The organism is Pantoea sp. UBA4549 (assembly GCF_002387285.1).
GTDB classification, from domain to species: Bacteria; Pseudomonadota; Gammaproteobacteria; order Enterobacterales; family Enterobacteriaceae; genus Pantoea; species Pantoea borealis.
This window is the reverse complement of sequence record NZ_DGLH01000003.1, coordinates 28,620-86,290: the sequence shown is the minus strand read 5'-3', so window position 1 is coordinate 86,290 and position 57,671 is coordinate 28,620. Positions and strand designations below refer to the sequence as shown.

General features: G+C 58.3%; 35 protein-coding genes and 1 other RNA gene. 10 read left to right on the top strand and 26 right to left on the bottom strand.

Annotation, left to right across the window (positions count from 1 at the left end):
- Positions 1–207: 207 nt before the first annotated feature.
- On the top strand, positions 208–1,191 hold the full coding sequence (gene ygfZ, locus B3041_RS00935) for a tRNA-modifying protein YgfZ (RefSeq protein ID WP_065648266.1): 984 nt from the start codon (positions 208–210) through the stop codon (positions 1,189–1,191).
- Between the two features lie 50 nt (positions 1,192–1,241).
- Here ygfZ and trhA read toward each other — a convergent pair whose 3' ends face one another.
- Complete coding sequence (gene trhA / locus B3041_RS00930; RefSeq protein ID WP_065648265.1) at positions 1,242–1,895, bottom strand: PAQR family membrane homeostasis protein TrhA; 654 nt, start codon at positions 1,893–1,895, stop codon at positions 1,242–1,244.
- Positions 1,896–2,070: 175 nt separating this feature from the next.
- Between trhA and B3041_RS00925 the strand changes: the two genes are divergently transcribed.
- Both B3041_RS00925 and B3041_RS00920 read left to right on the top strand, forming a co-directional pair.
- Positions 2,071–2,802 carry a MurR/RpiR family transcriptional regulator gene (locus B3041_RS00925; protein WP_065648264.1) on the top strand — a complete coding sequence of 244 codons (732 nt, stop codon included), beginning with the start codon at positions 2,071–2,073 and terminating at the stop codon, positions 2,800–2,802.
- A 125-nt stretch (positions 2,803–2,927) separates the two neighbouring features.
- Positions 2,928–4,367, top strand: coding sequence for a 6-phospho-beta-glucosidase (locus B3041_RS00920; protein WP_292968569.1), 1,440 nt, complete (start codon positions 2,928–2,930; stop codon positions 4,365–4,367).
- Between the two features lie 19 nt (positions 4,368–4,386).
- On the opposite strand, the gene B3041_RS00915 is transcribed toward B3041_RS00920, so the two are convergent.
- From B3041_RS00915 to B3041_RS00880, 8 genes are all read right to left on the bottom strand, one after another.
- Positions 4,387–5,130, bottom strand: coding sequence for an SDR family oxidoreductase (locus B3041_RS00915; protein WP_292968567.1), 744 nt, complete (start codon positions 5,128–5,130; stop codon positions 4,387–4,389).
- Between the two features lie 58 nt (positions 5,131–5,188).
- Positions 5,189–8,062 (bottom strand): aminomethyl-transferring glycine dehydrogenase, encoded by a 2,874-nt coding sequence (gene gcvP / locus B3041_RS00910; protein ID WP_292968565.1) that lies wholly within the window; start codon positions 8,060–8,062, stop codon positions 5,189–5,191.
- A 96-nt stretch (positions 8,063–8,158) separates the two neighbouring features.
- The gene (gene gcvH / locus B3041_RS00905) at positions 8,159–8,545 is read right to left on the bottom strand and encodes a glycine cleavage system protein GcvH (protein ID WP_065648260.1); all 387 of its coding nucleotides are present in this window, start codon (positions 8,543–8,545) and stop codon (positions 8,159–8,161) included.
- A gap of 20 nt (positions 8,546–8,565) precedes the next feature.
- Entirely contained in the window at positions 8,566–9,663 is a 1,098-nt protein-coding gene (gene gcvT, locus B3041_RS00900) for a glycine cleavage system aminomethyltransferase GcvT (protein ID WP_065648259.1), read from the bottom strand.
- A 780-nt stretch (positions 9,664–10,443) separates the two neighbouring features.
- Positions 10,444–11,646: an FAD-dependent 2-octaprenylphenol hydroxylase gene (ubiI, locus tag B3041_RS00895; protein WP_292968562.1), complete on the bottom strand. Its 1,203-nt coding sequence runs from the start codon at positions 11,644–11,646 to the stop codon at positions 10,444–10,446.
- Between the two features lie 13 nt (positions 11,647–11,659).
- Positions 11,660–12,838 (bottom strand): 2-octaprenyl-6-methoxyphenyl hydroxylase, encoded by a 1,179-nt coding sequence (ubiH, locus tag B3041_RS00890; RefSeq protein ID WP_292968560.1) that lies wholly within the window; start codon positions 12,836–12,838, stop codon positions 11,660–11,662.
- A complete protein-coding gene (gene pepP, locus B3041_RS00885) occupies positions 12,835–14,157 on the bottom strand; it encodes a Xaa-Pro aminopeptidase (RefSeq protein WP_084798748.1) in 1,323 nt (440 codons plus the stop codon). The genes ubiH and pepP overlap by 4 nt, the downstream gene beginning before the upstream one ends.
- A 51-nt stretch (positions 14,158–14,208) precedes the next feature.
- Positions 14,209–14,790, bottom strand: coding sequence for a YecA family protein (locus B3041_RS00880; RefSeq protein WP_065648256.1), 582 nt, complete (start codon positions 14,788–14,790; stop codon positions 14,209–14,211).
- Positions 14,791–14,959: 169 nt separating this feature from the next.
- Between B3041_RS00880 and zapA the strand changes: the two genes are divergently transcribed.
- The 3 genes from zapA (at position 14,960) to B3041_RS00865 (ending at position 16,255) form a co-directional block, all read left to right on the top strand.
- The gene (zapA, locus tag B3041_RS00875; protein WP_034823204.1) at positions 14,960–15,289 is read left to right on the top strand and encodes a cell division protein ZapA; all 330 of its coding nucleotides are present in this window, start codon (positions 14,960–14,962) and stop codon (positions 15,287–15,289) included.
- 39 nt (positions 15,290–15,328) lie between these two features.
- Positions 15,329–15,512, top strand: a non-coding RNA gene (ssrS, locus tag B3041_RS00870) — 6S RNA.
- 140 nt (positions 15,513–15,652) lie between these two features.
- A complete protein-coding gene (locus B3041_RS00865; protein WP_065648255.1) occupies positions 15,653–16,255 on the top strand; it encodes a 5-formyltetrahydrofolate cyclo-ligase in 603 nt (200 codons plus the stop codon).
- A 21-nt stretch (positions 16,256–16,276) separates the two neighbouring features.
- Here the strand turns inward: B3041_RS00865 and serA are convergent, their stop codons facing one another.
- Together serA and rpiA are read right to left on the bottom strand one after the other, a co-directional pair.
- On the bottom strand, positions 16,277–17,515 hold the full coding sequence (gene serA / locus B3041_RS00860) for a phosphoglycerate dehydrogenase (protein WP_065648254.1): 1,239 nt from the start codon (positions 17,513–17,515) through the stop codon (positions 16,277–16,279).
- A gap of 278 nt (positions 17,516–17,793) precedes the next feature.
- Complete coding sequence (gene rpiA / locus B3041_RS00855) at positions 17,794–18,453, bottom strand: ribose-5-phosphate isomerase RpiA (protein ID WP_065648253.1); 660 nt, start codon at positions 18,451–18,453, stop codon at positions 17,794–17,796.
- Positions 18,454–18,635: 182 nt separating this feature from the next.
- Here rpiA and B3041_RS00850 point away from each other — a divergent pair, with 182 nt between their 5' ends.
- On the top strand, positions 18,636–19,541 hold the full coding sequence (locus B3041_RS00850) for a LysR family transcriptional regulator ArgP (RefSeq protein ID WP_039380043.1): 906 nt from the start codon (positions 18,636–18,638) through the stop codon (positions 19,539–19,541).
- A 39-nt stretch (positions 19,542–19,580) separates the two neighbouring features.
- On the opposite strand, the gene B3041_RS00845 is transcribed toward B3041_RS00850, so the two are convergent.
- On the bottom strand, positions 19,581–20,315 hold the full coding sequence (locus tag B3041_RS00845; RefSeq protein ID WP_065648252.1) for an oxidative stress defense protein: 735 nt from the start codon (positions 20,313–20,315) through the stop codon (positions 19,581–19,583).
- A 214-nt stretch (positions 20,316–20,529) separates the two neighbouring features.
- On the opposite strand from B3041_RS00845, the gene B3041_RS00840 reads away from it, so the two are divergent.
- The gene (locus B3041_RS00840; RefSeq protein WP_292968544.1) at positions 20,530–21,843 is read left to right on the top strand and encodes an MFS transporter; all 1,314 of its coding nucleotides are present in this window, start codon (positions 20,530–20,532) and stop codon (positions 21,841–21,843) included.
- Here the strand turns inward: B3041_RS00840 and B3041_RS00835 are convergent.
- The 7 genes from B3041_RS00835 to tkt all read right to left on the bottom strand — a co-directional run bounded on the left by B3041_RS00835 (position 21,827) and on the right by tkt (position 30,296).
- Entirely contained in the window at positions 21,827–22,525 is a 699-nt protein-coding gene (locus tag B3041_RS00835; RefSeq protein ID WP_065648250.1) for an IclR family transcriptional regulator domain-containing protein, read from the bottom strand. The two genes, B3041_RS00840 and B3041_RS00835, sit on opposite strands and share 17 nt — an antisense overlap.
- A 77-nt stretch (positions 22,526–22,602) precedes the next feature.
- Positions 22,603–23,223: an arginine exporter ArgO gene (argO, locus tag B3041_RS00830; RefSeq protein ID WP_292968543.1), complete on the bottom strand. Its 621-nt coding sequence runs from the start codon at positions 23,221–23,223 to the stop codon at positions 22,603–22,605.
- A 131-nt stretch (positions 23,224–23,354) separates the two neighbouring features.
- The gene (mscS, locus tag B3041_RS00825; RefSeq protein WP_065648248.1) at positions 23,355–24,236 is read right to left on the bottom strand and encodes a small-conductance mechanosensitive channel MscS; all 882 of its coding nucleotides are present in this window, start codon (positions 24,234–24,236) and stop codon (positions 23,355–23,357) included.
- A gap of 298 nt (positions 24,237–24,534) precedes the next feature.
- Positions 24,535–25,614, bottom strand: a complete 1,080-nt coding sequence (fbaA, locus tag B3041_RS00820; RefSeq protein WP_065648247.1) for a class II fructose-bisphosphate aldolase — start codon at positions 25,612–25,614, stop codon at positions 24,535–24,537.
- A gap of 102 nt (positions 25,615–25,716) precedes the next feature.
- Entirely contained in the window at positions 25,717–26,880 is a 1,164-nt protein-coding gene (gene pgk / locus B3041_RS00815) for a phosphoglycerate kinase (protein WP_065648246.1), read from the bottom strand.
- Between the two features lie 51 nt (positions 26,881–26,931).
- The gene (epd, locus tag B3041_RS00810; RefSeq protein ID WP_292968538.1) at positions 26,932–27,951 is read right to left on the bottom strand and encodes an erythrose-4-phosphate dehydrogenase; all 1,020 of its coding nucleotides are present in this window, start codon (positions 27,949–27,951) and stop codon (positions 26,932–26,934) included.
- Positions 27,952–28,304: 353 nt separating this feature from the next.
- Positions 28,305–30,296, bottom strand: a complete 1,992-nt coding sequence (gene tkt, locus B3041_RS00805) for a transketolase (RefSeq protein WP_065648245.1) — start codon at positions 30,294–30,296, stop codon at positions 28,305–28,307.
- A gap of 272 nt (positions 30,297–30,568) precedes the next feature.
- On the opposite strand from tkt, the gene B3041_RS00800 reads away from it, so the two are divergent.
- The gene (locus tag B3041_RS00800) at positions 30,569–31,324 is read left to right on the top strand and encodes a M48 family metallopeptidase (RefSeq protein WP_065648244.1); all 756 of its coding nucleotides are present in this window, start codon (positions 30,569–30,571) and stop codon (positions 31,322–31,324) included.
- 45 nt (positions 31,325–31,369) lie between these two features.
- Here B3041_RS00800 and speB read toward each other — a convergent pair whose 3' ends face one another.
- From speB to speA, 7 genes are all read right to left on the bottom strand, one after another.
- Complete coding sequence (speB, locus tag B3041_RS00795) at positions 31,370–32,290, bottom strand: agmatinase (protein ID WP_065648243.1); 921 nt, start codon at positions 32,288–32,290, stop codon at positions 31,370–31,372.
- A 144-nt stretch (positions 32,291–32,434) separates the two neighbouring features.
- Entirely contained in the window at positions 32,435–33,631 is a 1,197-nt protein-coding gene (locus B3041_RS00790) for an HlyD family type I secretion periplasmic adaptor subunit (RefSeq protein WP_412159094.1), read from the bottom strand.
- Positions 33,632–33,654: 23 nt separating this feature from the next.
- Positions 33,655–35,832: a type I secretion system permease/ATPase gene (locus B3041_RS00785; RefSeq protein ID WP_292968534.1), complete on the bottom strand. Its 2,178-nt coding sequence runs from the start codon at positions 35,830–35,832 to the stop codon at positions 33,655–33,657.
- Entirely contained in the window at positions 35,829–37,280 is a 1,452-nt protein-coding gene (locus B3041_RS00780) for a TolC family outer membrane protein (protein WP_292968533.1), read from the bottom strand. Before B3041_RS00780 ends, B3041_RS00785 begins: the two co-directional genes overlap by 4 nt.
- A gap of 71 nt (positions 37,281–37,351) precedes the next feature.
- Positions 37,352–51,880 (bottom strand): Ig-like domain-containing protein, encoded by a 14,529-nt coding sequence (locus B3041_RS00775; RefSeq protein WP_292968532.1) that lies wholly within the window; start codon positions 51,878–51,880, stop codon positions 37,352–37,354.
- A gap of 304 nt (positions 51,881–52,184) precedes the next feature.
- Positions 52,185–52,874 carry an EAL domain-containing protein gene (locus B3041_RS00770; RefSeq protein WP_065648238.1) on the bottom strand — a complete coding sequence of 230 codons (690 nt, stop codon included), beginning with the start codon at positions 52,872–52,874 and terminating at the stop codon, positions 52,185–52,187.
- A 659-nt stretch (positions 52,875–53,533) separates the two neighbouring features.
- Positions 53,534–55,513 (bottom strand): biosynthetic arginine decarboxylase, encoded by a 1,980-nt coding sequence (gene speA / locus B3041_RS00765; RefSeq protein ID WP_075050711.1) that lies wholly within the window; start codon positions 55,511–55,513, stop codon positions 53,534–53,536.
- A 788-nt stretch (positions 55,514–56,301) separates the two neighbouring features.
- Here speA and metK point away from each other — a divergent pair.
- Positions 56,302–57,453 carry a methionine adenosyltransferase gene (gene metK, locus B3041_RS00760; RefSeq protein WP_065648237.1) on the top strand — a complete coding sequence of 384 codons (1,152 nt, stop codon included), beginning with the start codon at positions 56,302–56,304 and terminating at the stop codon, positions 57,451–57,453.
- Positions 57,454–57,671: the final 218 nt, after the last annotated feature.

The following is a 57,671-nucleotide window of genomic DNA, read 5'->3' as shown; positions in this document are numbered from 1 at the left end:
AAACAGTGGGGGCCAGTGTACCTGCTTTTTTGGCCCGCTGCAGGCTGAGTGCTGTTTCCTGCGCAGGATTACGCAAAGTGACAGACTACGTTGCTGCGCTATCACGCGATTTGTGCGCCCGGCTCCGTAAACAGGTTGCATTGCCCGGCTGCTCTTTTAACATTGAACAAACAACTCCGGACACATTTGATTAATCAGGATGGACACATGCCGATTTTCACCCTCCCTCCCCGCCAGCCTGTCGCTGCGGCACGCCTGCCCCTGACGCTGATGTCGCTTGATGAGTGGGCGCTGGTGTCGGTGCAGGGCAAAGACAGCACCAGCTACCTGCAGGGGCAGCTGACGCTGGATGTCGCGACGCTGGCCAGCGATCAGCATCGTCAGGCCGCCCACTGCGACGCCAAAGGCAAAATGTGGAGCAACCTGCGCCTGTTTCATCGCGGCGAGGGATACGCCTATCTGGTGCGCCGCAGCCTGCGTGACCAGCAAATTGCTGAGCTGAAAAAGTATGCGGTGTTTGCCAAAGTGGCCATCGAAGCTGACGATGACGCTGTCCTGCTGGGCGTTGCCGGTTTTCAGGCGCGTGCGGCACTGGCCAATCTGTTTACGGCGCTGCCGGATGCAGAGCACGCGGTGGTGCAGCAGGATGAGAGCACGCTGCTGTGGCTGGATCAGCCTGCTGAACGTTTTGTGGTGGTGACCACGCCGGCAAAAGCGGAGGCAATTAAAGCGGCACTGGACGGTGAGGCGCAGTTCAACGACAGCAGGCAGTGGCTGGCGCTGGATATCGAGGCGGGTATTCCGGTTATCGACGCCGCCACCACCGCGCAGCTGATCCCGCAGGCAACCAACCTGCAGGCGCTGGATGCCATCAGCTTCAAGAAAGGCTGCTATACCGGGCAGGAGATGGTGGCGCGGGCAAAATTCCGCGGTGCCAACAAGCGCGCCCTGTTCTGGCTGGCGGGCAGCGCCGGTAAAGTTCCGGAAGCGGGGAGTGCAATGGAGCTGCAGATGGGCGAGCGCTGGCGGCGCACCGGCACGGTACTGAGCGCGGTACAGCTCGAGGATGGCAGCGTCTGGGTGCAGATGGTGATGAATAACGATCCGGAACCAGATGCTATCCTGCGCGCTGAAGGCGATGAGGGCGGCGAACTCACCCTTCAGCCACTGCCTTACGCACTGGACGCATAAGGCGCGTAAAGCGGGAGGCCATCAGGCGTCCCGCTTTGCGCATAACGCGTTTATTTCACATAAAAATAGATGGCACAGAAGTGCAGTACGCTGCCGCCGAGAACAAAGCCGTGCCAGATCGCATGGTTAAAGGGTATCCGGCGCGATACGTAGAAAATCACCCCCAGTGAGTAAACCACTCCCCCTGCTGCCAGCAGCCAGATACCACCGGCGGAAAGCCGCATCGCCAGCTGATAGATCACCACCAGCGACAGCCACCCCATACTGAGATAAGTCACCAGCGACAGGACCTTAAAGCGGTGCGCAATCGTCAGCTTAAAAATGATGCCTGCCAGCGCCAGACTCCAGATCACTACCATCAGTCCGTGCGCCAGCGGCGATTTCAGCCCGACCAGCAGGAACGGCGTATAGGTGCCGGCAATCAGCAGATAGATAGCGCAGTGATCAAATTTCTTGAGCCACGGCCGCGCGCGCTGGTGCGGAATCGCGTGGTAGAGCGTGGAGGCGAGATAGAGCAAAATCATGCTGCCGCCATAGAGGCTGTAGCTGGTGATGGCGGTGACGCTTGCCTGTGTTTCCACTGCCTGCGTCAGCAGCAGCACCAGACCGGCGATACCAAACAGGCAGCCAATGCCATGGCTGATGCTGTTAGCTATCTCTTCGGCCAGCGTATAGCCGGGCGTAGTGAGTGCGGGTTTTACCATGGCGCGGGGTTCCTGAAGATAGAGAGTGTTGTTTTTTTATCATCTCCAGCCTAACCGGGATCTTTTTCAGTGTACACCTGTACGCTCAACTATTTCTGTGACGAGGTGTGTCCTCCGGCACGCAATGCAATCTGGTACACTGCAGATCCCCTTTTCTGCCTGAGCGATGTCCCGCATGTTTGCACACCGCGATCTCTCCAGCCTGAACGATCTTGAGATGCAGGTTTACCATTTCATCATTAAACATCCGCAAAGCGTCAGCTATATGACCATTCGCGATCTGGCGGCGCAGGCGGGTGTCTCCACCACCACCGTGCTGCGCTTTTGCCGTAAGCTGCACTGTGACGGCTGGTCAGAGTTTCGCATTCGCTTTCGTCTGGCGCAGGAGCAGACAACGCCTGCGATCCCCTCATCGGGTCCCGGCGAAATGCTGAGTTTTTTCAAAAGTATTCATAACGCCGAGTTTGAGCAGCAGATTACGCAGGCCGCGCAGATGATCCTGCAGGCCGGGCACATTTTCTTTATTGGTGCCGGCACATCGGGCAGTCTCGGTAAATATGGCGCGCGCTTCTTTTCCAACGTGGGCAAATTCAGCCACCATATTGATGACCCTTACTATCCGGTTATGCCCGGTGCCAGTGAGAGCGCGCTGGCGATTATTCTCTCTGTTTCCGGTGAGACTGAAGAGATTTTGCGCTTCGCCAGTCAGTTCAGTCTCAACCGCTGCAAAATCATCGCCATCACCAATCACGACAGCAGCTCGCTGGCAAAAATGGCAGACTTTACCCTCTCCTATCATGTGCCGCAGATCACGCTGGCCGGGCAGCATGACCTCACCACACAGGTCCCGGTAATGTATATCATCGAAACGCTGGGACGCACGCTGGCGCGTATGCTATCTCCCTGAAAACACCTTGTTTTTTGGCTGTAACAGGTTACATATGGCGCGCGGTGTTATAGCGTGACATTCGCCGGCTGCTTGTTACACTGCGAAAAATTCTGTTTTCACCTGACGTATGATGAGGCTGAACAATGCGTGATGATTTGCAGTTACCACAAGGGTTTCTCTGGGGCGGCGCGGTAGCCGCGCATCAGGTTGAGGGCGGCTGGGATCAGGGCGGCAAAGGCGTCAGCATTGCTGACGTACTGACCGGCGGTGCACACGGCGTTGACCGCGTGATCACCGACGGCGTACAGCCGGGCAAACACTATCCTAACCACCAGGCGGTGGAGTTTTATTCGCACTACAAAGAGGATGTTGCGCTGTTTGCTGAGATGGGCTTTAAGTGCTTCCGCACGTCTATCGCGTGGACGCGCATTTTCCCTAACGGGGATGAAGCGCAGCCTAACGAGGCGGGCCTGCAGTTCTATGATGACCTGTTCGATGAGCTGCTGAAATATGGTATCGAACCGGTGATCACCCTGTCGCATTTTGAGATGCCCTATCATCTGGTAAAAGAGTATGGCGGCTGGGCTGACCGCCGGCTGGTCGATTTCTTTGTACGCTTCAGCGATGTGGTGATGACGCGCTATCAGCACAAAGTGAAGTACTGGATGACCTTTAACGAGATCAATAACCAGCGCAACTGGCAATATCCGCTGTTTGGCTACTGCTGTTCCGGCGTGGTATTTACCGACCATGAGAAGCCAGAGCAGACGATGTACCAGGTCATGCATCATCAGTTTGTCGCCAGTGCAAAAGTGGTGAAGCGCGGACATGAGATCAATCCCGATTTTCAGATTGGCTGCATGATTGCCATGGTGCCGGTCTATCCCTTCTCCTGCCATCCGGACGATGTCATGCGCGCGCAGGAGGCGATGCATCAGCGCTACGTCTTCAGCGATGTACAGATGCGCGGTGCTTATCCCGCTTACACGCTGAAAGAGTGGGCGCGCAAAGGCTATCACATTGAGATGGCTGAAGAGGATGCTGAAACCCTGCAGCAGGGCTGCTGTGATTATATCGGCTTCAGCTACTACATGAGCAACGCGGTGGATACCCGCGCCAGCGGCGTGGATGACCCGATTACCGGCTTTGACGGTGTGGTGCCCAATCCGCATGTCAAAGCCTCAGACTGGGGCTGGCAGATCGATCCGGTTGGCCTGCGCTATGTGCTGAATTCGCTCTATGAGCGCTACCAGAAACCGCTGTTTATTGTGGAAAACGGTTTTGGCGCGATCGATAACGCTGATGCAGAGGGCTTTATTGCCGATGACTACCGCATCGACTATCTGAGGGCGCATATCGAAGAGATGAAAAAAGCGGTGGCGCTGGATGGCGTAGAGCTGCTGGGTTACACGCCGTGGGGCTGTATTGACTGCGTCTCGTTCACTACCGGCCAGTACAGCAAACGCTACGGCTTTATCCACGTCGATAAAAACGATGACGGCAGCGGCACCTTTGCGCGTTCAAAGAAAAAGAGCTTTAGCTGGTATCAGCAGGTGATCGCCAGCAATGGTGCCACGCTCTGACAGAATAGCGCGGCGGATATCAGAGTCCGCCCGTCACATCCAGCATGCTGCCGGTGACGTAAGCGGCGGCATCGCTGCTCAGCCAGAGGATCGCACGGGCGATCTCTTCTGGCTGCGCACCGCGGCCCAGCGGAATGCGCTGCGCCACCCGATCAACCCGCCCCGGCTCGCCGCCATCCGCATGCATGTCGGTATAAGTGGAACCAGGACGTACGCCGGTTACCCGGATCCCCTGTGCGGCCACCTCGCGCGCCAGCCCGCGGGTCAGCGTATCCACCGCCGCTTTTGACGCTGCGTAATCCACATACTCGTCCGGCGCACCGCTGTGCACGGCCCCTGATGAAACGTTCACAATCACGCCACCCTGCCCGCCATACACCGTACTCATGCGTTTCACCGCTTCACGACAGCAGATAAAGGTCCCGGTGACGTTCGTTGCCAGCACGCGCTGAATGCGCTCAGCGCTCAGCGCTTCTACCCGGCACTGCGTAAACAGAACTCCGGCATTGTTCACCACGATCCGCAGCGCGCCCGGCTGCTCATCCAGCTGTGCAAACAGCCTCACCACCTGCGCCTCGTCGGCGATATCCGCCTGCAGCGCGCAGGCGCTGCCGCCCTGGCTGACAATCTCCGCAACCAGCTGTTCTGCATCGGCGGCCCGCTGACGATAGTTGATTACCACGCGGTAGCCCGCCTGCGCCAGCAGCAGCGAGGTGGCGCGTCCGATGCCCCGGCTGCCGCCGGTGACCAGTGCCAGATCCATATGTGCCTCCAAAAGAAAAGGACCGGCATCCGGCCCTTTCAGGGTCAGTTTACAGCACTTACTGATATTCGCTCATCGGCACACAGGCGCAGAAAACGTTGCGATCGCCAAAGACATCATCAAGCCGTTTTACCGTTGGCCAGTACTTGTTCGCGCTGCCTGCCGGAAATACCGCCAGCTCACGCGTATAGGGATGCTGCCACTCACCCACGATTTCCATCTGCGTATGCGGTGCGTTGATCAGCGGATTGTCATCAGCAGGCCACTCACCGGCGGCGACGCGATCGATCTCCATGCGGATCGCCAGCATCGCATCGATAAAGCGATCCAGCTCTGCTTTGCCCTCTGATTCGGTCGGCTCTACCATCAGCGTGCCTGCGACCGGGAAAGACATGGTCGGGGCGTGAAAGCCGTAATCGATCAGGCGCTTGGCAATATCCAGTTCGCTGATACCGGTCTGCTCTTTCAGCGGACGAATATCGAGAATACATTCGTGCGCTACGCGGCCGTCGCGTCCGGTGTAGAGGATCGGATAGGCCGATTGCAGACGACGCGCAATGTAGTTGGCATTAAGGATTGCCACTGAGCTTGCCTGTTTCAGTCCTTCTGCGCCCATCATGCGGATATACATCCAGCTGATAGGCAGAATTGAAGCGCTGCCAAACGGGGCGGCCGACACGGCACCCTGCTGCGTCAGTACGCCATCGATCTGCACCACGCTGTGCCCCGGCACAAACGGAGCCAGATGCGCTTTTACGCCAATCGGTCCCATCCCCGGTCCGCCACCGCCGTGCGGAATGCAGAAGGTTTTGTGCAGATTAAGATGCGAGACGTCGGCACCGATGTAGCCAGGCGTAGTAATGCCCACCTGGGCGTTCATGTTGGCGCCGTCCAGATACACCTGACCACCATACTGATGCACAATCTGGCACACCTCGCGGATGGTCTCTTCATAGACGCCGTGAGTGGACGGATAAGTCACCATAATGCAGGAGAGCGCATCGCCTGCCTGAGCCGCTTTTTCACGCAGATCGCCGAGATCGATGTTGCCCTGTTTATCGCAGGCGACCACAACAACCGACATGCCCGCCATCTGCGCCGACGCCGGATTGGTGCCGTGTGCCGAACCCGGGATCAGGCAGAGGTTGCGCCGGCCTTCATTGCGGCTTTCGTGATAGCGGCGGATCGCCAGCAGGCCGGCGTACTCTCCCTGCGCCCCGGAGTTAGGCTGCATGCAGAGCGCGTCATAGCCGGTGAGCTGTACCAGCCACTGCGACAGCTGCCCAATCATCTGCAGATAACCAGTGGCCTGTTCAGCGGGGCAGAATGGATGCAGTTCAGAAAACTCCGGCCAGGTGATCGGGATCATCTCTGCGGCGGCATTCAGCTTCATGGTGCAGGAGCCGAGCGGGATCATTGCCTGATTCAGCGCCAGATCTTTTTTCTCCAGGCTGTGCATATAGCGCATCATTTCGGTTTCGCTGTGATAGCGGTTAAATACCGGATGCGTCAGGTAGTCACTGCGGCGCTGCTGGCCTGCCGGGATGGCAGTACTCTCCGCGGATACGGCTGCATCAAGCGCCTCAATATCCAGGCCATGTGCGTCGCCCAGAAAAATAGCAAACAGCGCCTGTACATCTTCACGGCAGGTCGTCTCATCCAGCGTAATACCCACAGCGTTATGCATATCGCTGCGCAGGTTTACGCCAAAACTCAGCGCACGGTTCAGTACGGCGGCTTTGTCAGCAACCTCAACGGTCAGCGTGTCAAACCAGCTGGCGTGACGCAGCGTCAGCCCGCCTTGCTGCAGGCCGGTTGCCAGAATACTGGTCAGGCGGTGAATGCGTGAGGCGATGCGCTGCAGACCCTGCGGACCGTGCCAGACCGCATAGAGACCGGCGATATTGGCCAGCAGGACCTGTGAAGTACAGATATTGGAGTTCGCTTTTTCACGCCGGATATGCTGCTCACGCGTCTGCATCGCCATGCGCAGCGCGGTATTACCCGCCGCATCGCGTGAGACGCCGATAATGCGGCCCGGCATTGAGCGTTTGTGCTCATCGCGGCTGGCAAAAAAGGCCGCGTGCGGTCCGCCATAGCCCATTGGCACGCCAAAGCGCTGAGCGGAACCAAACACAATGTCAGCACCCTGTTTTCCGGGCGCCTCCAGCAGCAGCAGCGCCATGAAATCAGCGGCCACGCTTACCACAACTTTGCGGCTCTTCAGCTCTGCGATCAGATCGCGGTAGTCATGTACTTCACCGCCGGTTCCCACCTGCTGCAGCAGTACGCCAAACAGATCCTCATGATCGCGCGCTTTGTCTGCCCGATCGATGATCAGATCAAAGCCAAATGTTTCTGCGCGGGTGCGTACGACATCCAGCGTCTGCGGATGAATATCATCGGCGATAAAGAACCGCGTGGCGCTCTTCAGCTTGCTGACGCGTTTTGCCATCGCCATCGCTTCAGCAGCGGCGGTAGCCTCATCCAGCAGGGATGCAGAGGCGATATCCATACCGGTCAGATCCAGCGTCAGCGTCTGGAAGTTCAGAAGCGCCTCCAGGCGTCCCTGCGATACCTCGGGCTGATAAGGCGTATAGGCGGTATACCAGCCAGGATTTTCCAGCATGTTGCGCAGGATCACCGGCGGAGTGATCACCGCACTGTAGCCCATGCCGATCCAGGATTTGTAGCGCTGATTCTGACTGGCAATCGCTTTCAGCTCCGCCAGCGCCTGCTGCTCGGTCGCAGCGTCACCCGTGGCGGGCGGGCCAGGCAGCTGAATATCCGCGGGTACGATGGCGCTAATAAGTTCACTGAGCGAACGGGCACCAATCGCTTCCAGCATGCTGGCCTGCTGTGCGGCGGTGGGACCAATATGGCGCTCAATAAATGCACCGTTATGTTCAAGCTGGCTGAGAGTCTGGGTCATTACAGTCAATCCTGCATCGGGCTGGGTTACACAAAGGACTTACAACAGGCAGATAAAGAAGAGGTGCCGCGCCGCGACACCTTCAGAGACTACCGGTTACTCATCAATACTGGCTTTATAGGCGTCAGCATCAAGCATGCTGCCGAGTTCAGCTTCATCGCTGGCTTTCAGGCGGAACAACCAGCCATCGCCATAAGGCGCGCTGTTCACCAGCTCGGGGGAGTCGGTCAGCGCCTCATTCACCGCCACAATTTCACCACTCAGCGGCGCATAGATATCGGAAGCGGCTTTAACCGACTCTGCCACTGCGCAGTCATCGCCCGCGCTAAACGTAGCGCCAACGTCTGGCAGGTCGACAAACACCATATCACCGAGCAGCTCCTGCGCATGCTCGGTGATCCCCACGGTGTAAGAGCCATCTTCCTCTTTACGCACCCACTCGTGGCTGTCGCGGTATTTCAACGTATTTGGCACATTGCTCATCGCCATTTCTCCTGAAAAATTTACTGAGCGACCGGCTTACCGGCGCGAACAAAAACGGGTTTAGTTACTTTTACCGGCATTTCGCGATTGCGGATCTCCACAATGGCCTGCTCGCCAATACCGGCAGGCACGCGCGCCAGGGCGATGCTGCAGCCCAGCGTCGGCGAGAAGGAACCACTGGTAATCATACCCTGCTGCGGTACACCCTGCTCATCGGTGAAGCGCACCGTCTGGCCACCGCGCAGTACGCCTTTCTCCGTCATGATCAGGCCTACCAGTTTTTCACTGCCCTGCTCACGCTGCGCTTCCAGCGCTTCACGTCCGATAAAATTGCGGTCGGCCGGCTCCCGGCTGATGGTCCAGCCCATATTCGCGGCCAGCGGCGAAACGCCCTCATCCATCTCCTGGCCATAGAGATTCATACCTGCCTCCAGACGCAGTGTGTCGCGTGCGCCCAGGCCGGCGGGTTTTACACCGGCAGCCAGCAGCTGCTGCCAGAACGCTTCAGCCTGGTCAGCTGGCAGCGCAATTTCATAGCCCGCCTCACCGGTGTAGCCGGTGGTGGCAATGAACAGGTCGCCTGACTGCACGCCATAAAATGGTTTCATGCCGGCAACGGCGGCGCGTTGAGTGTCATCAAACAGCGTCTCAGCTTTCTGCTGCGCATTCGGGCCCTGAACGGCAATCAGCGCCAGATCGCGACGCTCTGTCAGCGCTACGCCAAACGGTGCGGCGTGCTGCGTTATCCAGGCGAGGTCTTTCTCGCGTGTGGCAGAGTTCACTACCAGCCGAAAGAAGTCTTCCTGCATAAAATAGACGATCAGGTCGTCTATCACGCCACCTGAAGCGTTAAGCATGCCGCTGTAGAGCGCCTTGCCAGGCTGCGTCAGTTTTGCAACATCATTTGCCAGCAGATAGCGTAAAAACTCGCGGGTGCGTACACCGTGCAGGTCAACAATGGTCATGTGCGATACATCAAACATGCCGGCGTCGCTGCGCACTGCGTGATGCTCATCAATTTGCGAGCCGTAGTGCAGCGGCATCATCCAGCCATGAAAGTCCACCATGCGTGCACCATCGCGCTGGTGCTGGTTAAACAGAGGCGTTTGCTGAGTCATAACCATCCTGTGAAAACAAATAAGCGGGCTCGTCTGCGCGAGAATACACGGCAACGCAAACGTTCTCTTTTCGCTGACGTTACCACTGAAAAACAGATTTAACCATAAGCAAAACGAGGTCGAAGCCGGACCTCACAGTTGCAGTGCGTCCTGTAGCATGCAGCATAATTCGCTGCCTTTGTGTGATTAACCGCGCAGATTATGCAACTTTCAGGTCATATTTCAGTAAATAAAACACGCAGACGTTGTTGATAAGTGAAAGGGTATAAAAGGGTGATGCATTATGTATGAAAATAACTAATGCGAATAAGGCAGTGAAATTAGAATAAATCAAACGAGGCATCATTATGATGCAAAGCGCTCTGTTTTAGTGCGAACAGGGAGTCAGGGAAAATTTTTTGCCGGGGCGCATTAATGCGCCCCCTACATTTTCCTCTGTAGCCGTAGGGGCGCCATTTATGGCGCCCGGGATAATGCGGGTGCGAAATGTGACGTCCGCGGATGGATTTGAACCGGGGCGCATTAATGCGCCCCCTACAATAGGACGGTGCGAAATGTGACGTCCGCGGATGGATTTGAAACGGGGCGCATTAATGCGCCCCCTACGGCAAAATGGGTGCGAAACAATGATGCCCTGCATTGGGTTTTCGTAGGGGCGCCATTTATGGCGCCCGGGTTAATGCGGGTGCGAAATGTGACGTCCGCGGATGGGTCTAAACCGGGGCGCATTAATGCGCCCCCTGTGGTAAGGCGGATACGAAACAACAACGCCCTGGTTAGCTAGCGGATCCACTCAGGCAGATCGTTCAGTCCCATCGCCTGCTTCAGCAGACGCGGCTTGACGCCTGGCAGCGTATCGGCCAGCTTCAGACCGACGTCACGCAGCAGCTTTTTCGCCGGATGGGTGCCGGCAAACAGCTCACGGAATCCCTGCATGCCGGCCAGCATCAGCGCTGCGCTGTGCTTGCGGCTGCGTTCATAGCGGCGCAGTGAGAGGTGCTCGCCGATATCACGGCCCGCCTGATGCAGCCGGCGGATTTCACCAATCAGCTCGGCCGCATCCATAAAGCCTAAGTTCACGCCCTGCCCGGCCAGCGGATGAATGGTGTGCGCGGCATCGCCGACCAGCGCCAGACGGTGGGCGGCAAAATTGCGCGCATAGCGTGCCGTCAGCGGGAACGTTTTACGCTCGCTCTCAACGCTGCATAATCCCAGACGCATATCAAAAGCCACTGAGAGCTGCTGATTAAACAGCGCTGCGGGCATCGACTGCAGACGAGCCGCTTCCTGCGGAGCAAGTGACCAGACGATTGAGCACAGATGCGGATCCTGCATTGGCAGAAAAGCGAGAATGCCTTCGCCATGAAACACCTGACGCGCGACGGCATCATGCGGCATATCAGTGCGCACATTGGCGACCAGCGCATGGTGCTCGTAATCCCAGAACGTCAGCGGGATATCCGCTTTTTCACGCAGCCAGGAGCCGGCGCCGTCGGCGGCAATCATCAGCCGGGCGGTCATCATGGTGCCATCTTCCAGCGTGATAAACGCTTCATTATCACCAAACGCGACCTGCTGCAGCCGGGCCGGTGCAAACAGCGTGACGTCTTTGCACTGGCTGGCGCGCTGCCACAGCGCACTGTGAATAACCTCATTCTCGATAATATAACCAAGATGTGACAGCCCCTGCTGCTCATCATCAAAGCTAATGGATCCAAAGCTATCCTGATCCCACACTTCCATACCGTGGTAGGCGCTGGCGCGCAGGGCGAGGATGGATGACCAGACATCCAGCTTCTGCAGCAGCCGTTCACTGGCGGCATTAATAGCGGATACCCGGATCGACGCTGCCGCTGCCGGATCAAACTGCGGTTCCGCCGCTTTTTCCAGTACCGCGACGCGCAACCCGCTTCCCTGCAAACCGCAGGCCACTGCCAGACCGACCATGCCGCCACCGGCAATCACCACATCAAATGTTTGCATTGCTGCCTCTTTATTAACGCTTTACCCAGCCGAGCGTACGCGCGGCCAGCGGATGTTGCAGCCAGGGGAGGTGATCCATCGCCACCAGCCCAATATTTCGTCCTGCAACCAGCGGTGCATAACGGTTAGCGAACAGGCGCACCAGGCCGTCTGTCACGCCAATTGTTGCCGCGCGATCGGCCTGACGCCGGGCGGCAAAATGCTGCAGCACCGCATAACTGCCGGGATCCTGCCGCTGGCGCCAGGCGCCGGCCAGCGTTTCCGCCAGTGACATGACATCGCGCAGACCAAGGTTAAAGCCCTGACCAGCGATTGGATGCAGCGTCTGGGCGGCATTACCGACCAGTGCCAGCCGGTGCGTGACCTGACGATCGGCTGTTTGCAGCGCTAGCGGATAAATTTCACGCTGCCCGGCATGGGTAAAGCGTCCCAGCCGCCAGCCGAATGCGCGCTGCAGTTCGCGCAGGAAGGTTTCCTCATCCCACGCCCGCACGCTGGCCTCTGCCGCTGCCGGATGGCACCACACCAGCGACATCCGATTGCCGGACATCGGCAGCAGTGCCAGCGGCCCGTGTGGCGTAAATCGCTCAAATGCCTGTCCCTGGTGCGGCAGCTGAGTAGAGACATTAGCAATCACCGCCAGCTGCTGATAGTCGTCGCGCTGCCACTGAATACCGCATGATGCAGCCAGTGATGAGCGCGATCCATCTGCAGCGACCAGCAGCGAACCTTCCAGCGTGTCGCCGCTGTTAAGCGTCACCTGCACACGCGCTTTATCACGCGTCACCTGCGTCACGTAATCCGGGCAGCGCAGCGTAACGCCGGGCGCCTGACGGAGACGTTCAAACAGCCGCTGTCCGACATCAAACAGCTCTACCACCTGCCCCAGCGCAGCCAGCTGATACGCCTCTGCGCTGAGCTGTACAAAGCCGCTGTGACCGCTGTCAGAGACATGAATGCGGGTGATCGGCGTGGCACAGTCCGCCAGCGAACGCCAGAGGTCAATCGCTGCCAGCTGCTGGCAGGTGCCGGCAGCCAGCGCAATCGCCCGGCCATCAAAACCGGGGTGCGCACGACTGGCCGGCTCGCTGCGCTCAATAAGCGTGACCGGCAGCCTGCCCTGCGTAAGATGCGAGATCGCCAGCGCCAGCGTGGCACCGGTCATACCCCCGCCTGCAATCAGGATCGTCATACGCCGCGCGCCGCTGCCATCAGCGCTTCAATCGCGTCCGGATCTTTCACCACGCTATCGGTAAGATTCTCGTGGCCCGTCGCCGTGATCACAATGTCATCCTCGATGCGCACGCCGATGCCGCGATACTGCGGCGGCACGCTGGCATCAGGCGCTATATAGAGGCCAGGCTCGACCGTCAGCACCATGCCCGGCTCCAGCGCCCGGTCACGGCCTGGCGTACCGTAATCACCGACGTCATGCACATCCAGCCCCAGCCAGTGGCCCAGACCGTGCATGAAGAAAGGGCGATGCGCCTGCGCTTCAAACAGCTCATCGATATTGCCGTCAAGAATGCCGAGATCAACAAGACCGGTGATCATGATACGGACGACTTCATCATTCACATCATGAATACTGACGCCAGGCCGGAACATCGACAGCGCTTTATGCAGCGAGGCCAGCACAATGTCATAGACTTCCCGCTGCGCCGGCGTAAACCTGCCGTTTACCGGAAAGGTGCGGGTAATATCCCCTGCGTAACCGTGAAACTCACAGCCGGCGTCAATCAGCACCAGATCGCCATCGCGCATTGCGCTTTCGTTTTCGGTGTAGTGCAGGATGCAGCCGTTTTCGCCACTTCCGACAATGGTGTTATAGGAGGGAAAGCGCGCACCGTGGCGGGAAAACTCATGATGGATCTCCCCTTCAAGCTGATACTCATACATGCCAGGGCGACACTGCTGCATGGCACGGGTATGCGCCAGCGCGCTGATTTTTCCCGCCTGGCGCAGGATCTCAATCTCTTCCGCGCTCTTAAACAGCCGCATCTCATGCACCCAGGGACGCCAGTCAGTCACGCTAGCCGGTGCACTAAGATTCTGCCGGAAACCACGACGCAGCTTGTCCAGCGCGCTAAACAGCAGCTGGTCAGCGTGCTCATATTCGCCCTGTGCGTGGTACACCACGTCGAGGCCGTTCAGCAGCAAGTGCAGCTGTTCGCTAATATCATCCCACGGCAGTGCGCGATCAACACCCAGCTTCGCTGGCGCCGCATCCTGCCCCAGTCGGCGACCAGACCACACTTCGGCAGTGAGATCGCGTATGCGGTTAAACAGCACGCTGTGGTTATGATGTTCATCGCTTTTGATCAGCACCAGCAGCGCCTGTGGCTCGTTAAACCCGGTGAAATACCAGAAGTCGCTGTTTTGCCGGTAGCTATATTCGGTGTCGTTGCTGCGCGTGACTTCAGGTGCTGCAAAAATCAGCGCCGCGCTGCCGGGGGCCATCTGCGCAATCAGCGCCTGACGACGCTGATGGAACTGTTCCAGTGTGATCATAGTTGCACTCCCTGTTGATAACGGGCAGCCAGGCTGCCCGCGATGACGCGCTTAGTGTAGCGTAGGTTTCTGCACTTCCGGTGCGGTTGGCGTATGCGGACGCGTGAAAGTGTCGTGGCACAGCAGCGCTGCGACGCGCACATACTCAATCACCTCTTCCAGCGACTGCTCCAGCTCTTCCTGATCTTCATCTTCTTCGTAGCCGAGCTGAGCAATCGTACGCAGATCGTCAATCGCTTCGCCGGTTTCACCGGTGACTTTATCCAGTTTAGGCTGCGTCACACCCAGGCCAAGCAGGAAATGGTTTACCCAGCCCGCCAGCGCGTCAGCCCGGTCAAAAACGGTAATATCTTCTTCATCCGGCAGCATCAGCTGAAACAGAAAGCCATCCTCTTCCAGCGTACTGGTCAGGCTGTCATGCAGAGCCTGCAGCGGCTGTGCCAGGCTCTGTGAGAAGGCCATGCCTTCGTTAGCCAGATCGTGCACCAGCGTCTTCCAGCTGGCGTCCTGATTGCCGCCACACAGGATGCCACACAGCAGTCCATGCATTTCGGCAGGCGTCATGCCCACACCCTGCTGAGAGAGGGCTGCGGCCAGCGCGTTGTAAGTGGGTGTTGCGTTCTGTAAAGACATAAGCTTTGGTCGTCGTTGGCAGAATAAGTTCGTGATATGCTACCACCAGGTGCCTCAGGGTTTCCAGAAAAGGGGTTGTATCTTCTTACCCGCGTCTATATAGTTGCGCACCTTCCGGACCAATGGCGAGCCGGGTGGAGCGAACGAAGTAATCAGTCAGGATGGTGGCATGTCTGCACAACCGGTAGATATACAAATTTTTGGTCGTTCTTTGAGAGTAAATTGTCCGCCTGAACAGCAGGATGCGCTAAATCTTGCCGCAGAGGACCTCAATCAACGGTTGCAAGATTTAAAAGTTCGCACTAGAGTCACAAATACAGAGCAACTGGTGTTCATCGCCGCGTTAAACATCTGCCACGAGCTGGCGCAAGAGAAAGGTAAAACGCGCGACTATGCAGCAAACATGGAACAACGTATCCGCATGCTGCAGCAGACGATTGAACAGGCTTTAGTTGAGCAGGGTCGTATTACCGACCGCCAGGGCCCTAAATTCGAATAATACTTCATGGTTCTCATGCCAGAGCAACGATGAAGTCCTGTTTCTCTGAGATGTTTGCAAGCGGGCCAGTCCCCTGAGCCGATATTTCATACCAACAGAGTGTGACGCTCTGTAGCCTGTGAGCATGCTCGGTTCGTCCGAGAAGCCTGATGGTTGCGACGGCATACTCACCTTGAACCAAGGGTTCAAGGGTTACAGCCTGCGGCGGCATCTCGGAGATCTCTTTTCTGTTTTACCCGGCATCATTACAGGTGGTGTCACAGCGGCAGACGCGACTGCCGCTGCCACCTGAAGTCAGCCCCCCTTCCCCCTCTTTTGCATGATATAGTCAGCGCACGCTAACCCATTTCTGCAGGGAACATTATGTCAGCTACTGATTACACCGAACGTCAGCTGCTGCGTCAGCACATTCGCCATCTGCGCCGGCATCTGACGCCTGAACAGCAGGCTGACGCTGCCGAACGGCTGGCTGAACATGCGGTTAACCTGGCGCCCGTCTCAGCAGCACAACATATTGCGCTGTTTCTCTCCACCGACGGTGAAATCAATACCCGGCCGCTGATTGCCCGCCTCTGGCAGCAAAAAAAAGCGGTTTATTTGCCGGTACTGCATCCGTTTGCGCCAGGGAATCTGCTGTTTTTGCGTTATACCCCTGAAACACAGCTGGTCATGAATAAGCTGCGCATTCCGGAGCCGCCGCTGGATATTACGCAGATGGCGACGCTGGATCGGCTGGATGTCATGCTGGTTCCGCTGGTAGCGTTTGATGAGAGTGGACAACGGCTGGGAATGGGCGGCGGCTTTTATGACCGCACGCTGCAGAACTGGCAGCGCCATGGCTGCCTGCCGATAGGCATTGCTCACGACTGCCAGCGCGTTGAGGCGCTGCCGGCAGCCGCATGGGACATCCCGCTACCGGCCGTGCTCACGCCGGCAAAACTGTGGCAGTGGGATGCGTCGTTCTGACGGGCGCCTGCCCGTCACTTATCAGTAGAGCAGACGGGCGCGCATCGTGCCCGGAATCGCACGCATCAGCTGCAGCGCTTTATCCGCAACATCTTTTTCGGCGTCGATATCAATTACTACGTAGCCGAGCTGAGGCGAGGTCTGCAGGAACTGGGCCGCGATATTAATATTCTGCTCAGCGAAAATCTGGTTAATCGCAGTGAGAATACCCGGACGGTTTTCGTGAATGTGCAGCAGACGACTGGCGCTGGCGCCGTGCATTGGCAGCGACACCTCCGGAAAATTAACCGCAGAGAGCGTTGAGCCGTTATCAGAGTATTTTGCCAGCTTACCTGATACTTCCAGGCCGATATTCTCCTGCGCTTCCTGCGTGGAACCGCCAATGTGCGGCGTCAGAATAACGTTATCAAACTCGCACAGCGGTGAATTGAACGGATCGCTGTTGGTTGCCGGTTCAGTCGGGAAGACGTCAATGGCTGCACCCGCCAGATGTTTGCTGGAGAGCGCATGACACAGCGCCGGGATATCAATGACGGTGCCGCGAGCAGCGTTGATCAGCAGCGCGCCCGGCTTCATCAGTGCCAGCTCTTCTGTGCTAATCATGTTCTGGGTTGAGGCGGTCTCCGGCACATGCAGGCTCACCACATCACTCATATTGAGCAGATCTGACAGGTGACGCACCTGCGTAGCGTTCCCCAGCGGCAGCTTGTTTTCAATATCGTAAAAGAAAACGTGCATCCCCAGGCCTTCCGCCAGCACGCCAAGCTGCATGCCGATATGCCCATAGCCAATGATGCCCAGCTTTTTGCCGCGCGCTTCATAGGAGCCGGTTGCCACTTTGTTCCAGATACCGCGGTGCGCCTTGGCGTTCGCTTCCGGAATGCCGCGCAGCATCAGCAGCATCTCCCCGATCACCAGCTCAGCTACGGAGCGGGTATTAGAGAAAGGTGCGTTAAATACCGGAATACCGCGCTGCGCAGCGGCGTTAAGATCGACCTGATTGGTGCCGATGCAGAAGCAGCCAACCGCTACCAGCTTCTCTGCTGCGGCGAAAATCTCTTCCGTAAGCTGGGTGCGGGAGCGGATACCGATAAAGTGCGCATCACGGATTGAGGCTTTCAGCGATTCTGCATCCAGCGCCCCTTTGTGAAACTCGATGTTGGTATAGCCTGCCGCGCGAAGATTTTCCAGCGCGCTCTGATGCACGCCCTCCACCAGCAGAAATTTAATTTTGTCTTTATCCAGTGATACCTTTGCCATTTCCCGACCCTATTCAGAATTCAACGTGGAGTGCCATAAGATTACCTTCTGCCAAAATAACAAATTCTGGCAATGCGGCAATACAAACGATTGCGACTGCAGCAGCACGCTCCGGCTTTCGGGCAGCACAAATCCATACAAAATCGCAGGATGCCGGAAGCAGAGAGCAGGAATCGGCTCTCCATGCCCTGTTTGTGACATAAGTCACTAAATTCAGGCCGGTAAAGAAAAGCAGAATTAGCCGGGTAAAAAACGGCGCGTCAGGCGCGCCGGAGAGATCATTTGAGAATAGTTTTGACGCCATCCGGTGTGCCAATCAGCGCGACATCAGCGCCCCGGGTGGCAAACAGACCCACCGTGACCACGCCCGCCAGCGCATTAATGTTTTTCTCCATGGTGACGGGATCGAGGATCTGCAGGTTGTGCACGTCGAGAATGATGTTGCCATTATCGGTCACCACCTGCTGCCGATACTCTGGCTGGCCGCCAAGCTTCACCAGCTCGCGCGCGACATATGCTCGCGCCATCGGGATCACCTCAACCGGCAGCGGGAAACGGCCAAGAATATCAACCTCTTTGGACGCATCCGCGATACAGACAAACTTTTGCGCGACCGCTGCCACAATCTTCTCGCGCGTCAGCGCTGCGCCACCGCCTTTGATCATCTGCATATGCGGGTTGATCTCATCGGCACCATCGACATAGACCGCAATATCATCCACGTCGTTAAGATCGAAAACCGGTATGCCCAGCGATTTCAGCTTCAGGGTGGAGGCTTCAGAACTGGAGACCGCCCCCTCAATCTGGTGCTTCATGGTGGCCAGCGCGTCGATAAAATGCGCGGCCGTTGATCCGGTGCCTACGCCAACAATGGTGCCTGGCTGCACATACTGCAGCGCCGCCCACCCTACCGCTTTTTTCAGTTCATCCTGGGTCATGGTATGTTTAAAACCTGTGCGACATCAAAGTGCGCGTAGTATAAAACAACGCGCTGTAAAAGTGCGCGACTCACGCGCCACCGATTTATACCTTTGGAAGCCAGTCCGCAAAAATACAGCTGCCGCACAGTGCGGCCATTTTGTGGCATAGTACTTTCCACCCTGAACGAGAGAGAACCATAATGAAACGCCCGGATTACCGCACGCTTCAGGCGCTGGATGCAGTTATTCGTGAGCGCGGCTTTGAGCGCGCTGCACAGAAGCTTTGTATTACCCAGTCAGCCGTATCGCAGCGTATCAAGCAGCTGGAAAACCTGTTTGGTCAGCCGCTGCTGGTACGCACTGTTCCGCCCCGCCCCACTGAACAGGGGCAGAAGCTGCTGGCGCTGCTGCATCAGGTTGAGTTGCTGGAAGAGGAGTGGCTGGGTGACGATCAAAGCGGGACCACGCCGCTGCTGCTCTCGCTGGCGGTTAACGCCGACAGTCTTGCGACCTGGCTGTTGCCGGCACTGAAAGATGTGCTGGCGGACTCACCGGTACGGCTGAATCTGCAGGTGGAAGATGAAACGCGCACGCAGGAACGGCTGCGTCGTGGCGAAGTGGTAGGCGCCGTGAGTATCCAGCCGCAGCCGCTGCCAAGCTGCCTGGTTGATCAGCTGGGGGCGCTCGACTATCTGTTTTGCGCCTCGCCCGATTTTGCCGCCCGCTACTTCCCTAACGGCGTCACGCGCTCTGCTTTGCTCAAGGCACCGGCGGTGGCGTTTGACCATCTGGATGATATGCATCAGGCGTTTTTGCAGCAGAATTTTGATCTGTCACCGGGCAGCGTACCCTGCCATATCGTCAACTCGTCAGAGGCGTTTGTGCAGCTGGCGCGGCAGGGATCGGTCTGCTGTATGATCCCGCATCTGCAGATTGAGCGCGAGCTGGCCCAGGGCGAGCTGGTGGATCTGACACCCGGGCTTTATCAGCGCCGAATGCTCTACTGGCACCGCTTTGCGCCAGAAAGCCGGCTGATGCGCAGCGTCACCGATGCGCTGATTGCCCACGGACATCGGGTATTGCGTCAGGATGAGGTCACAGCCTGAGCATAGCGCAGCGGCAGGCGCCGCTGCGGCAGTCAGCTATCAGGGCGTAGCGGCGTTTGGCTTAATTTCAAACACTACATCGACCTGATCGTCAAAGTGGATACTCTGCTGTTCATACGTCTGCTGCGCAGTGGTATCCGCGGGTGCGGCGGCCGCTTTGTACATGCGCGCCATCGGCATTGGCTGATAGTTAGCCACGTGATAGCGAATACTGTAGACCTGACCCAGCTTCGCGTTGAAACCTTCAGCCAGCGCACTGGCCTGCTGCGTAGCGTTAGCAATGGCGGCTTTACGCGCCTGCTCTTTGTAGCTTTCTGCGTTTGCCACGCCCAGTTCAACGGTGCGGATTTCGTTCAGACCTGATTTTAGCGCGCCATCCAGCAGATCGTTCAGCTTATCCAGCTGACGCAGCGTCACTTCCACCTGGCGTACCGCGCGGTAGCCTTTCAGTACCGACTTACCCTCTTTGGTATAGTCATATTCTGGCTGGGTACTCAGATTAGCCGCATCGATATCTTTCTTTTCAATACCGCTCTTTTGCAGGAAATCAAAATATTGCGCCACGCGCGCGTCAGCCTGCTTTTTGGCATCAGCGGCTTCTTTAGAGGCGACGCTGACCATGATTGAGAGCGTCGCCATATCCGGACGCGCATCCACGCTTGCCTGACCGGAAGTGACCACATGCGGTCCTTCAGGAACCTCTCCGGCCTGAACCATGCCCGACAGTGCGCCCGTACTCATTGCGGCGACCAGCGCCAGTGCTTTCAGTTTCACAAACTCCTCCTTGGAAATCGGGTTACCGGCTGCCACTATGGCGAAGCCGCTAACACTTTACTATGCGTGATGCTCTGAGTTTACGCCGACAGAAAAGTTCGTTCGCGCTGCGTTTTAACCTGCTGCCGGCTGCAAACTTATCACTACAGAGTTGTCAAAAAGAGTATTGTACGTTTCGCTTGATAAATACTTTTTGTTTTCAGGAGCTCTGCTCATGGCACCCGATCCATTAAGCCCTGACGCGCCTGCTGCTGGCGTGCGCGTCGGACGTACGCGTTTTCTGATGCTGACGCTGGTATTTGTGAACATCATTATCAACTATATGGATCGCGCTAATCTGGCCGTGGCAGCGCCAGCGCTGAGCGCTGAATTGCAGCTCACTCCACTGCAAATGGGGCTGGTTTTTTCTGCATTTGGCTGGATCTACGCCGCACTGCAGATCCCGGGCGGCTGGCTGATTGATCGGTTCGGTGCGCGTATGGTGTATGGCGTAGCGATGATCGGCTGGTCGCTCATTACCCTGCTGCATGTTTGCGCCAGCAGCGCAGCGGCGCTGGTGGGACTGCGGCTGGGCGTCGGCGCGCTTGAAGCCCCGGTGATGCCGGCTAACAACCGTATTATTTCCGGCTGGTTTCCGCTACACGAGCGCGCCAGCGCCATTGGCATTTACTCTTCAGCGCAGTTTGCTGGCCTGGCCTGCGTGACGCCGCTGCTGTTTCATATCGAGGCTGCGTTTGGCTGGCGCGGGCTGTTTGCTATCACCGGTCTGACCGGCATTCTGTGGGCAGGGGTCTGGTTTGCGTTCTATCGCGAGCCTGGCGAACATAAACGTGTATCCGCCGCAGAGCGCGCCTGGCTGCTGGAGAACGGTGCGCTGCCCGACAGCGCATCGGCCGGGCGTACACCGCTGCGCCTGAGTGATATGCAGCAGATGCTGCGCAACCGCCAGCTGCTGGGCATCTGTCTGGGCCAGTTTTCGATTTCCGCCACGTTCTGGTTCTTTCTGACGTGGTTTCCGACCTATCTGGTCCGGTACCGGCATATGGATTTCATTAAAAGCGGCTATGTCGCCTCGCTGCCTTATCTGGCGGCGTTTTGCGGTGTACTGCTGGCGGGATTTATCTCCGATTATCTGATGCGGCGCGGCGTTTCAGCGGGCGTGGCGCGCAAGCTGCCGATACTGCTCGGACTGACGATGACGCTGTTTATTCTCGGCGCCAGCTACACGGATAATACCACGCTGATCGTCCTGTTTATGTCGCTGGCCTTTTTCGGCAACGGGCTGGCCACCATTACCTGGGTGTTTGTCACTACGCTGGCACCGCGTCATCTGGTCGGGCTGGCAGGCGGCATGTTTAACTTTACCGGTGCGCTATCAGCAATCGTTGTGCCGGTTGCGATTGGCGCACTGATCGACGGCAGTGATTTTGCTCCGGCGCTGATGTTCATCGCTGCGCTGGCGCTGGTGGGGATCGGCAGCTATCTGTTTATCGTTGGCCGCCCCGAAGAGATTACTGCTCGCCGGTGATCTTCTGCGCCAGCGCTTTCAGCTGCGCCACCCGTTGCGCCAGATGCTCATCATCCGTCTGCCAGATTTTAGCGAACGCCAGCGCCGCGCGATTATGCGTGATCGGCAGCGCCATACCAATCTCACCATCATCACGCTGCCAGATAAGATGATCGCTCTGGCGTTTGCGTGCCAGCAGAGGTGCCATCTGCGTCCACTGCGCCGGGTCAAAACGCGGCTGCAGCTGTACATCAGGCTCTGCGGCCAGCAGCGCCATGCCAATCACCGACTGCCACGCTGGTAGCATGCGAAATCCGGCCAGCGCCTGACTGGTGCGGGTGCGTTCACCGGGTTCCGAGTGCCAGATATAGATGACCTGATCCTCCCACAGCACGCCCAGCGCCACCACGATATCGTGCGGTGCATACAGCTCCAGCTGCGGCAGCGCCTGCGCAAACAGTGAGGACCCCCGAATCGCCTGCGCGGCCAGCGCGTGCACGCCCGGGCCCGGCAGATAGCGACGCTGCTCATCCTGAACGGTGAGGCCGATCGATGCCATGGTCATCAGCAGACGGTTAACGCGCGTGCTGTTCATTCCCATCTGACGCGCCAGCTCACGCCCGCCAATGGCTCTGTCGCTGGAGACCAGGTACTGCAGACAGCGGATGCCGTCAATCAGGCTCTGGTTAGGTTGAGAAGACATGGGTCACCTCCGGGCGCTAAAAACTCAATCTTAACAGCCTCGCCGCGTCAATAATGCCCCCCTGCGCGTTTTACTTTTTAATCTGTCAGCCCCTGCTGCGCCAGCTGGAAAGCGATAAGCCACATGACGCTGCCAACCAGCAGATTAATAATGCGCTGCGCACGCGCGGTGCGCAGTCGTGGCGACAGCCAGGCCGCCAACAGCGCCAGACCATAAAACCAGATAACGGAGGCGCTGACGGTGCCCAGCGCGAACCAGCGACGGGCATCGGCAGAAGGCAGCTGACTGCCGAGGCTGCCCAGTACGACAAACGTATCCAGATAGACATGCGGATTGAGCCAGGTCACAGCCAGCATCGTGGCAATAATGCGCCAGCGTCCCTGTTTCAGCGTGCTGTCCTGCTCCAGCGCAATACCGCCGCACCATGCACTGTGTAATGCTCCCCAGCCATACCAGAGCAGAAACGCAACGCCTGCCCAGGTGATCAGCGTCAGCAGCAGCGGTGACTGATGCAGCAGCGCGCTGCCGCCAAATATGCCGCCGCAGATCAAGGCAATGTCGCTCAGGGTACAGAGCGTAGCGGTCATCAAATGATAGTGACGCTTGATGCCCTGATTCATCACAAAAGCGTTTTGCGGGCCCAGTGGCAGGATCAAGGCAGCGCCCAGCGCCAGCCCCTGCAGATAAATTGCTAACATGCTGAATAACCTGGAAAGAGAAGAAGATGGGCGCAGTATATTAGCAGGAGGATATTAGCGGAAATTGAAAGATTTAATCGGCCATTAGTTCGATTAATAAGAAAGGCACCCGCAGGTGCCTTATGCTGATGTTATTTTGTCAGGTTAACCGGCTGCTCCTGCTCTTCGCGCCTGACCTGGTGCAGATGCACATCCATCTGCGGATAAGGGATGCCGATGCCGTTCGCATCCAGCGTACGCTTAAAGTTTTTCATCAGGTCCCAGTAAACGTTCTGCAGGTCACCGCTTTTGCTCCAGCAGCGCACCACAAAGTTCAGTGACGAAGCCGCCAGTTCATTCAGGCCGATCTGGATACCCATATCTTTCAGCACGCGCTCATCCGCTTCCACGACGTCACGCAGCAGAGCGATCACCTGATCGACATCCGCATCGTAGGCCACGCCAATAATAAATTCGTTGCGGCGGATCGGCTCACGGGAGAAGTTAATGATATTGCTGGCGATGATTTTGCCGTTCGGCACCACCACCATTTTACCGTCTGCGCTTTTCAGCGTGGTTGAGAAGATCTGCACATTCTGAACCGTTCCCATCACGCCACCGAGATCAACAAATTCGCCGGTACGGAACGGACGGAAAGTCACCAGCAGTACACCTGCCGCCAGGTTGGACAGCGAGCCCTGCAGCGCCAGACCCACGGCCAGACCGGCCGCACCCAGCACGGCGATCACTGACGCGGTCTGTACGCCAACGCGCCCCAGCGCTGCGATGATAGTAAATGCGATAACGCCATAGCGGACTAAGGCTGAGAGAAAATCGGCCACGGTCGCGTCGATATGGCGTGCCACCAGCAGACGATTCACGCCTTTTGAGACAATACGCGCGATGATCATGCCAACGATAATAATCGCGATTGCTGCCACGATATTGACCGCATAGCTCAGGATCAGCGCCTGGTTACGCACCAGCCAGCCACCTGCACTGTTAATGCCATTTACGACATCTAAATCTTCCATTTGTCAGCCCTGTTGTTGAGTTTCCCGCGGGAAATTACAAAAACGGCCAGATTGACTCCGGCACTCCAGGCTACAAGGTTAAACAAAAACAGGGGGAAGCGCCAAAATTAAGCTGATTTAACATTATATTGGGGAGAAAACATACCGGAATCGATGCAGATCAGAGCAGAGTAACCTGCAGACTGGCGGTAACTGTGCATCAGAATGAGACGGACTGGCGTGTGCGTTTGTCTGGAAGAGAGTGCCGCGGAAACGCATAAAAAAAGGCCCCTGCAGGGGCCTTTTTACTGCAGCGAACTTACAGTACGTCGACTGCGTTCAGCTCTTTAAACGCCTGCTCTAAGCGCACAACCATTGAGGATTGTGCCGCACGCAGCCAGACGCGTGGGTCATAGTATTTCTTGTTCGGGCTGTCCGGGCCGTTCGGGTTGCCCAGCTGCGACTGCAGGTACGCTTCGTTAGATTTGTAATACTGCAGAATACCGTCCCAGGTTGCCCACTGGGTATCGGTATCGATGTTCATTTTGATCACGCCGTAGCTGATAGACTCTTCAATCTCTGCCGCAGAAGAACCGGAACCGCCGTGGAATACGAAATCCAGCGCGTTATGCTCCAGACCATGCTTCTCGCACACATATTTCTGTGAATCGCGCAGAATGGTTGGGGTCAGCTTCACGTTGCCTGGCTTGTACACGCCGTGCACGTTGCCGAAAGAGGCCGCAATAGTGAAACGCGGGCTGATTTTGCTCAGCTCGGTGTAAGCGTAATCCACATCTTCTGGCTGGGTGTAGAGGGCTGAAGCATCCATATGGCTGTTATCCACGCCATCTTCTTCACCCCCGGTACAGCCGAGTTCGATTTCCAGCGTCATATCGATTTTCGCCATACGCGTCAGATATTTGCTGGAGATCTCGATGTTCTCTTCCAGCGACTCTTCAGAGAGGTCGATCATGTGTGAAGAGAACAGTGGCTTACCGGTTTTTTTGAAGTGCTCTTCACCGGCATCCAGCAGACCGTCGATCCACGGCAGCAGTTTTTTCGCACAGTGGTCAGTGTGCAGAATAACCGGCACACCATACTGCTCTGCCATCAGATGCACATGGTGCGCACCGGCGATAGCGCCGAAAATTGCTGCGCCCTGTGGTTTGTCGGTTTTGAAACCTTTACCGGCGATAAATGCAGCACCGCCGTTGGAGAACTGAACGATGACCGGCGCTTTAACTTTGGCAGCCGCTTCCAGTACCGCGTTAATGGAGTCCGTGCCGACGCAGTTAACTGCAGGCAGAGCGAATTTGTGCTCTTTCGCTACCTTGAAGACTTTCTGAACGTCATCACCAGTGACAACGCCGGGTTTTACGAAATCAAAAATTTTAGACATGGTTGTGTCCCGTTTCGTTACCGTTCATTCCCGAAGGGAATGGGATTTATTTGCCCCGGACGGGGCCAGTTTTAAGGCAGCGCCGGAGCGCTGCCCCCAGAATTACTGCTTAGCGCGCTCTTCCAGCATCGCCACTGCAGGCAGTTTTTTGCCTTCCACAAACTCCAGGAACGCCCCGCCGCCGGTTGAGATGTAAGAGATCTTGTCTTCGATACCGAACAGATCGATAGCCGCCAGGGTGTCACCGCCGCCTGCAACAGAGAATGCCTCGCTGTCTGCAATCGCATTAGCCACGATTTCGGTGCCTTTACGGAAGTTCGGGAACTCAAATACGCCTACCGGACCGTTCCACAGAATCGTTTTGGCCTCTTTCAGAATCTTCGCCATGTTCTGTGCGGTTTCATCACCGAAGTCCATAATCTCTTCGTTATCCTGCACTTCTGAAACCTTTTTCACGGTAGAAGGTGCAGTTTCAGAGAATTCCGTGCCCACACGGGAATCGGTCGGCACCGGAATACCGTACTGGTCACGCAGGCCTTTAGCCGCTTCAACGAAGTCCGGCTCGTAGAGTGATTTACCGACGTTGTTGTCGATAGCCACGAAGGTGTTTGCGATGCCGCCGCCAACAATCACGGTATCCGCAATTTTGACCAGCGACTGCAGGACATCAAATTTGGTCGATACTTTTGAACCACCGACGACGGCAACCAGCGGACGCTCCGGATTGCTCATTACTTTACCCAGCGCTTCCAGCTCAGCAGAAAGCAGCGGGCCGGCGCAGGCGACTGGCGCAAATTTGCCTACGCCATGGGTTGAAGCCTGTGCACGGTGGGCGGTACCAAACGCATCCATTACAAAGACGTCGCACAGCGCGGCATATTTCTTCGCCAGCGTCTCGTCATCTTTCTTTTCGCCTTTGTTAAAGCGTACGTTTTCCAGTACTACCAGCTCGCCCGCTCCCACTTCAACGCCGTCAAGATACTCTTTTGCCAGCGTAACCTGGGTACCGTTCAGTTTCTCTTTCAGATAGTTAACAACCGGCAGCAGCGAGAACTCTTCATTGTATTCACCTTCAGTCGGGCGACCGAGGTGAGAGGTAACCATCACTTTTGCGCCCTGTTTCAGTGCCGCTTCAATGGTAGGCAGGGAAGCACGGATACGTGCGTCAGATGTCACTTTTCCTTCTTTCACTGGCACATTGAGATCGGCACGGATCAGAACACGCTTACCAGCAAGGTCCAGATCGGTCATCTTAATTACAGACATGGTGAATCCTCTCGTTGATTCTCGTAAGTTTTGCCAGACGCCATCCGCGTCTTACCTGAAACCGCTTGCGGCCATTGCTAACGTAGTATCGATCATCCGATTAGCAAAGCCCCATTCGTTGTCACACCAGACCAGCGTCTTGATCAGGTGATGACCGCTGACCCGCGTCTGCGTACCATCAACGATGGCACTGTGCGGATCGTGGTTAAAATCTACTGAGACTAACGGTAATTCCGTATAGTCAACTATACCACGAAATGCCCCTGCTGATGCGTTTTGCAGCAGCGCATTGACCTCACACGCCTTTACCGCCGCCCGCACCGAGACGCTCAGATCAATCGCCGTCACGTTGATAGTGGGTACACGCACCGCTATCGCTTCGAAGCGATCGTTGAATTTCGGAAAAATGCGGGTGATGCCGGCAGCCAGCCGCGTATCGACCGGAATGATCGACTGACTCGCTGCACGGGTGCGGCGCAGATCGCTGTGATAGGCGTCGATCACCTGCTGATCGTGCATCGCTGAGTGGATCGTGGTCACTGTACCGGACTCGATCCCAAAGGCATCATCCAGCAGCTTGATCACCGGAATAATGCAGTTGGTGGTACAGGATGCATTAGACACAATGCGGTCAGTTTGTTTAAGAGCCTGTTCGTTTACGCCGAACACAACGGTTGCGTCCAGATCGTTGCCGCCCGGATGCGAAAACAGAACTTTTCTGGCGCCCGCCCGCAGATGCGCCTCACCGTCGGCGCGGCTGCCGTAAACGCCGGTGCAATCCAGCACGACATCAACGTCCAGCTGCTGCCACGGCAGCGTGCCGATCTCTGCCTGGTGCAGGATGCGAATAGTGTCTTCCCCTACCCACAGCAGATCGCGCTCCTGACGCACGTCGAAGGCGAAGCGACCGTGGCTGGTATCGTACTTCAGCAGATGCGCCATGCCGGCGGCGTCTGCCAGCTCATTAATCGCAACGACCGTGATTTCCGCCCGGCGTCCCGTTTCATATAGCGCACGCAACACATTGCGTCCGATACGACCAAAGCCATTGATAGCAATACGAATGGTCATCGCTTTTCCTGCAACTGCACCTCTAAAATGTGCCAGATACCTTGAGCGTTTCATGCCATTTTGTACAGGGAATTCTTCCGCAGCGCCTGACGCGATGCGCAGGGATTCGGCAGCAACTGAAACGGTTCAGCCAAAATAAAGCATGCGGGGAATAACCGGAATGATTGCGATCAAGGATGGTGATGATTATTGGATCTGCGTCACAAAAATGAGGCGATTAAACAATTACTGCAGGAATAATTGAAACGTTTCAGGCGGCGAAAGAATATGAAATAAAACAGGGTGCGCATCAATGCGCACCCTGTAGCTCACGATATCCGGTTTGTTAAGTCGCCCGTTAAGGCGACCACGGATTACAGAATAGATTTTGCGGTGTTTACCACATTCTCAACGGTGAAGCCGAACTCTTTAAACAACAGCTCTGCCGGCGCAGATTCACCAAATGAGGTCATACCGACCACCGCGCCGTGCAGGCCGGTGTATTTGAACCAGTAATCGGCAATACCCGCTTCAATGGCAACGCGCGCGCCAACCGCTTTCGGCAGCACCGCTTCACGGTAGGCGGCATCCTGCTTATCAAACGCATCCGTTGATGGCATGGAGACCACGCGCACATTGCGGCCTTCGCTGCTGAGTTTGTCAGCGGCAGCCACCGCCAGCTCAACTTCAGAGCCGGTAGCGATCAGGATCAGTTCCGGCGTGCCGTTGCAATCTTTCAGCACATAGCCACCGCGGACCACGTTTGCCAGCTGCTCAGCGGTACGATCCTGCTGCGCCAGGTTCTGGCGGGAGAAGATCAGTGCTGACGGGCCATCGACGCGCTCAATGGCATATTTCCACGCGACAGCAGACTCAACCTGGTCACAGGGACGCCACAGGCTCATGTTTGGCGTCGTACGCAGGCTGGCCATCTGCTCAACCGGCTGGTGCGTCGGGCCATCTTCACCCAGACCGATGGAGTCGTGGGTGTAAACCATGATCTGGCGGATCTTCATCAGTGCCGCCATACGCGCCGCGTTGCGGGCATATTCAACAAACATCAGGAAGGTCGCGGTATAAGGCAGGAAACCGCCGTGCAGCGCAATGCCATTGGCAATGGCGGTCATACCGAACTCACGCACGCCATAATGGATGTAGTTACCCGCTGTGTCTTCGTTGATCGGTTTAGAACCGGACCACATCGTCAGGTTGCTGGGTGCCAGATCGGCGGAACCGCCGAGGAACTCCGGCAGCAGCTTGCCAAAGGCTTCAATCGCATTCTGTGACGCTTTACGGCTGGCGATTTTAGCCGGATTCGCCTGCAGCTGCTCAATAAACTGCTGCGACTCTGCCTGCCAGTTAGCAGGCAGCTCATTGTTAACGCGACGTGTAAACTCTTCCGCCAGCGCCGGGAAAGCTGCCGCATAGGCTGCAAACTTCTCATTCCACGCGGACTCTTTCGCCTGGCCTGCCTCTCTGGCATCCCACTGCGCATAGATATCGGCCGGGATCTCAAACGGCGCATGGCTCCAGCCCAGCTGCTTACGCGTCAGCGCAATTTCATCGTCGCCCAGCGGCGCGCCGTGTGAATCGTGCGTGCCCGCTTTGTTGGGTGAGCCGAAGCCGATAACGGTTTTGCACATCAGCAGTGACGGCTTGTCAGAGACGCGCTTCGCCTCTTCCACAGCCTGTTTGATCGCTTCTGCGTCGTGACCATCCACGCCGCGCACAACATGCCAGCCGTAGGCTTCAAAACGTGCTGCGGTGTCGTCGGAGAACCAGCCATCCACGTGACCATCAATTGAGATACCGTTGTCGTCATAGAACGCGACCAGCTTGCCCAGCTTCAGCGTGCCGGCGATAGAGCAGACTTCGTGCGAAATCCCTTCCATCATGCAGCCGTCGCCCATGAAAACATAGGTATGGTGGTCTACGATATCATGACCCGGGCGGTTGAACTGTGCGGCCAGCGTACGCTCGGCGATCGCAAAGCCCACGGCGTTGGCGATGCCCTGGCCCAGCGGGCCGGTGGTGGTTTCCACGCCTGGCGTGTAGCCATATTCCGGGTGACCTGGGGTTTTAGAGTGCAGCTGGCGGAAGTTCTGCAGCTCGCTCATTGGCAGATCGTAGCCGGCAAGGTGCAGCAGGCTGTAGATCAGCATAGAGCCATGCCCGTTCGAGAGCACGAAGCGGTCGCGATCTGCCCACTGCGGGTTAACCGGGTTGTGATTCAGGAAGTCGCGCCACAGCACTTCAGCGATATCCGCCATGCCCATCGGGGCACCCGGATGTCCCGATTTAGCTTTCTGTACTGCGTCCATACTTAACGCACGAATGGCGTTGGCAAGCTCTTTACGAGAGGGCATGTTCTACTCCAGATCGGATTAAGGCTCCGCCGCGCTTAACGTATTGTAATTAATCAGTTATAAGGCGAAGCGTGAAAGAAGTCGCCCATCAATGTACATGAAAATCGGCACAAAAGTACATGCATCCGCGTGCTAATTATCATGGCTGCGATTGCATTTTAAGCCGCGTCTGCTAGCAACCGCGAAACGGGCGCGCTATAAACATCGGGTTTATACATCTGGCCTGCTTTCAGGTGTGTGTTTTTACGACGAGTGACTTAAAGGATGATGATATGAAAATCCGGGCTACGGTTACGGCAATGGGAGTGGCAGCGCTACTGAGCGGCTGTCAGGGATTTGATAACAACGCGCTGCTGCAGTCGGGCGCGCAGGCGTACCAGGCCTATTCACTCAGTGATGCGCAGGTAAAACAGCTGAGCGATCAGTCCTGTGCGCAAATGGATAAAGACAATCAGGTGGCAGCCGCAAACAGCAGTTATCAGCAGCGCCTGAATAAGATCGCTGCCGCACTGGGCGACAATATCAACGGCACGCCGGCGAACTACAAGGTGTACGTCACCAAAGACGTCAACGCCTGGGCGATGGCTAACGGCTGCATCCGCGTTTACAGCGGCCTGATGGATATGATGACCGACAATGAAGTAGAAGGCGTACTGGGCCATGAGATGGGGCACGTCGCGCTGGGCCACACGCGTAAAGCGATGCAGGTTGCCTTTGCCACCGAAGCCGCACGCGGTGCCGCCGCATCGGTTGGCGGTATTATTGGTTCGCTGTCGCAGTCGCAGCTGGGCGATATCGGCGAGAAGCTGGTTAACGCGCAGTTCTCGCAGACCCAGGAGTCGCAGGCAGATGACTACTCGTATGATCTGCTGAAAAAGCGCGGTATCAACCCGCTCGGTTTAGCCACCAGTTTTGAGAAGCTGGCGAAGATGGATCAGGGACATCAGAGTTCGATGTTTGACTCCCATCCTGATTCAGAAGCGCGCGCGCAGCATATCCGCGATCGTATCGCCGCAGACGGTAAATAAGCGCCTGATGCAGCCCTCCTCCCGCCGGGAGAAGGGCTGCCACTATCAGCCTTTGTTCGCTGCCTGCACGTGCAGCATATCCAGCGCCAGCGTGGCCGCTGCCAGCGAGGTCAGATCGGCGTGATCGTAGCCTGGCGCCACTTCCACCAGATCCATACCGACGATATTCATCCCCTGCAGGCCGCGAACCAGTTTGGTCGCTTTGTCACTGCTCAGCCCGCCAATTACCGGTGTACCGGTGCCTGGCGCGTGCGCCGGATCGAGGCAGTCAATATCAAAGGTCAGGTAGACCGGCAGGTCGCCCACGGTGCGCTTCACTTCCGCCAGAATATCATCCACGCTGCGATCGTTAACCTGTGCCGCATCCAGCACGTTAAAGCCCAGACTCTTATCAAATTCAGTACGGATACCGATCTGCACCGAGTGCTGCGGATCGATCAGCCCCTCTTGTGGCGCGGTGAAGAACATGGTGCCGTGGTCAAAGGTCGGGCCGTTGGAATAGGTGTCAGTGTGCGCATCGAAATGCACCAGCGCCATTTTGCCGAAATGCTTCGCGTGGGCGCGCAGCAGCGGCAGCGTAATGTAGTGGTCGCCGCCAAAGGTCAGCATGCGCTTGCCGCTGGCCAGCAGTTTTTCCGCATGCGCCTGCAGTTTGTCAGAGAGATCCTGTGAGTCACCAAACGCGTAAACCAGGTCGCCACAGTCCACGACTTTCAGGCGCTGACGCAGGTCGAAGTCCCACGGCCAGCGGCACCCTTCCCACGCCAGGTTAGTTGAGATCTGACGAATTGCTCCCGGCCCCAGACGGCTGCCCGGACGGCCCGACGTAGCGGCGTCAAACGGCACACCGGTGATCACCCACTCTGCGTCGCTGTCGTACGGCTGGAAGTTGAGCGGAAAACGCATGAAACCAAAGGCGTTGGAAACCAGGGAGTTGTCATACTGATTGCCCAGGGTGTTGTACATAATTCATCCTCTTTACGTCAGGCCTCACCGGCCTGATTACGGGTCAGGTATAAAAAAATCCCTTCCGCGTCGTCAGGCGTGACGGGGAAGGGATTGATGGCGTGATTATCGCCGGGAATATTCTCCCCTGCAATCCTCATCCGCTTAGCGTTCGCGCATCGCCTCTTCGGCTTTGTTAAACGGCTTGACCAGATAATCCATCACGGTTTTCTCGCCGGTTTTGATATCCACCGTGGAAACCATACCGGGTGTGATAGAAAAGCGCCGGCCCGCTTTGTTCTGCACATAGTCGTTATCGGTACGGATAAACACCCGATAGTAGTAAATTTCTGGTTTAACCTCATCCTGAATGGTGTCCGGCGAGATGCTCTCCACCACGCCATTAAGACCGCCATAAATGGCGTAATCATAGGCGGAGATCTTCACCACCGCGCGCTGCCCCGGATGGATAAAAGCGATGTCGCGTGGCGAGAGACGCGCCTCCACCAGCAGCCTGTCGTTGAGCGGGACAATGTTCATCAGTTCGCCATTAGGCGGCACCACGCCGCCAACCGTGGATACTTTGATATTTTTAACGATGCCGCGCATCGGGGCGCGGATCGTCAGGCGCGTTACCGTATCTTCCCGCCCTTTGATCACTTCCGCCAGGCTGTCCGCTTCCGCGCTCGCTTTGGCCAGCTCCTCGCGCGCCTGGACATAATATTGTGAGCGCATATCGGTCAGCTTCAGTTCCAGATCGGATTTCTCACGCTGCAGGCGCAGCACCTCCACGTTACTGGCTGCCCCGCTTTTTGCCAGCCGCTGCGTAATCGCCAGCTCGCGGTTAGCCAGCGCCAGCGACGCCTTAAACTGCTTTGTCGCGTCGTTGAGCTGTGCCCGTTTAGTCGTATAGAGGCGGGTTTCTGCCGCGATCAGATCGGGCCAGCCGCTGAGCTCGTCCGGAAAGGTCAGCCGGGTATCGTTGACCTCTGCCCGCAGGCGCGACGCCGCCGCCAGCGCGGCACGGTAGCGTGCCGCACTCTCCCCTACGCTTGACTGCGAACGGGTAGGATCGAGGCGCGCCACCACCTCACCCGCCTGCACCTGATCGCCTTCATGCACATACAGCTCCGTCAGAATCCCCCCCTCCAGCGACTGCAGCACCTGTTCGCGCGAACTGGGGATCACCTTGCCGGTCCCGGTTGAGACTTCATCCAGCACGCCAAACCACGCCCAGATCAGCGCGACCAGCATCAGCGCGGCGCTGATCACAATCAGCCGCACGGCACCGCTGTAGTGGGTCTCCGACTTCAGTTCGCCCAGCAGATCGTCTGACGCGTCTGTTTCAGCAGCCGTTATCAGCCGCAGTTTTGCCGGCAGCTGCTTCATGCGTTCACCTCCGGCAGATTTCCGCCGCTGCGCGCCGGCGGCAGCGCTTTCTCTTTCGGACTGTCCATGACCAGCTGCCCCTCTTTCAGCACCAGTATCCGATCCACCAGCGACAGAATCGCGGCACGATGAGTCGCAACGATCAGCGTGCGGCCATTCAGCCACGCGCCGAGGCGCTCAATAAACTCTTTTTCAGTGTGGTCGTCGAGCGCGGCCGTGGGTTCATCCAGCAGCACAATATTGGGATCGCGCAGCAGCATACGCGCCAGCAGCAGCGACTGCCGCTGCCCGCCGGAAAGACCGGTTCCCCCCTCCATGATCGGGTGATCCAGCCCCAGCGGCAGACGACGAATAAATTCCGCCCCGCCGCTCACCGTCAGCGCAGAGAATATGGCGTCATCGGTAGCGTGCGCCGCGCCGAGGGTCAGATTTTCGCGCAGCGTACCGTGAAACAGACGCGCGTTTTGCGTCAGCAGCCCGACATTGCGCCGCACGTCAGCCACGTCAATATGCGGCAGGCTAAGATTATCAAGCCGCAGTTCACCACTGACCAGATCCATGCCGCCCGCCATCGCCTGCAGCAGCGTGGATTTACCGGAGCCGTTGCGGCCCAGTACCGCAATACGCTCGCCTGGCTGAATAGTCAGGGATTTAATGCGCAGCGCCAGGGTCAGCGAGTCGCTGTAGTAGCGAAACATGGCGTCGGTAAACTGATAATGGCCAAACAGCACCGGGCAGTGGATACGCGTCTCATCGCTGCTGTTCTCTACCGGCAGGTTCATCAGGCCGTCAAGGCTGGTTTTCGCTGCCCTGACCTGTTGCCAGCGCGCCAGCACGCCGCACAGCGTCGCCATCGGCGCAATCATGCGTGAGGAGAGCAGCGACGCCGCCACAATTGCCCCGGTCGTGATATCACCGTTGATCACCATCGGCGCGCCCACCACAATGACGCTGGCATAAACCAGGCCCTGCACCGTTACGCCCCAGCTGATGAGCGAGTGCATCACTTTACGCATCTCGACCCCTGACTGCGCGGTGATACGGATATAGCTGTTCCACTGCTGCAGAAAGCGATCTTCCGCCTGCATCAGCTTGATATCCTCCAGCCCCTGCACGCTCTCCACCAGCACCGCATTACGCAGCGTGGACTCTTTCAGCGCCTGCTGCGCCAGCTTCGCCAGTTTTTTCTGGCTGAGCAGACCCGGCAGCACCATCAGCAGCACCGCCACCGGGGCGATCCACGCCAGCTGCGGCGCAATAATGGCCATCACCAGCAGAAACAGCAGGAAAAATGGCATATCAACGATCGCGGTAACGGTTGTCGAGGTCACCATTTCCCGGATCGCCTCCAGCTCACGCAGCTGAGAGATAAAAGTTCCGGTAGAACGAGGCACCACGCTGTTGCGCAGCCGCAGCGCATGACCAAAAACCCGATCGGAGACGCGCATATCGGCGCGCTTGCCCAGCAGATCGGTGACGTGATCGCGGCCCACGCGCAGAATATAGGTAAACACCACGGAGATGATCACGCCAGCATAGAGCACATAGAGCGTGGGGTAGGATTGCGCCGGGATCACCCGATCATACACCTGCATCGAAAAGACGATCCCGACCAGCGCCAGCAGGTTGATCAAAAAGGACGCCAGCATCACGTAGCCATAGGGACGCAGATCGTGCAGCACCAGCCGCCGCAGCCAGTCCGGGCGCACGGTAGCCAGATAGCGATCGACCCGGCTATCTTTCGCCGCCGCCACCGGCCGCAGCGCCGCCACCACGCTGAGGGCGGGCAGCAGATCGGTGAGCATCACCGGCGTCGGCTGTTCATCGCCGGAAAAGTGGACCCGTACGCGGTCATCGCCATCAAATGCTGTGATCACGCCGACCTGGCCGTCATTCAGCTCTACCGCCAGCGGCAGGCGCCAGCGCGTGATCTCCTGACTCTCCTCTGCAAACAGCTGCAGCGACAGGCCCGCCTGGCGCGCCAGATGGCGCAGCGCTTTATCGCGCGTCTGTTTGCCCTGCCACTCTGCCGCCGCCATGATCATGCCCGGCGAACAGGGCAGCCGGTAGTGGGTGGCGATTTGAATGATTGCCGTGGCCCAGCCGTTAAGCGGCAGCTCGCCGCCGCTGGCGGGCTGGCCCTCAGGCGCGTCCGGGATCGGTAATTGGGTCATGGCTGGATCTCCACGGTCTGGATGCGCTGATGATTAAGCGTAAAGGCTGAACGTATTTGTCCGGTGCTGTAGAGGCAGTCGAGCTGCAGCGATCGCAGCTGGCTGATGGTCTGCTGTAGCGTAAAGCGGGTCTGCCACACCTCCTGTTCTGCATTCAGCACGTCCAGCAGCGGGCGCGTGCCGAGCTGCAGATACTGATCCTGATAAAGCTGGCGGGTTTTCTCACCCAGCGCCTGCTGACGCCCCATGATCGCCAGACTCTGCGACAGGCTAAGCGCTTCATTCTGCGACTCACTCAGCTGCTGACGCGCTTTCAGCCGCGCGGAATTGACCGCAGCGTTCGCCGCCTGCAGCGCGCTGGCGGCGGCGTCGCGCGCAGCGGTAATCCCGCCCCCCTGATAAAGCGGCATCTCTACTTTGATAAAAGCAGAGTACTGCGTGCGATCCAGCGACTGATTGCCGGCGTAGTGATCGTTGAGATAGTGCGTGACCTGCGGTTCCAGCGAGATGGTCGGCAGGTTCTGTGCGCTGGCATTATCAAGTTTGGCCTGCGCCTGACTAGCCTGCGCCCACGCGGCCAGCACCGCCGGGTTGCTTTTGTCATCCGCTTTGCCACTGGCGCAGCCGCGGGTCAGCGTCGCGGGAAACTGGTCGCTGACCTGCTTTACCAGCGGCCAGCCCAGATAGGTAGCTAAGGTTGCGCGCCAGCGGTTAAGGCTCGCCTGATACTGCGTCAGGGTGGTGCGCGCGCCTTCAATACGCGCATCGGTCTGGGTCGCGTCGGAGAGCGAAGCGGCGCCCTCCTCATTACGCTGCCGTGCGAGGACACCAATCCGGCTCAGGGCGCTGAGCTGATCGCGGGCAATCTTTACCAGCTGCTGATAGCCCTGCACCTGAACCAGGGCAGCTGCGGTATCGTGCGCCACGCTGTCGATGCTCACCAGCACGTTGGCCTGCTCCTGCGCCACGCCCGCTTCAGCAGAGCGCACCGAGCTGCTGACTTTGCCAAAGTCATAGAGCATCTGCGACACCGACAGCACAAATGACGGACTGAAGCCGCTGCCGCTGTAACTGTTGCTATAGCCGTTATTCATGCCCCCGCTGATTTGCGGATAATATTTTGCTTTGGCCACGTCGACCTGATTCGCCTGCTCCAGCATGGTGCCGATCGCCTGCGCAATATCCGGATGCCACTGCACCGCGCGCTGTACCGCCTGTTCAATTGTCAGGGTATCCGGCACGCTGGCCAGCGCGGGTCCGGCGACTTCGCCGGCAAGCGATGGCAGTTCCTGCTGCTGAACCAGCTCGCTTTGGGTAATAGAACCTGCACGCATCAGCGTGTCACTGGCGGCACTGAGATGCGCACTGTAAAACAAGAGAAAGCCCGCGCTTACTGCGGCGGGCAGAGAGGAACGGCGAAAGGGTGCGCCGGATTGCATCAGATCCATCGATTATCCACCAGTCAGAATAGAGAAAGGGCACCTCCTGTGCCCGTGATGCTTCCCTGCGTCACACACCACTATGCCGTGTGGTTTTGGTGCGGTTGCTGCAGCAGCTCCTCCAGTGACACGTTAACGCCTTCCAGCGTAATCAGCTGCGTAGTGCTGTAGCCCGTCCCGCTACCGTCACGATCGATTGAGAGTACGGTGTTGCCATCAGAAGTATGGTCCACTTTCACGAAATCATTAATATTACTTGTGGAATCATTCCAGCCGATCAGCAGTTCACTGATATCAACCTTGTCTCCCTGGGCGACGTTAAAGTCGGTCCAGGTGTCGTGGCCGTTGCCGCCAGTGGCGTCAGCGCGATCCAGCAGATGGTAAACCAGCGTATCCGTGCCGGTGCCACCGGTGATGGTGTCATCGTAGGCGCTGCTGGTCAGCGTATCGTTACCGCGGGTGCCGTTAATGGTCGGGTGCAGCTCAATGGTAAAGCTGTGACTGGTCAGGGTGCCGTCCCGGCCCGCCAGGGTGTAACTGAACACCTCCTTATGCGTAATATTCTGTACGTTAACATCCGCATTCAGTGAATAGGTGTAGCTTCCGCTGGCGCTGACCTGCAGCACGCCGAACTCACCGGCCACCTGCGTCATGCCGGCCGCTCCTACCGTGGTTTCTGCCCCCAGAGCATTAGTGATGGTTAAGGTTCCGCTGTGCGTACCGGCACTGTCGGCCCAGATGCTGCCGCTCGCGTCATGCTCAGCGCTGCTGCTTTCCGCCAGCAGGCTGGTAGCGGCAAACAGCGTGGCCGCCGGGCCGTTATGCAGCGTTACCGTTAGCGTGGCGGAGGTCACTGTGCCGCTGGCGTCCCTTACCGAATAGGTAAAGGTATCCGTCGCTGGCAGCGTATCGATATTCAGGCCCGCTTTCAGCGCATAGGTGTAGTTACCTCTCGCATCCAGGGTCAGCGTACCGTAGCTGCTGGTGATCACCGTATTACCCGTGCCGGCAACCGTTGCGCCGCCCGCCGTTGTAACCGCCACGCCGGCCGGCACCGTACCGGCTATCGAACTGGTGTCATTTGCCAGCAGATTACCGGTGACGGTGGCCGCCGTGGTCACTGCCAGCGTGGTGTAGTCTGACACCGTACTCACGATAGTGGTGGGCAGCACGCTGAGGTTGGTATTCGCGCCGACCACTACCGCGTAGTTGCCGGTACTCAGGTTGGTGTAGGTGACGTTACCGCCGCGAATCGTTCCGATTGAGAGCAGAGAACTGATGTAGTTGCTCTGCGAACTCACCAGCTGCCAGGAGCCGTTACTCAGCTGCGTGTAGAGGTTCAGCGAGTAGTTAGCCGCCACCCCGATGCTGTTTACGGAACCGTAGAGCGTTACCGTGCGGAAATCGTCCTGACCCACATTGAAGATATAGGCGTTGCCGTTATTGAGCACGCTGGCACCCAGTATGGATCCGACTCCCAGAGTAAGCAGTGCAGTGTGCGAAGAGTTCACGGTGCCGTTATTAACGGTGGCCTGGGTGGTAGTGTAATCGACCTCGTTAACATCGCTGGTCGCTACAACGCGAATGGCCCCCAGCAGCGACGCCGACGGCGAAACGTTGCCCGCCCTGTCGCTCTGCGTCACCGAGAGCGTAGCACCGGTGGTCTGCGCAGTGCTCAGCGCCACTGACCAGCTGCCGCCGGTGCCCACCGTGGTGGTCCCGAGCGAGGCACCGCTGGCATCACGCACCGTCACCGTTGCGCCGACCTCACCGCTGCCGGTGACGCTGGTACCGGCGCTGTTGATCAGCAGCCCGGATACCGCCGCCGGCGGCACCGTATCCACGGTAACCGTCGTCGCCACATTACTGCTGCTGACGTTACCTGCCGGATCGGTCACCGTGGTGCTCAGGGTATGCGCCCCGTTGCTCAGCGCCGCAGTGGTAAAGCTCCAGCTGCCGCCGGTGCCCGCCGTGACGGAACCGAGCGCAGTCGTGCCGTCAAAAATGGTCACCAGCGCGCCCGCTTCTGCCGTGCCGCTCAGCGTCGGCGTGGTATCACGCGTAAAGGCGCCGCTGGTCAGCGTCACCGGCGTGCTGCCCGCATCGTCGGTGATGGTAAGCGTGCTGGCCGCCGGTGCCACGGTGTCAATCCGCAGCGTGACCGAAGCCTGCGGACTGACGTTGCCCGCTGCGTCGGTCTGCGTCACGTTCAGCGTATGAGCGCCGTTACTCAGCGCAGGTGTGATAAAGCTCCAGCTGCCGCTGCCGCCGACGGTCGCGGTTCCCAGCAGCGTGGTACCGTCGTAAACGCTGATGCGTGCGCCCGCCTCGCCCGATCCACTCAGCAGCGGTGTGGTGTCATTGGTCACGCCGTTATTGGGGATCGCGATCGCCGTGCTGCCATTGTTATTAGCCAGCGTCAGTCCGGTTACGGCAACCGGCACCGTGGTGTCGATAATCGCCGTTGAGCTGATGCTGCTGCTGACGTTCCCCGCGGCATCAGTAGCGGTGATGCTGAAGGTATGCGATCCCTCGGAGAGCGCTGTTCCTGGCGTAAAGCTCCAGCTGCCGCTGCCGCTGGCAGTCACTGAACCCAGCACGGTAGTGCCATCGCGCACAATCACCAGACTGTTTGCCTCTGCCGTACCGCTCAGCGTTGGGGTGCTGTCGCGCGTCGCGCCGCCATTTGCCACCGTTGTATTGTTGATGTCGTTCGTGACCACCAGCGAAGGCGCAGCAGGCGCCACGGTATCCACGGTAATCGCTACCGCCGGCGTCGCCGGGCTGACGTTGCCTGCCGCATCGCGTACCGTGGTGCTCAGCGAATGCACGCCGTTGCTCAGCGCGCCTGGCGTAAAGCTCCATGCACCGTCGCTGCCTGCCACCACAGAGCCCAGCGTCGTACTGCCGTCATACACGGTAACAACCGCGTTCGCCTCTGCCGTGCCGCTCAGCGTTGGTGTGGCGTCATTAGTGACCGCGCCATTTGCCAGCGGTCCGGTCACCGGCGCCACATCATCCGTGATCGTCAGGTTGCTGACGGCTGCCGGTGCCACCGTATCCACCGTCAGCGTAATGCTGGCTGGCGGACTGACGTTCCCGGCGGCGTCGGTCTGGGTTACGTTCAGGGTGTGGATGCCTTCACTCAGCACCGGGCTGACAAAGCTCCAGCTGCCATTGCTGCTGACAATTGCCGTACCCAGCGCAACATTCCCGTCAAGGATAGTCACGCGTGCGCCCGCTTCGCCGGAGCCGGTCAGCAGCGGCGTGCTGTCACTGGTTACACTGTTGTTGGGGATAGCGATCGCCGTACTGCCGTTGTTGTTGGCGGCAGCCAGGCCGGTAACCGCACCTGGCGCAACGGTATCAATGATCGCCGTTGAGCTGACGCTGCTGCTGACGTTGCCTGCTGCATCGGTGGCAGTGATGCTGAAGGTATGCGATCCCTCACTCAGCGCTGTAGCTGGCGTAAAGCTCCAGCTGCCGGTACTGCTGGCGGTGACGGAACCGAGTAGCGTGGTGCCGTCGCGGATAATCACCAGGCTATTGGCCTCGGCGCTGCCGCTCAGGGTTGGCGTGCTGTCGCCGCTTGCCGCGCCGTTCGCCACCGTGGTGTTCGCCACGTCGTTGGTCACAACCAGCGTTGGCGCAGCCGGTGCCACGGTATCCACGGTGATCGCGACCGTGGGCGACGCCGGGCTGACGTTGCCCGCCGCATCACGGACCGTCACGCTCAGCGCATGCGGGCCGTTATTCAGCGCGGGCGAAGTAAAGCTCCACGCGCCGCTGCCGTCGGCAGCAACGGACCCCAGTACCGCGGTGCCGTCATAGACGGTGACAATGCCCCCCGCCTCTGCCGTGCCGCTCAGCACCGGCGTGGCGTCGTTGGTTACGGCACCGTTAACCAGAGGTCCGGTATTTGGCGCGGCGTCATCAGTGACCACCAGGTTGCTCACTGCGACTGGCGGAGTAGTATCAACCGTCAGCGTCAGCGTTGCATTCGGGCTGACGTTACCGGCCGCATCGCTGGCCGTAACGTTAAAGGTGTGTGCCCCCTCTGCCAGCGCCGGCGTGACAAAACTCCACGCCCCGCCGCTGCCCGCCGTTACCGATCCGAGCACGGTATTGCCGTCACGGATCGTCACCACGCTGCCCGCCTCTGCCGTTCCCCTGAGCAGCGGCGTGGCGTCACTGGTGGTACCGCCGGCGGCAATCGCCACCAGCGCGCTGCCGTTGTTGTTGGCCGCATTCAGACCGCTTACGGCAACCGGCGCCACGTTATCAACAATCAGCGTGGTGCTGGTCGCGCCGCTGACGTTGCCTGCCACATCGGTGGCGGTGACGCTCAGGGTATGCAGCCCCTGACTCAGCGTTGTGCTGACATAGCTCCAGCGTCCCTCCGCATCAGCGGTCACCGAGCCCAGCACCGCGGTGCCGTCGCGTACCGTGACAACGGCGTTCGCTTCTGCCACGCCGCTTAAGGTCGGCGTCGCATCGCTGCTGTAGCCACCCGCCGGTATGGTTGCGCTGGTCACATCGTTGGTCACCACCAGCGTTGAGGTCGCTGGCGCAGTGGTATCCACCACTACGGTAAAGTTCACCGGCGCACTGCTGCTGCCCGCCGCATCGCGTACCGTGACGCTGAGCGGATGCGTACCTTCGCTCAGCGCGGCAGGGGTGAAGCTCCAGGCTCCGTCGCCGTTTGCCACTACCGATCCCAGCACCGTAGTGCCTTCGCTGATCACTACCACGCTGTTTGCCGCGGCGCTGCCGGAGAGCGTTGGCGTGGTGTCGTCCGTCGGCGTACCGCTGGTCAGCGCGCCCTGAATTGCGCCGGCGTTATCCGTTACCGTCAGTCCCGTAACCGGTGCGACCGCTGCGGTCAGCACGGTAAAGCTGATATCGCTCACCGGGCTGACGTTGCCCGCCGCGTCGGCGGCACTCACGCTCAGCGTGTGCGGACCATCCGCCAGCGCGGCGGTGGTAAAGCTCCACGCGCCGTTGGTACCGGCGGTTACCGAGCCGAGCACGGTGGTGCCGTCCCGCACGGTAACGATGCTGCCCGCCTCAGCGGTACCGCTCAGCTGCGGCGTGTTGTCGCTGGTGGTGCTGCCAGCCGCGATAGTCAGCGGCGTGCTGCCGTTGTTATTGACCGCCGTCAGGCCGGAGATAGCCGCCGGTGCCACGGTATCCACCACCACCGTGGTGACGGCAGAGGCGATACCGGTATTACCGGCCACATCGGTGACACGCACGCTCAGGGCGTGGCTGCCCTCGCCCAGCGCGGCAGGGGTAAAGCTCCAGGCGCCCGCGCCGCTGGCGATAGCGGTACCGAGCAGCGTGGTGCCGTCATACACGCTGACCGTGGCGTTTGCCTCCGTGGTGCCGCTCAGCGCTGGCGTACTGTCGTTGATGGTTGCCCCGCTGGTGAGCGGCGTATCCGAATCACCCGCGGTGACGTTCACCGTGCCGGCCGCAGGGGCTACCGTATCGACCGTGATGTTCAGCGCGCCGGAGCGATCGCTGACGTTGCCCGCCGCATCGGTCACCGTCACACTAAGCGCGTGCGCGCCCTGGCTCAGCAGCGGCAGCGTGGTGCTCCATGCGCCGTCGCCGTCGGCACTTACCGAAGCAATTACCGTATTACCATCGTAGATGGTCACCAGGCCGCCCGCTTCCGCCGTGCCGCTGAGCTGCGGCGTACTGTCGTTAGTCACGCTGTTATCGGCTACCGGCACCGGCGTGGCGCCGTTGTTATTGGCCGCCGCGAGATCGGTTACGGCATCGGGTACAACGGTATCGACAATGAAATTAATCACCTCTGACGGATCGCCAGGATTGCCGGTTACATCCGTGCTGATGACGGAAATTGCGTGCGGTCCCTCCCCCAGCGTTGGCGTGAAGTCCCACTGTCCGTCAGCGTTAATTTCAGCGCTGCCAATCGGCACACCATTATCAAGAATAGACACGGTGCCATTTGCCGGGCCCGTTCCCTGCAGGACCGGCGTGTTGTCACGGATATCGGCCCCGTCTGCTACCGTTACCAGCGTGCTGCCGCTGTTATCGGTGATCTGCAGCGTACTGTCGACCGGTGGCAGATTGGCTTCAACGGTCAGCGTGAAGGCGTTGGTAGCCGGGCTGACGTTACCCGCCGCATCGGTCACGGTGAACGTAAAACTATGCACGCGGTTTGAGAGCGCAGCGTCTGGCGTAAAGCTCCAGCTGCCGTTTTCGTCAGCGGTGGCGGTTCCCAGCAGCACGTTGTCGTCATAAACCGTTACCGTGCTGCCCGCCTCCGCCGTGCCGCTGAAGACCGGGAGATTATCGTCAGTAGTAGCGCCTGACGTCAGCGGACCTTCAGCGCCGCCAACGCTGTCGGTGACAAGCAGATCCGGGATAGCGTCCGGCACCGCCGTATCAATAGTGATGCTGACCGGCCCGGTAACCGGTCCGGTGGTGCCCGCCGCGTTGCTGACTGAGACGCTGAAAGCGTAGGTTGCATCGTCCAGCGCCGCGGATTCATAACGCCAGACGCCGTTCTCACCCACGGTGGTGCTGCCGACAATATCGCCATCCTGAATGATATTAACCACTGTGCCGGCGACGCCGGTCCCGCGCAGCACCGGCGTGCTGTCACTGGCGAAGCCGTTGTTCGCGACCAGCACCGGCGTGGTGCTGGCGTTGTTGTAGATATCAAAGCTCAGCACCGCGGCTGGCGTACTGGTATCGACCGTAAAGCTGACCGTCGACGCCACCTCGCTGACGTTGCCCGCTACATCGGTGGCGGTCACCGTCAGCGTGTGTGCCCCTTCTGCCAGCGCCGTGGTGTTGAGGCTCCAGGCCCCCTGAGGATTAGCGGTGGTTCTGCCAACCTCCTGCGCACCGTCATACACAATGATGGTCGCCCCTGCCTCTGCGGTACCGCTGATGAGCGGCGTCGCGTCAGGAGTTACGCTGTTGCTATTAATGGTTACCGGCGTCGCTTGTATATCATTCTGCAGCAGCAGATCGCCTGCCGGCTGCGGCGCAGTGGCATCAATATTGATGGTCAGCGCACCGGACGGTGCGCTGACGTTGCCCACTTCATCGGTGACCGTGGCGCTCAGCGTGTGCTGGCCGTCGGTCAGTACCGGTGAGCTGAAGCTCCAGTTGCCGTCGCCGTCCGCCGTCACGGAGCCAATCACCACGCCGCCGTCATACAGCGTAATCAGGCTGTCGGGTTCCGCGGTGCCGCTCAGCAGTGGCGTATTGTCCGTGGTCAGCGCGCCGTTTGTCAGAGGCTGCGGTGTCGTACCGTTGTCATTACTGACCACCAGCGATGTGGCATCCGGCAGCGTGGCGTCCACGGTAAAGGCGACAGGATCAGAAGCCGGACCGGTGTTACCGGCCGTATCGGTCACCGTGGTGGTGAGGCTGTAGCTGCCATCGTCCAGCGCCGGCAGCTGATAGCTCCACTGTCCGTTACTGCCGGTGGTCACGCTGCCAACAATGTCGTTTCCGTCCAGAATCGTTACCACGCTGCCCGGCTCTGCGGTGCCGCTGAGGAACGGCGTATTATCCGTGGTGATGCTGCCGCTGGCGATCGCCACCGGCGTGGTGCCGTCGTTGTTCGTCAGCGCGATGTTCGCTGCCACCGCCGGCGGCGTGGTATCAACGATCGCACTGAAAGTCACCGGTGCGCTGACGTTACCAAGCGTATCGGATGCCGTGGCGGTAAAGGTGTAGCTGCCGTCCGCCAGCGCGGTGGCAGGCGTAAAGCTCCAGCTTCCCTGTCCGTTTACCGTAGTGGAACCCAGCAGCGTACCGCTCTGATCGGTAAGGGTAATAATGCTGCCCGCATCCCCGCGACCGCTGAACAGCGGCGTGCCGTCATTAGTCAGACCGCCATTGGGAACGGCTACCGGCGCAGTGCCGTTATCATTACTCAGCGTCAGCTGCGTAACGGCGGAAGGCGCCGTGGTGTCCACGGTAAAGGCGATCGGCGCACCCGGCGCGCTGCTGTTACCGGCAGCATCGGTGACCGTCACGCTCAGGCTGTGCGGGCCGTCGCTGAGGATCGGCGAGAAGCTCCAGTTACCCTGTGCATCGGTCGTGGTGGTACCGAGGATCAGATTGCCATCAGATACAACGATGGTGCTGCCAGGCTCTGCGCGACCGGAGAACTCAGGCGTGTTGTCACCGGTGGTGGAACCGGACGCGATCACCTGCGGCGTGGCGCCATTGTTGTTCACCAGCGTGGTCGCAGTGGCTGCGCCCGGTGCGACCGTATCCACGGTAAAGGTTATCGTGGGTGAAGCGGGGCTGGTATTCCCGGCGGCGTCGCTGACAACGGTGCTCAGGTTGTGCTCACCCTGCGTCAGCGCGCCAGCTGTAAACTGCCAGCTGCCGCTGCTGTTCACGGTAACCGAACCGATTTGCGTAGCGCCGTCATAGATCAGCACCACGCTGCCCGGCTCGGCTGAACCGATCAGCTGCGGCGTCGCGTCGTTGGTCACGTCACCGCTGTTGATCGGCACCAGCGTACTGCCTTCATTGTTGTTAACCAGCACGTTCTGCGCTGCTTCCGGTGCCTGCGTATCCACATTGATTGTGGTTATCGCCGAAGCCGGACTGACATTGCCTGCGGCGGTGGTCTCCGTGATGCTTAGCGCATAGCTGCCGTCATCCAGCGCAGCGGGCGTAAACTGCCAGCCGCCATCGCCATCGGCGACTACGCTGCCGATGGCCGTATCACCGTTATAAACCGTGATCAGACTGCCGGCGGCGGCGGTACCGCTGAGCTGCGGCGTACTGTCGCTGGTATAACCGTTGCTGGCAACCGGCGCGCCTTCCCCGGTGGTAACAGCGAAGACAGGTGCAGCCGGCACGCTGGTATCCACCGTCAGGGTCACCGAGTTGCCGGTGATACTGACGTTACCTGCGGCATCGGTCGCGGTCGCACGCAAAGTATGCTCACCGTCGGTCAGGGCGGTGTCGGTCAGGCGCCAGGCCCCGTTCGCGTCCGCCCGCACAGAGCCGATAGCGGTTGTTCCGTCATAAAGCGTTACCAGGCTGCCCGGCTCCGCGCTGCCGCTCAGCACCGGCGTGGCGTCATTGGTTACGCCGGTAAGCGGTGCATTATTGTCATCTGTCGCTGCCAGATTGACCACTGCACCAGGGGGGGTGGTATCGATAGTGAAGCTATAGGCAGGCGACGCCGCGCCGGTGTTGCCGGCGGTGTCAGTCACCCGCGTGGTCAGGCTGTAATTGCCCTCAGCCAGCGGCGCATCCGGCGTGAAGCGCCAGTTGCCGTCATCGCCTGCGGTCACGCTGCCCAGCACCTCGCCGTTGTTATACACGGTTACAAGGCTGCCCGCTTCCGCCGTGCCGCTCAGCACCGGCGTGGTGGTATTCGTCGCACCTGCCTCGTCGACAGGGCGCGCCACGCCGCCCGCCTCATTGCTGACCTGCAGATCGCCCGCAGCGGCGGGTGGCGTGGTATCGATGGTAAAATTCAGCGGTGCCGACGGTGCGCTGACGTTACCCGCCGGATCGGTAACGGTGGTGGTCAGGCTGTAATCGCCCTCAGACAGTGCCGCCTCCGGTGTGAAACTCCAGTTGCCTTGTGTATCGGCGGTCACGCTGCCCAGCACCGTGTCGCCATCGGAAACGGTGATCAGCGCACCCGGTTCGGCGCTGCCGCTCAGCACCGGCGACGTCGTGTTGGTCACGCCGTTATTGACCGGCAGCGGCGTTTCTCCGTCGTTGTTACTGAGCTGCAGCCCGCCTGCAGCCGCAGGCGGAATGGTATCGACGGTAAACACCAGCGCCGGTGAAGGTTCGCTGACATTGCCCGCCGGGCTGGTTACCGTAGCCGTCAGGCTGTGCTGACCTTCACTGAGCGGCGACTCAGGCGTAAAGCGCCACGTGCCGCCGTCCTCCGCGACCACGCTGCCCAGCACCGTGGTGCCATCCCGTACCGTTACCGTACTGCCCGCAGCCGCCGTGCCGCTCAGCACCGGCGTGGTATCGCTGGTGGCACCGCTGGTGACCGCCACCAGCGTGCCGTTGCTGTCATTGCTCAGCACCAGTTCATCCGCTGCTGCCGGCGGCGTGGTTTCAATCGTAAAGTTAAGCGGCGCAGAGTCATCGCCGCTGTTACCCGCTGCATCCGTGACCGTGGTAGTGAGGCTGTGTGGCCCGGCTGCCAGCGGCGTTTCCGGCGTAAAGCGCCACGCTCCGTCGCTGCCCGCGCTGACGCTGCCCAGCAGCGTGCCGTTATCATAGACGCGGACCGTGCTGCCGGGTTCAGCGCTGCCGCTCAGCGCCGGTGACGTATCGTTAGTTACGCCACCCGCATTAATGGCGTTACCGTTTTGATCGTTATTCAGCTGCAGGCCGTTTGCCGCAGCAGGCGGTGCGGTATCGACAGTCAGCACCAGCGGTGCGGAAGGCGCACTGCTGTTCCCCGCCGGTGAGGTGGTGACGGCCGTCAGGCTGTGATCGCCGTCGGAAAGCGGTTCGTCTGGCACAAAACTCCAGGTTCCCCCTTCTCCCACGGTAACGGAGCCCAGTACCTCATCACCATCAGAAACCGTCACTACGCTACCGGGGGCCACGCCGCTGCCGCTCAGCCGCGGGGTGGCGTCATTCGTCACGCCATTGCTGACCGGAACCGGCGTGTTACCTTCATCGTTAGCCGCCTGCAGCGCAGCGGGCGCCGCCGGGGCAGTCGTATCGATGGTAAACACCACTGGCGTGGAGGCTTCTCCGCTATTACCAGCCGGATCGGTAACGACCGTGGTCAGGCTATGCTCACCCGGCTGCAGTACCGGTGACGTAAAGCTCCAGCTGCCGTCGCTGCCGGCGGTGGTGCTGCCCAGCACGTTATCGCCATCAGAGACGGTGACGGTACTGCCCGGCTCTGCGCTTCCGCTGAGTACCGGCGTGGTGCTGTTGGTGATGCCGGTAATTTCGTTGCCGCTTTGCCCGTTGCTCAGCAGCAATTCGCCGGCGCTCGCTGGTGCAGTGGTATCGACAACCATATTAACCGGTGCACTGACCGGCCCGGTGTTGCCCGCCGCATCGGTCACGGTGGTGGTGAGACTGTGCGGGCCTTCATCCAGCGGCTGCAGTGGCGTAAAGCTCCAGTTGCCGTCGCTGTCTGCCACGGCACTGCCCAGCACGTCGCCATTATCGGAAACGGTAACGATGCTGCCCGGCTCGGCGCTGCCGCTGAGGGTCGGGCTGGTTTCATTCGTGGCGCCGCCCGCCGGCAGGGCGTTACCGTCCTGGTTGTTCAGCTGCAGACCGCTGGTAGCGGCAGGTGGCTGCGTATCGACTGTGACCGCCACCGGAGCAGAGGCGGGGCCGGTATTACCGGCCGCATTGGTGACGGTGCTGGTCAGCGCGTGATCGCCATCGCTGAGCGGCGGCGTGGTATAGCTCCAGTTGCCGTCGGCATCCGTGGTCGTGGTACCCAGTACCGTATCCCCGTCGCGGACAGTCACCGTGGAGCCAGGCTCCGCGGTGCCGCTCAGCGTCGGCGTAGTGAGATTTGTGCTGCTGCCAGGCGCAACCGGATCGCCGTTCTCATTGCCGAGCTGGACGCCGGACGGCGCGGCAGGCACGGTGGTATCGATGGTGATATTAATGACCGGCGAGGAGGTCTCTGCCCCCGTCGTGCTGGTTGCCACAGCACGGAATGCATAGGTGCCGTCGGCTAACGCGTCAGGCGTAAAGCGCCACTGGCCGTCTCCGTCAGCGACCACGCTGCCCAGCAGCGTGGTGCCGTTATAAAGTCTGACCACATCACCGGCGGTGGCGACGCCGCTCAGCACCGGGGTGTTATCGCCAGTGCTGTCGTTATCTGCCAGCGTAACCAGCGTGCTGCCCCTGTCATCCGTTATCTCCAGCGAACTGGTTGCCGGCACGCTGCCGGCATCAACCGCCAGCGTAAACGCCGGTGACGCCGGACTGACATTTCCTGCGGCATCGGTGACGGTGGTGGTGAGATTATGCTGTCCATTGCTCAGCGCCGGCAGCGTCAGGCTCCAGTTGCCGTTGCTATCAGTGGCGGCGCTGCCAAGCAGTACGTCGCCGTCATAAACGCGGACCACGCTGCCCGCTTCAGCCGTTCCGCTCAGCGTTGGCGTATTGTCATCGGTGAACTGGCCTGAGGTCAGCGGACCGGTATTACTGCCCGCATTATCAATAACCTGCAGATCGCTGACTGCCGCTGGCGCGACGGTATCTACGGTAAAATTCAGCGGCGCAGAGGCGGGGCTGCTGTTGCCAGCCAGATCGGTCACGGTGGAGGTCAGGCTGTGGCCGCCCTCGCTCAGCGGCGGCGTGGTAAAGCGCCAGCTGCCATCGCTGTTGGTGGTTACGCTGCCCAGCACGGTGTCGCCATCACGAATTGTCACCAGCGCCCCCGGCTCCGCCGTGCCGCTCAGCACCGGCCGGGCGTCGTTAACGGTGCTGTCCGGCGTAATGCTGACCACGCTGCTGCCGTTGCTGCCGGTTAAGGTCAGATCGTCAGCCGCCGCCGGCGCCACGCTATCAACGGTGATATTCAGCGGCGCGCTTTGTGTAACGTTGCCTGCGGCATCGGTGGTGCGCAGGTAGAAACTGTGCAGGCCCTGAAACAGACTGCGCAGGGCAAACGACCACTGGCCGTTGCTGTCGGCTACGACACTGCCGATTTCCGTTGTCCCGTCAAAGAGCGTAATCAGGTTGCCCGGTGTGCTGACGCCGCTCAGCGTTATCTCATCACTGCGCGTGGTGGCACCATCGGTCAGCGGCTGCAGTGTATTATCACCGGTGCCTGTCGCCTCCAGCGGTGTCGTCGCAGGCGGCAAATCCGCCTGAACGTTGAGCGCAAAAGGCGCACTCGCCGGCCCCGTATTACCGGCCGCGTCAGTGCTGGTAACGGTGAGGCTGTGTGCGCCGTTGCTGAGCGCAGGCGTGGTAAACTGCCAGCTGCCGTTAACATCGACCAGCGCAACCCCGAGCAGCACGTTACCGTCATAAATGCTGACCGAGGCACCCGGCTCTCCGCTGCCGCTCAGCACGGGCGTATTGTCATCGGTGGTGGCGTTTTGCGCCAGCTCAACCTGGCTGTCGCCTGCGTCGTCAAAGACCTGCAGATCGGTTATCGCCTCCGGAGCCGTGATATCAACTGTCAGCTGCAGCGGCGCAGAGGCGGGTCCGGTATTGCCTGCGGCGTCTGTCACGGTGGTGGTAAGCGTATGGTTTCCTTCACTCAGCGCCGGGGTGGTAAAACTCCAGCGCCCGTCACTGTCTGCAATCGCGCTCCCCAGTACCGTTGTGCCGTCGCGTACGGTGATGACGCTGCCTGGTTCGGCGCTGCCGCTGAATACCGGCGTGGTATCACGGGTAGCGCCGTTAGTGGCAATCGGGGTAATGGTGCCGCTGCTGTCGCTGCTGAGCAGCAGATCGCCCGCGGCGGCCGGCAGCACCGTATCAATAGTTATGGTGAGCGTGACGGATGAAGCGGTATTCCCGGCGGCATCAGTGGCAACGGCACGGAAGGCGTAGCTGCCATCCGGCAGGGCGGCCGGCGTAAAACTCCACTGCCCGCTCGCATCGGCCAGCGTGCTGCCAAGCACGGTAGTACCGTTATAGAGCGTCACCAGCTCATTGGCGCCAGCCAGCCCGCTCAGGGTCGGCGTGGTATCACGCGTGCTGGCACCGTCAGGAAGCGTACGCAGCACAGGGCTGCTGTCGTCAGTAATCTCCAGGGTGCTGCTGGTCGGTGCAATGCCTGCCGCTACATTAATCACGAACCCGCTGGTGGCGGGACTGACATTGCCGGCCGCATCGGTGACCGTCACGCTCAGCGTGTGGCTGCCGTTATTCAGTGCCGGTGTGGTAAAGCTCCAGCGCCCGTCGGCTCCTGCTGTAACGCTGCCAAGCAGAACAGACCCGTCATACACCCTGACAGTGGCACCCGCTTCTGCCGTGCCGGTCAGGGTTGGCGTATTATCATCGGTGGTTTGCCCGTTGAGTAATGGACCCTGGCTGCTGCCGACATTATCGCTGACGACGATATTGCCAGCCGGAGCAGGAGCTGTGGTATCGCCATTGCCGGGATCGGTTCCGCCATTGCCAGGATCGCCACCGGGATTGTTGCCCCCGTTACCGGGATTGGTGCCGCCGCCGGGATTATCCGTATCACCGCCGCCGCCACCGCCGCCGCCACCGCCTGTCGCAAACAGCGCCCCGATACCTGCCAGAGCCGCCCCGCCGATACCGAAGGCCGCAATCGTGCCGTTATCCGTTACGTTTTCTGCCAGCAGGCCTTCTGTGCTGTCGATTGACACATACTGAAAGCCCTCTGTGCCGGGATCCTCAACCCACCATAGCGCACCGCGATCGTCCTGAAGGACCAGATCGCTGTCGCCATTGGCGCTGTAAAAATCATGAATAACAAGTGTTTCACCCGATTTAGTAGTCACTACTAAATCATTGCCATTGCGTGTGAAAGCCTTAATGTCAGCCTGATTCAGATTAAGTTTAACCACACTGGGTGCGTTCAGCGTAATCTGATTACCGCTCACTTCATTAGCAATTGTCCCGCCTTTAGGCGTGATAGAGATATTGTTCATGTTATCGGGATCCCGCGCAGATATAAGTTTATGAGCGTGAATAGCACGCCCGGTATCATCAGATACCGCTTGCTATCGCGAGTAATTCAGGGAATTACTCACATTCTTCATCGGCCGTTCTTATTTCAGTAAGCGAATAAGCACAGCGCTGAACAGGTTTAATTGCGGATTCAGAAAGGACATCAGGCGTTATGCGGGATACAGAAGCGTTATTCAGGCGGGGTAATAAGCGAAGCAGGTTCTCTTATCATTTCACCAAAGATCACTTTCTGCGCAGACCATAATCGCAAAGCTGTGTGCTGAATTACGCAAATAAATCATCAAGATAAACACTCGGCCAGTGATAGCCCTGCATGCCATAAACAGGCTTACGCGCAAGCAGGTCAACATAGTGTTGATTTTCCACACCCTCAACAATAACGCCGCGGCATAATTGATTAAGGTGATTAAGCAGAATGTCAAAGGTGCGGTCTTCGCTGAATTGCCAGAAAAACGCTTTATCAATCTTGACGATCTCAAATATTCCGCTGTCAAGCATGGTCAGGCTTGAATAACCCGGACCAAAGTTGTCAAGCCAGAGAGGAGCCGGCGTAATTTTTGCTACGCCTTTCAGGGTTAGCAGATCTTCGCTGCTAAAACGCGAAGTGAAAAATGCAGAAATTTCCAGCCGCAATAATGCAACAGACGCCAGTTTTTCCTGAATGACTTTGTCTGCAAATATGCCGGCAACAATATCTCTGTCTACGTTTACGCTGATAACCTGGTTAAACCCCTGCTGACTAAGCTGAATAATATTTTCGACCTGGTGAAGGAATAGCTGCCATTTTTCATCGGCAGAAAGCAGAGAGAAAAAACGCTCTTCTCTGTCGGGATCGTGTTGTGTAGTTATCGCTTCTTTTGCTTTAAAACGTGTCAGCAGCTCCCATGAAATAATCTCGCCAGTCAGGCTGTAAACAGGTTCCAGCAAGAAAACCGGATTAAAACGCTCGGTCATGGCACCCTTCCTGAAGACGCTGCGGACAAAGCCTGAAAGATCAGACCTGCTGATGTAATTCAAAATAAAAATATCGACAAAACTTACTATAGCAACTGAAGACTAGCCTGCAATTTACATTTTGAAAAATTGTTTTCAGCTAAAAATGGCCCTGAAACAATAGTCAAAACCAATCATTTTCAGACAACCGCTCCGGTAAGTTTCTATAAATGGCCTAAAAATAAAGACACGTATCCTGCTTCACCTGAGCATCTGCGCCGTAAAACAGACTACATTGCTGATTTTAAGCTAAATTTGTGCTGAAAACGTAGCGTGAGCCATGGCGCGCCTGAGCAATAACAGTGTTACTTTCAGAAAGCGCGCTCCAATAAACACGCCAGATAAAACCGTGCGTAAAAAAGATAACATTCATAAAAATCATAAATAAATACTGAGATAAAAATAAGCGAAACATTAAAAAAGTTGTCATTAAATCAGAAGGAGGATGAGTACAGGGAGCACTGCTGACAGAGGATATTGATTTTTAAGCCAAACTGATAAAGCAGAGACAATGGCAGGAAATAAAAAGCAGTAATGGCGTAAATAGCGTATTACGTCACAAATCAGAAAAAATTCACGTTAAAAAAAAGGGCCCCGCAGGGCCCGCTATCGATTATCGATTATTCATCTTCAAGATAGGTATAGCCATACAGACCACTTTCAAACTCGGCAAGGAACTGCGATCGCAGATCTTCATCTATATCCTGCTGCTGCTTCACCTGATCGCGGAACAGGGTCATGAGATCGTTCGGGTTGAGCTGCACATACTCAAGCATGTCAGCCACCGTATCCCCTTCGTCTGATAACTGCACTTCAACGCTGCCATCCTCAAAGGCAAACACATCCACCGCTTCAGTGTCACCAAACAGATTATGCATGTTGCCGAGGATCTCCTGATAGGCGCCGACCATAAAGAAGCCCAGCATCGGCGGATTATCCACGTCATATTCAGGCATCGGCATGGTAGTGGCGATCCCGTCACCGTCAACGTAATGATCGATTGTCCCGTCGGAGTCACAGGTAATGTCCAGCAGCACAGCGCGGCGCTGTGGCATCTTATTCAGGCCTTCCAGCGGCATAACCGGGAAAAGCTGATCGATACCCCAGGCATCCGGCATCGACTGAAACAGCGAGAAGTTAACGTAGATTTTATCTGCCATACGCTCCTGCAGCTCATCGATAATCGGGCGATGCGCACGATTGCTCGGATCCAGATGCTGCTGGATGTAGTGACAAATGCTCAGATAAAGCTGTTCGGCCCAGGCGCGCTGCCCCAGATCGTAGGTGCCTGATGAGTAGCCGGTATGGATATCAAACAGATCCATCTGGCTGTCGTGCAGCCATTCACGCAGCGAGCGGCGCACGTTGGGCTCATGCATCTCCTGCCAGGTGTCCCACAGGCTCTGAATCGGGCGCGGTGCATCCGTATCAGGCGCGACCGGCGTGCTGAATTCATTACGCTCTACGCCAATAATGTTAGAGACCAGCACGGTGTGGTGAGCCGTTACGGCTCGTCCTGACTCGGTGATCACCGTAGGATGTTCAAGACCATGTTCTTCACAGGCGTCGCCGATAGCCCAGATGACATTATTGGCATATTCATTCAGCCCATAGTTCACCGAGCAATCAGACTGAGAGCGGGTTCCTTCGTAGTCCACTCCCAGGCCGCCGCCCACATCGAAACATTTGATGTTGACGCCAAGCTTAGCCAGTTCAACATAGAAGCGGGCTGACTCACGCACGCCAGTGGCAATATCGCGGATATTCGCCATCTGCGAGCCAAGATGAAAGTGCAGCAGCTGCAGGCTGTCGAGGCGTCCCGCTTTGCGCATGATATCAACCAGCTGCAGCACCTGAGACGCTGCCAGACCAAACTTCGATTTCTCACCGCCGCTGGACTGCCACTTACCCGAGCCCTGCGAGGCCAGGCGCGCACGGATACCGAGACGCGGCACTACGTTCAGACGCTCTGCCTCTTCCAGTACCAGACGTACCTCGGTCATTTTTTCCAGCACCAGGTAGACTTTATGGCCCAGCTTTTCACCGATCAGCGCCAGTCGGATATATTCACGATCTTTATAGCCATTACAGACGATGACAGTACGCGTTTTGCCCGCGTGTGCCAGTACCGCCATCAGCTCTGCTTTTGAACCCGCCTCAAGGCCCAGGGGTTCGCCGGAGTTAACCAGTGACTCAATCACGCGCTTATGCTGGTTGACCTTGATCGGATAAACCAGGAAGTAGTCGCCTTTATAGCCATAGGATTCACGCGCGCGCTTAAACGCCGCGTTGATGGAGCGCAGGCGATGCTGCAGGATCTGCGGAAAGCAGAACAGTGCCGGCAGACGCTGACCGTCTGCTTCGCGCTCTTTGACCAGCTTTGCCAGGTCAACGCGCACCTCGGGCCGATCGGGATCCGGGCAAACGCTGATATGACCCAGCTCGTTTACGTCGTAATAGTTGTTGCCCCACCAGGCGATGTTATAGGTGCGCAGCATACGGCTCGCTTCCTGATCGCTCATCGCCACCTCCTGCATGGAGCGGAGGACACCCTGTTCGCCAGCTGACGAACCCTTGATATTCTTCATGTCGTCAGACATCGCGAACCTCAGTTTTCTGTTGAAATAATAGAGAGTTATCAGGTACTGCTGGTGCGTTTGCGGCTAAAAACTTATTCATCCTGCGTGTCCCGCCTCATCAGGTTGCCCTAGGTGTTACTGCCAGTAAGTGTAAAACATCGCGCTGCAGTCAGTAAAAATCCGTGCGGATTTGGTATGGCTGCGAGGGTAAACCGTGCACGCGTGCCGGCGTCTGATATCAGCCGCAGTTTAGTGGCTATGCGTGTCGCAAGGGTGATTGCACGACGGCAAACATCGACAGAAAGAACAGGAAGAGTGAACAGCAGAAAGAGAGGCCAGCGCGCAAAATATGCGCTGTGAACCAGAGAGCAGATCGGGACGGTTCATTACTTTACTCACCTCCAGCGCCTGCGGGCAGCATGCGGAAACGGAGCGGAAAAAAATCAGACACGGTATCTGATCGTGCAACGCCTGACGGCGTTCTGGCAACAATAGCGGCGTTTTATACCGCCAGCCGCGTAAAATTGCAAAATCTTTGTCCCCGCCCTGCGCGCGCTGTCAGCAAAAGCTTCCAGCAAGCCGCTTTTTGAAACAACCGGAATCAGAAAAAGCTCTGGTAAAATGCACATCGGGTAACCTAAAATAGCCGTCCAGATGGTTTTCCATCTAAACTGAATAAGTTCCAGGCGGTGTGAGCCTGGCGTGCTGACACTCCCTGCTGCTCGTGGCTTTGCCTGAAGGGGCGCTAAGCAGGTTTTTCACTGGCGCTATGCAGTCGAATTCAACCCATTTCTAAGGTAAAGAACAGAATGGCTAAACACCTTTTTACATCTGAGTCCGTATCAGAAGGACATCCTGATAAGATCGCTGACCAAATTTCCGATGCCGTGCTGGATGCCATCCTCGAACAGGATCCTAAAGCGCGCGTGGCCTGCGAAACTTACGTCAAAACCGGTATGGTACTGGTGGGCGGTGAAATCACCACCAGCGCCTGGGTCGATATCGAAGAGATCACCCGCAACACCGTACGTGAGATCGGCTATGTTCATTCTGATATGGGCTTTGATGCCAACTCCTGCGCCGTACTGAGCGCTATTGGCAAGCAGTCACCTGATATTAATCAGGGCGTAGACCGTACCGATCCGCTGGAACAGGGTGCAGGCGATCAGGGCCTGATGTTTGGTTACGCAACCAACGAAACCGATGTGCTGATGCCCGCGCCGGTGACCTATGCGCACCGTCTGGTGCAGCGTCAGGCCGAAGTGCGTAAAAATGGCGCACTGCCGTGGCTGCGTCCGGATGCCAAAAGCCAGATCACTTTCCAGTATGACGGTGGCAAAATTGTTGGTATCGACGCTGTCGTGCTCTCAACCCAGCATTCGGAAGAGGTTTCTCAGGCCGATCTGCGTGAAGCCGTAATGGAAGAGATCATTAAGCCGGTACTGCCCGCTGAGTGGATCAACGCCAGCACTAAATACCATATCAATCCAACCGGTCGCTTCGTTATTGGCGGACCAATGGGTGACTGTGGCCTGACTGGCCGTAAAATCATTGTGGATACTTACGGCGGTATGGCTCGTCACGGTGGCGGTGCTTTCTCCGGTAAAGATCCGTCAAAAGTTGACCGCTCTGCAGCCTATGCAGCGCGCTACGTGGCAAAAAACATTGTTGCTGCCGGCCTGGCCGATCGCTGTGAGATTCAGGTTTCCTACGCTATCGGCGTGGCAGAGCCAACGTCAATCATGGTAGAAACCTTTGGCACTGAAAAAGTGGCGACCGAACAGCTGACGCTGCTGGTTCGTGAATTCTTTGACCTGCGCCCTTATGGTCTCATTCAGATGATGGATCTGCTGAAACCTATCTATAAAGAGACCGCCGCCTACGGTCACTTTGGTCGCGAGCACTTCCCGTGGGAGCAGACCGATAAAGCCGCCCTGCTGCGCGAAGCCGCCGGCCTGTAAGCGCACTCCTTTATGTAATAGCCCGCTCTGAGCGGGCTTTTTTGTGCCTGAACGTACCCCGCCGCTCTGATTTCGTAAATCATCTGATTCCAGGGGCGGCATTTATGCCGTCCTGGCCACGTGCATCACCTGACCCCAGGGGCGCATGAATGCGCCCCCTGCGTGCCGTGCCATTGTAGGGGCGGCATTTATGCCGCCCTGGCCGCATGCATCACCTG

Bases quoted from the DNA above. Each gene is read 5' to 3' on its own strand.
- ygfZ (WP_065648266.1), top strand. From the start codon at position 208: ATGCCGATTTTCACCCTCCCTCCCCGCCAGCCTGTCGCTGCGGCACGC.
- trhA (WP_065648265.1), bottom strand. From the start codon at position 1,895: ATGGTAAAACCCGCACTCACTACGCCCGGCTATACGCTGGCCGAAGAG.
- B3041_RS00925 (WP_065648264.1), top strand. From the start codon at position 2,071: ATGTTTGCACACCGCGATCTCTCCAGCCTGAACGATCTTGAGATGCAG.
- B3041_RS00920 (WP_292968569.1), top strand. From the start codon at position 2,928: ATGCGTGATGATTTGCAGTTACCACAAGGGTTTCTCTGGGGCGGCGCG.
- B3041_RS00915 (WP_292968567.1), bottom strand. From the start codon at position 5,130: ATGGATCTGGCACTGGTCACCGGCGGCAGCCGGGGCATCGGACGCGCC.
- gcvP (WP_292968565.1), bottom strand. From the start codon at position 8,062: ATGACCCAGACTCTCAGCCAGCTTGAACATAACGGTGCATTTATTGAG.
- gcvH (WP_065648260.1), bottom strand. From the start codon at position 8,545: ATGAGCAATGTGCCAAATACGTTGAAATACCGCGACAGCCACGAGTGG.
- gcvT (WP_065648259.1), bottom strand. From the start codon at position 9,663: ATGACTCAGCAAACGCCTCTGTTTAACCAGCACCAGCGCGATGGTGCA.
- ubiI (WP_292968562.1), bottom strand. From the start codon at position 11,646: ATGCAAACATTTGATGTGGTGATTGCCGGTGGCGGCATGGTCGGTCTG.
- ubiH (WP_292968560.1), bottom strand. From the start codon at position 12,838: ATGACGATCCTGATTGCAGGCGGGGGTATGACCGGTGCCACGCTGGCG.
- pepP (WP_084798748.1), bottom strand. From the start codon at position 14,157: ATGATCACACTGGAACAGTTCCATCAGCGTCGTCAGGCGCTGATTGCG.
- B3041_RS00880 (WP_065648256.1), bottom strand. From the start codon at position 14,790: ATGTCTTTACAGAACGCAACACCCACTTACAACGCGCTGGCCGCAGCC.
- zapA (WP_034823204.1), top strand. From the start codon at position 14,960: ATGTCTGCACAACCGGTAGATATACAAATTTTTGGTCGTTCTTTGAGA.
- B3041_RS00865 (WP_065648255.1), top strand. From the start codon at position 15,653: ATGTCAGCTACTGATTACACCGAACGTCAGCTGCTGCGTCAGCACATT.
- serA (WP_065648254.1), bottom strand. From the start codon at position 17,515: ATGGCAAAGGTATCACTGGATAAAGACAAAATTAAATTTCTGCTGGTG.
- rpiA (WP_065648253.1), bottom strand. From the start codon at position 18,453: ATGACCCAGGATGAACTGAAAAAAGCGGTAGGGTGGGCGGCGCTGCAG.
- B3041_RS00850 (WP_039380043.1), top strand. From the start codon at position 18,636: ATGAAACGCCCGGATTACCGCACGCTTCAGGCGCTGGATGCAGTTATT.
- B3041_RS00840 (WP_292968544.1), top strand. From the start codon at position 20,530: ATGGCACCCGATCCATTAAGCCCTGACGCGCCTGCTGCTGGCGTGCGC.
- B3041_RS00835 (WP_065648250.1), bottom strand. From the start codon at position 22,525: ATGTCTTCTCAACCTAACCAGAGCCTGATTGACGGCATCCGCTGTCTG.
- argO (WP_292968543.1), bottom strand. From the start codon at position 23,223: ATGTTAGCAATTTATCTGCAGGGGCTGGCGCTGGGCGCTGCCTTGATC.
- mscS (WP_065648248.1), bottom strand. From the start codon at position 24,236: ATGGAAGATTTAGATGTCGTAAATGGCATTAACAGTGCAGGTGGCTGG.
- fbaA (WP_065648247.1), bottom strand. From the start codon at position 25,614: ATGTCTAAAATTTTTGATTTCGTAAAACCCGGCGTTGTCACTGGTGAT.
- pgk (WP_065648246.1), bottom strand. From the start codon at position 26,880: ATGTCTGTAATTAAGATGACCGATCTGGACCTTGCTGGTAAGCGTGTT.
- epd (WP_292968538.1), bottom strand. From the start codon at position 27,951: ATGACCATTCGTATTGCTATCAATGGCTTTGGTCGTATCGGACGCAAT.
- tkt (WP_065648245.1), bottom strand. From the start codon at position 30,296: ATGCCCTCTCGTAAAGAGCTTGCCAACGCCATTCGTGCGTTAAGTATG.
- B3041_RS00800 (WP_065648244.1), top strand. From the start codon at position 30,569: ATGAAAATCCGGGCTACGGTTACGGCAATGGGAGTGGCAGCGCTACTG.
- speB (WP_065648243.1), bottom strand. From the start codon at position 32,290: ATGTACAACACCCTGGGCAATCAGTATGACAACTCCCTGGTTTCCAAC.
- B3041_RS00785 (WP_292968534.1), bottom strand. From the start codon at position 35,832: ATGACCCAATTACCGATCCCGGACGCGCCTGAGGGCCAGCCCGCCAGC.
- B3041_RS00780 (WP_292968533.1), bottom strand. From the start codon at position 37,280: ATGGATCTGATGCAATCCGGCGCACCCTTTCGCCGTTCCTCTCTGCCC.
- B3041_RS00775 (WP_292968532.1), bottom strand. From the start codon at position 51,880: ATGAACAATATCTCTATCACGCCTAAAGGCGGGACAATTGCTAATGAA.
- B3041_RS00770 (WP_065648238.1), bottom strand. From the start codon at position 52,874: ATGACCGAGCGTTTTAATCCGGTTTTCTTGCTGGAACCTGTTTACAGC.
- speA (WP_075050711.1), bottom strand. From the start codon at position 55,513: ATGTCTGACGACATGAAGAATATCAAGGGTTCGTCAGCTGGCGAACAG.
- metK (WP_065648237.1), top strand. From the start codon at position 56,302: ATGGCTAAACACCTTTTTACATCTGAGTCCGTATCAGAAGGACATCCT.